Here is a 57,671-nt window from a genome sequence, read left to right as displayed (position 1 = left end):
TGGCTTCTTCCCGGTCGACCAGGTGACCCTCGACTACCTGCGCCTGTCCGGCCGCCCCGAGGAGACCGTGCAACTGGTCGAGGCCTACTGCAGGGCCCAGGGCCTGTGGCGCCTGCCCGGCCAGGAGCCGTTGTTCAGCGACACCCTGGCGTTGGACATGAACGATGTGGAAGCCAGCCTGGCCGGGCCCAAGCGCCCGCAGGACCGCGTCGCCCTGGGCCAGGTGCGCCAGGCCTTCGACCACTTCATCGAGTTGCAGCCCAAACCACTGGCCAAGGAAGTCGGCCGCCTGGAAAGCGAAGGCGGCGGTGGCGTGGCGGTGGGCAATGCCGACCAGGCTGGCGAGATCGACTACACCCACGAAAACCAGACCCACACCCTGCGCGACGGCGCGGTGGTGATCGCCGCCATCACCTCCTGCACCAACACCTCCAACCCCAGCGTGATGATGGCCGCCGGCCTGGTGGCGAAGAAAGCCGTGGAGAAAGGCCTGCAGCGCAAGCCCTGGGTGAAGAGTTCGCTCGCCCCCGGCTCCAAGGTGGTCACCGACTACTACAAGGCCGCGGGCCTGACACAATACCTCGACCAGCTCGGTTTCGACCTGGTCGGTTATGGCTGCACCACCTGCATCGGCAACTCGGGCCCCCTGGACGAGGCCATCGAGCAAGCCATCGGCAGCGCCGACCTCACCGTCGCCTCGGTGCTATCGGGCAACCGCAACTTCGAAGGCCGGGTACACCCGCTGGTCAAGACCAACTGGCTGGCTTCGCCGCCGCTCGTGGTGGCCTATGCACTGGCCGGAAGCGTGCGCGTCGACCTCAGCCAGGAGCCGCTCGGCACCGGCAAGGACGGCAAGCCGGTGTACCTGCGCGACATCTGGCCAAGCCAGCAGGAGATCGCCGAGGCGGTCAGCAATGTCGACACCGGCATGTTCCACAAGGAATACGCCGAGGTGTTCGCCGGCGATGCCCAGTGGCAGGCGATCGAAGTGCCCCAGGCCGCGACCTATGTCTGGCAGGCCGATTCCACCTATATCCAGCACCCGCCCTTCTTCGATGACATCGGCGGCCCACTGCCGGAGATCGGTGATGTGCGCAACGCACGCATCCTCGCCCTGCTCGGCGACTCGGTAACCACTGACCACATTTCCCCGGCCGGCAACATCAAGGCCGACAGCCCGGCCGGCCGCTACCTGCGCGGCAAGGGCGTGGAACCGCGCGACTTCAACTCCTACGGCTCACGGCGCGGCAACCACGAAGTGATGATGCGCGGCACCTTCGCCAACATCCGCATCCGCAACGAAATGCTCGGTGGCGAGGAAGGCGGCAACACCCTGTACGTGCCCAGCGGTGAAAAGCTGTCGATCTACGATGCCGCCATGCGTTACCAGCAGGATGGCACGCCGCTGGTGGTGATCGCCGGGCAGGAATACGGCACCGGCTCCAGCCGCGACTGGGCGGCCAAGGGCACCAACCTGCTGGGGGTCAAGGCGGTGCTGGCGGAGAGTTTCGAACGCATCCACCGCTCCAACCTGGTGGGTATGGGCGTGCTGCCACTGCAGTTCAAGGCAGGGGACGACCGCAAGCTCCTGGGGCTGACAGGCAGCGAGCGCATCGATGTGCTGGGGCTGACTGATGCGCAGATCCGCCCGGGCATGAGCCTGCCGCTGCGCATCACTCGCGAAGACGGGCGCCAGGAGCAGATCGAGGTGCTGTGTCGGATCGACACCCTCAATGAGGTGGAGTACTTCAAGTCGGGGGGGATCCTGCATTATGTGTTGCGGCAATTGATCGCAGGATAAGGCCCCTTCGCGGGGCAAGCCCGCTCCCACGCAATGTGGGGGCTTGCCCCGCGCGGGTGGTTTCAGGTGTCCTGAAGGCCAGACGAGGAGTCCTACCCTCCTCTGATTCACCGGCACTAAGGAAACACCATGCCTCTTCTCCACTGGATCGCCCTGCTCCTGCTTGCCCTCGGCTATGCGATCGCCCTGACCTACGGCAGCCTCGGCCTCGCCGCCCTGCCCGCCTTGCTCGCGCTGCTGTGCAGTGCCCTGCTCGTCCGCCGTCCGGTGCGCTGGCAACAAAGCCTCGGCCATCTGCTGTTCATCCTCCTGGGCATCGCCCTGGCGCTGCACTGGCTGCCCGGTTTCCATGGCGCTCGCGTCATCGACAAGGCCGTCCTCAGCGAAGGCGCGGTACCCTTCTCCATGTACCTGAACCTGGACAAGCCGCTGATCGGCCTGTGGCTGCTGCTGGCCTGCCCTTGGCTGGTAATGCTGCGCGGTCGCGGCCTGGCCATGAGCCTGGCGCTGATCCTTCCCCTTACCCTGCTCGCCTGCCTGGGTGGTGCCTCGGCCCTGGGCCTGGTTGCCTGGGCACCGAAATGGCCGGACCAGGCCTGGCTGTGGCTGGCCAACAACCTGCTGCTGGTGAGCCTGACCGAGGAACTGCTGTTCCGTGGCTACATCCAGGGCGGCCTGCAACGTCTGTTCAAACATGAGGGGCTGGCGCTGCTGGTGGCCGCCCTGTTGTTCGGCCTCGCGCACCTGGCCGGCGGCTGGCAGTGGTTCTACCTGGCCACCCTGGCCGGGGTGGGGTATGGTCTGGCCTATCGCCATGGCGGGCTGGCAGCGGCGGTGCTGTGCCACACCTGCGTCAACCTGGCGCACTTCGCCCTGTTCAGCTACCCGATGCTGGCCCCGAGCTGAACAATCGGTCATGATCAGACCTAAACGTCATCTTTTATAAAGAAAACTGCAATATTGAAGGCAATGGCTGCGATCAGGTCGGCTGCGATAGCTCAACCACACTGATGGCACCTTGCCCCAGATCAAGGCAGTCAAATATTCATTCAATAAAACCAGAGGCTTGCCGATACCCGTCGAAAGCCTTGCGGATTGAACAGCCAATGCGTAACAACCAGCCGATTACCCAGAGAGAACGGACTTTCCCTGCCCAGCAGCGGTTGATCTCCACCACCAACGCCAAAGGCGTGATCACTTACTGCAACGATGCCTTCATCGAGATCAGCGGATTCTCCCGCGAGGACCTGATGGGCGCACCGCACAACCTGGTGCGTCACCCCGACGTCCCGTCAGCCGTATTCGCCCATATGTGGCAGACCCTCAAACAGGGCCTGCCGTGGATGGGTATCGTCAAGAACCGCTGCAAGTCGGGCGACCACTACTGGGTCAATGCCTACGTCACACCGATCTTCGACAACAACCAGGTGGTCGGCTACGAGTCGGTGCGGGTCAAGCCCACCGCCGAGCAGATCCGCCGCGCCGAGGCGCTGTACCAGCGCATCAACCAGGGCAAGTCGGCCATCCCGAAACGTGACAAGTGGCTGCCGGTGCTGCAGGACTGGTTGCCGTTCATCCTGATCAGCCAGGTCGGTTTCCTGATCGGCAACTGGCTGGGCCACTCCTGGGGCTTCGCCTTGGCCGCCGGCCTGTCGGTGCCGCTGGGCCTGCTCGGCCTGAGCTGGCAGCAACGCGGCCTCAAGCGCCTGCTGCGCCTGGCAGAACAGACCACCTCCGACCCGCTGATCGCGCAGATGTACACCGACAGCCGCGGCGTTCAGGCACGCCTGGAAATGGCCATGCTCAGCCAGGACGCACGGATGAAGACCTGCCTGACCCGCCTGCAGGACAGCGCCGAGCAGCTCAGCGACCAGGCCCGCCAGTCCGACACCCTCGCCCACCAGAGTTCCTCGGGCCTGGAGCGCCAGCGCGTGGAGACCGAGCAGGTGGCCGCCGCCGTCAACCAGATGGCCGCCACCACTCAGGAAGTGGCCAACCATGTTCAGCGCACCGCCGACGCGACGCAGGAGGCCAATCGCCTGACCAGCCAGGGCCGCAATATTGCCGGCGAAACCCGTGACGCCATCGAACGTCTGTCGGCTGCCGTGGGCGAAACCGGGCTGACCGTCACCCAGCTGGCCAAGGACAGCGACGAGATTGGCGGCGTGGTAGATGTGATCAAGGGCATCGCCGACCAGACCAACCTGCTGGCGCTCAACGCTGCCATCGAAGCGGCCCGCGCCGGGGAGATGGGTCGCGGCTTCGCCGTGGTGGCCGATGAGGTCCGCCAACTGGCCCAGCGAACCGCTGAGTCCACCGGGCAGATCCACACCCTGATCGCCAAGCTGCAACAGACCGCCAACAACGCGGTGCAGACCATGGAATCCGGCCATCGCCAGGCCCAGGAAGGCGTCGAGCGGGTCATGCAGGCCGACCAGGCATTGGTGGGCATCAGCGATGCCGTGGCCAATATCACCGACATGGCGACGCAGATCGCCGCGGCCACCGAAGAGCAGAGCGCGGTGGCCGAGGAGATCAGTCGCAACATCAGCACCATCGCCGACCTCGCCGACCAGACCGCCGGCCAGGCCCAGCGCTCGGCGCTGCTCAGCGAAGAGCTGACCAGCACTGCGGGGACCCAGTACTCGCTGGTGGAGCGCTTCAACCGCTGAAATCGGTAGACGCCATCGCGGGGCCAGTCGCAGCGGCAACTGGCCCCGCGATGCTTTTACCAGTCGAGCGCCAGCCGGCTCTCGAAGTAACGTACCTCACCCGTCAACGGATCCTCGAAACGCAGGCTATGGGCCAGCAGCTTGAGTGGCCGTGCGTAATCATCCTGCTCGTTGACCAGCTGCGGATAGAACGGATCGTTGCAGATCCCCGCCCCGAGCGCCGCCATGTGCACGCGCAACTGGTGAGTCTTGCCGGTGACCGGTGAAAGGCCGTAGCGCCACAGTTCGCCCTGCTTTTCCAGTACGCAGGCATGGGTTTCACTGTTGTCGACCCCTTCGACCTCATGCATGCGGAAGAACGGTTCGCCGTGCACCAGGCGGCTGCGATGCACCAGCGGGTAGTCATGCTGCGGCATCGCCGCGGCAATGGCCTGGTAGTGCTTGTCGATACGCCGCTCGGGAAAAAGGCGCTGATAGGCGCCACGGCTCTGAGGGTTGGCAGAGAACAGCACCAGCCCAGCCGTGTGTCGGTCAATGCGATGCAGCGGCACCAGATGCGGGTTGTCCAGGCGCCGGATCAGCCGGCGCAGCAGCGTCTGCTCGACGTACTCGCCGGTGGGCGTCACAGGCAGGAAATGCGGCTTGTCCGCTACCACCAGGTGCTCATCCACATGCAGGATTTCTTCCTGCACCGGGATCACCCTTTCATTGGGTACTTCACGGAAATAGTGCAGGCGCATGCCCCGACGATAGCGGGTGTCCGCTGCAATCGGCTGGCCCTCGGCATTCAATACCCGCCCTCGGGCGAAGCGGTCGAGCCATTGTTCGCGGCTGATGCCCTTGAAATGCTCGCACAGGCAGTCGAGCACGTTTGCCCAGGGCCCAGGCGGCAGGCATACAGTGCTGGCTTGCTGTTGGGCGGGGTCGAAAGGCGTGGTCATCATCGGGCTCGGTTCTGCGTGGGCGGACATTATCTCCTACCCCCCGTCCCTCAACCAGCCTCGCAGGCCGGCTCGCAGCGCGCCTTCAGCCAACGCAGTACCTGCACCGCGTCCCAGCGACCCGGATCGTAGAGGGCGTAGCTCAGCCCCCGGTAGCCCACGACATCCAGCGGGCGGTGGAAGCCGGCACGCTGGAACAGCGCCTCGATCTCGGCAAAGCAGGTGTTGAAATGGACCTTGCCGAACGGTGTGCGCTCGTCGGTGACGATGCCATCGAGGCGCAGTTCCAGCACCGCCTCGCACACACGCTCGGGCGCCATGTGATTGATGCTGTACTTGAGTTGCTCGACATTGAGCATGACTTACCTCGGGATACTGTATTTATATACAGCATACGAAGCGAAGCGGGTGCCGTCAATGCGCGACTCAGCCGAGGAAGGCCACTATCTGCTCGGCATCGAACGGCCAACCCAGCTCGGCACCGGTATCGCAACGGCGCAATACCGGAATGATCAGCCCGTAACGTTCGAACAGCACCTCACTGTCGGCGATATCGACCAGTTCGACCAGCAAGCCGTGCTCGACGAATGGCATCAGCAACGCTTCGGCCACTTCGCACAGATGGCACCCGAGGGTGCCGAACAATTGGGTTTCAGGCAGCATGCGTCTATCCGCAAAATCGCAGGAAGGGATGCTCATTCTAGGTCCGCCTGCGCCTGCGTGCACCTGACCTGCCTCAATCCTGGCTGGTGGCGCCGATGCGATGCACCGCCAGGTCCGCGCCCTGGAACTCCTGTTCATGGTTCAAGCGCAAACCATGCAGCACCTTGAGCAGACCATACACAGCAAAGCCGCCGACCAGTGCCACCAGCACACCCGCAAGGCTGCCCAGCAGTTGGCTGACCAGGCTGACACCGCCCAGCCCTCCCAGGGCCACCTGCCCGAACACGCCGCAGGCGATGCCGCCCCACACGCCGCACAGGCCGTGCAGCGGCCATACCCCCAGCACGTCGTCGATCTTCCAGCGGTTCTGCGCGGCAGTGAAGCACCAGACGAACAGCCCGCCTGCCACCAAGCCGGTGGCCAGCGCCCCCACCGGGTGCATCAGGTCGGAACCTGCGCACACCGCCACCAGGCCGGCCAGCGGGCCGTTGTGCAGGAAGCCGGGGTCGTTGCGCCCGGCCAGCAATGCCGCCAGGGTGCCCCCGACCATGGCCATCAGCGAATTGATCGCCACCAGCCCGCTCACCCCTTGCAGGGTCTGCGCGCTCATGACATTGAAGCCGAACCAGCCGATGATCAGGATCCACGACCCCAGCGCCAGGAACGGAATGCTCGAGGGGGCGAACGCCACCAGCCGGCCATCGCGATAACGACCGCGGCGCGCCCCCAGCAGCAACACCGCCGCCAGCGCCAGCCAGCCCCCCATGGCGTGCACCACCACGGAGCCGGCAAAGTCGTGGAACGGCGCACCAAAGCGCGTTTGCAACCAGGCCTGCAAGCCGAAGTTGCCGTTCCACACGATGCCTTCGAAAAACGGATAGATGAACGCCACGATCAACGCCGTCGCGCACAGTTGCGGCGCAAAGCGCGCGCGTTCGGCGATGCCGCCGGAAATGATTGCCGGAATCGCCGCGGCGAAGGTCAGCAGGAAGAAGCATTTGACCAGCGCGTAGCCATGGTCGCTGGCCAGCGCCGCCGCCGGCTGCAAGAAGCTCACGCCATAGGCGATCCAGTAACCGACGAAGAAGTACACCAGCGCCGAGATGGCGAAGTCGCTGAGGATCTTCGACAGGGCGTTGACCTGATTCTTGTACCGAACTGTGCCGACTTCGAGAAAGGCGAACCCCGCATGCATGGCCAGGACCAGTATCGCGCCCATGAGGATGAACAAAGTGTTGGAGCCGTGGACCAGGGAGTCCATCGCGCTGTGCGTGTTTTCCATGTAATGGCAGACCTGCAAAAAGGCACCAGGACAGTTCAAGAACCGGCATCCATGCACCGCATCGGTGCCAGGCCGCTGCCCAATTTCGGTGAGCCGGGCGAGGCCTGCGTGGTTTTTTCTTGGGTTTGTCGTGGATTGGGTTAAGGTTTAGCGGTATCTGCAGCAAGGGCGCCTGATGTCGGCGCACGCCTCGGCGGACACGCACCGTTTTTTAGCAAGCGCTGTACCAACACATCCCGCTGAACCTTCCACGCCACCGCTTACTCGAAATACCACACACATCCACAGGGAGAGGCCCACCTATGGCCAGCAAATCGGCAAAGACTGCACAAGACATACTGATGGCTGACTTCCAGGCCCTGGTCCGCGACACCGAAAAACTGCTGGCCGACACGGCCAACCTGGCCGGCGACCAGGCCGATGAACTGCGCGAGCAGATCCACGATCGCCTGGTCCAGGCTCGTGAAACCCTGCAACTGACCCAGGACTCGGTGCGCGCCCGTGGCCAGGCGGCCCTGGGCAGCGCCGAGCAGTACGTGCAGGAGAACCCGTGGCAGGCTATCGGCATCGCCGCCGGCGTCGGCCTGCTGATCGGCCTGCTGGCCAAGCGCTGAGGAACCTTCATGGACAACGAAGCCATCGGCACGGGCGCCTCCGGCAGGCGCCTGGGCGCGGCCGTGCTGGGCTTGCTGCACAGCCATATCGAGCTGTTCGGTATCGAGTTGCAGGAGCAGAAGGCCCGCACCTTGAGCCTGCTGCTGTTCGCCGGCCTGGCGCTGGTGTTCGCCCTGCTGCTGCTGACCGCCCTGTCGGGGCTGGTGCTGGTGCTGCTGTGGGACAGCTACCGCCTGGCCGGGATCATCGGCCTGTGCGTGTTCTACGGGGTCGCCGCGCTGTACTGCGGCCTGCGCCTGAAGGCCGCGGTGTTCGACGAATCCTCGCCGTTCAATGCCACCCTCGAGGAGTTGGCCAAGGATCGGGAGCGCCTGCTGCCATGAGCCTGCCAGAACTACCCAACACCCGTAACCCACGGGAGCTGCGCAAGGCGCTGCTGCGCCTGCGCATGGAAATGCACCGCCAGGAAATCCGCCACGAATCCGGGCAGTTGCTCGAACCGGTCCGCCGCCTGCGCGGCATGGGCGGCTCGTTCGGTGAAGGCCTCGGGGTCAAGCACGGCTCGCTGTGGGGCATAGGCGCCGTGGTCGCCCTGGGCTTTCTCACCGGCAAGGGCGTGCGCAGCGGCAACCTGACGCGCCTGGTGCGCCTAGGCGCCAGCCTGGCCCCGTTGATTCGCCTGTTCCTCGGCAGCCGCCGCCGCTGAAGCCCGAGCGCGCCCGGCCCTTGCGCGGGCGCGCCGGACACAGGAAGCTATCCCGACTCGACGATGGGAGAAAACGCCTTGGACTGGCAAACCCTGCTGACCCGCGAACGACTGGGCAAGGCCCTCTACAGCCCCGAGGAGCTCGGGCGCAGCCCTTTCCACAAGGACCACGACCGCATCATCTTCTCCGGCGCCTTCCGCCGCCTGGGGCGCAAGACCCAGGTGCATCCGGTGTCCAGCAACGACCACATCCACACCCGCCTCACCCACTCCCTGGAAGTCAGCTGCGTCGGCCGCTCGCTGGGCATGCGTGTCGGCGAGACCCTGCGCGGCCAACTGCCGGACTGGTGCGAACCCAGCGACCTGGGAATGATCGTGCAGTCGGCCTGCCTGGCCCACGACATCGGCAACCCGCCGTTCGGCCACTCGGGCGAGGACGCCATTCGCCACTGGTTCCAACAGGCTGCCGGGCGTGGCTGGCTGGACGACATGAGCGACGAGCAGCGCGGCGACTTCCTCAATTTCGAAGGTAACGCCCAAGGGTTTCGTGTCCTCACGCAGCTCGAATACCACCAGTTCGATGGTGGCATGCGCCTGACCTACGCAACCCTCGGTGCCTACCTCAAGTACCCCTGGGCCGCGCGCCACGCCGATGCCCTGGGCTACAAGAAGCACAAGTTCGGCTGCTACCAGAGCGAACTGGGGCTGCTCGAGCAGATCGCCGGCAAGCTCGGCCTGCCCCAACTCGAACACCAGCGCTGGGCGCGCCATCCCCTGGTGTACCTGATGGAGGCCGCGGACGACATCTGCTATGCCTTGATCGACCTCGAGGACGGCCTGGAGATGGACCTGCTGCAGTATGCCGAAGTCGAGGCGCTGCTGCTGGACCTGGTGGGTGACGACCTGCCGGAAACCTACCGCCTGCTGGGCGCGGGCGAGTCACGCCGGCGCAAGCTGGCGATCCTGCGCGGCAAGGCCATCGAGCACCTGACCAATGCCGCCGCCCAGGCCTTCGTCGAACAACAGCAGGCCCTGCTTGCCGGCCGCCTGGCCGGTGACCTGGTGGAGCACATGCACGGCCCGGCGCAACGCTGCGTGCTCCAGGCCAAGGACATGGCGCGCAAGAAGATCTTCCAGGACAAGCGCAAGACCCTGCACGAGATCGGCGCCTACACGACCCTGGAGATCCTGCTCAACACCTTCTGTGGCGCGGCCCTGGAGCAGCACGGTGGGCGCACGCCATCGTTCAAGAGCCGGCGCGTGCTGGACCTGATCGGCAACAACGCCCCCGACCCGCATGGTTCGCTGCATGGCGCATTCCTGCGCATGATCGACTTCATTGCCGGCATGACCGACAGCTACGCCAGTGAAATGGCCCTGGAAATGACCGGGCGCTCCAGCCCGAAATAGAAAAAACGGGGTGGCAGACGAATGTTTGCCACCCATGTTTAATTTGTATGAAATTTCCTATGATATTTTTTTACAAATAAACTTGCCAGCTTCCCATCCCCGCAAAAGTTATCAACTCCTGATAAAAACCTGCCAACATCTACATCTCTCGTAGCAAAGTTTCGCGAGCGCTGTAAGTTAATTCCTATATCCCGCATTTGGCACCTACTTCCCTGCCCGCCGCCATGCATCTGAGCTAATGTGCCGGCTGCCTTCACCTGCAGCCTGGAATGTTGAATATGCACTCAGTCTTTATTGTTGATGACCATCCCGTTATACGCTTGGCGATACGGATGTTGCTGGAGAACCAGGGATATCGGGTGGTCGGTGAATCGGACAATGGCGTTGACGCCATGCAGCTTATCCGCGAGACCCCGCCGGACCTGGTCATACTGGACATCAGCATCCCCAAGCTCGATGGCCTGGAAATGCTTTCACGCCTGCAGGCCATGGCCATCCAGCTGAAAGTCCTGGTGCTGACCGCGCAATCGCCGGCACTGTTCGCCGTACGCTGCATGCACTCCGGCGCGGCCGGGTACGTGTGCAAGCAGGAAGACCTCAGTGAGCTGCTCAGCGCCATCAAGGCCGTGCTGTCCGGCTACAACTACTTTCCCAGCCAGGCACTCAATCCACCGCCGACAGGCAGCAACCAGGAGCTGGAACTGTTCCGCCAGGTCAACGACCGGGAATTGATGGTCCTGCAACTTTTCGCCCAGGGCCGCAGCAACAAGGAAATTGCCAAGGGCATGTTCCTCAGCAACAAGACCGTCAGCACCTACAAGAAGCGCCTCATGCACAAATTGCGCGCCAGCACATTGGTAGAGTTGATCGACGTCGCCAAGCGCAACGCACTGGTCTGAAATGATGACGTGGAGGTACATCGCTGTATTGCTGCTCTGCCTGGGCACGCCGCTGCAAGGTGGCAGCGTGACCGTCGACCTGGGGCGCACCTACACCTTGCTCAGCCGCTCGGCACCGACGTCGGTCCGGCCGCCCCTGACAGCGGCCCAGCGCGACTGGCTCGCAGAGCGCAAGGAGCTGGTGCTGGGCACCTCGGCGCCCGACTATCCCCCCTTCGATATCGCCACGGGTGGGCGCGAATACCAAGGGTTGACCGCCGACTACGCCGGCTTGATCGGCAGCGCCCTGGGCCTGCCTGTCCGTGTGCAGCGCTTTCCCAGCCGCCCGGCGGCGGTCGCGGCGCTCAAGAGCGGCCATATCGACCTGCTGGGCAGCGCCAACGGCTATGAAGCCGTCACCCAGGGCCTGGCGCTGTCACGCCCCTATGCCATTGACCAACCCGTGCTGGTGACCCGCGAGGACGAAAGCCGCGCACTGGACACCGGCCTGGCGGGCATGCGCCTGAGCATGCTGTATCACTACCTGCCGCCCGGGGAAATCCACGCCAACTACCCCAAGGCCGAACTGCTGACCTTCGAGTCATCCACCCAGGCCCTGAATGCGGTAGCCTTCGAACAGGCCGACGTGTTCATTGGCGACACCATCTCCACTCACTACCTGATCAGCCAGGGTCACTTGCCGCATGTGCGCATGGCCAACTTCGGCAAGCACGAGGCCGTAGGCTTCAGCTTTGCCATGCGTGAGGGCGAGCCTATCCTCCAGTCCCTGGTGGATGCCGCGCTTGACGCGCAGTCCAGCGCCACCCGCAACGATATCTTCAAACGCTGGAGCGCAAGCAGCGGCAGCCTGCTGACCGATCGCAAGCTGCAGTTGTCGACACGCGAGGAGCAGTGGCTGAGCCAACACCCGATCATGCGCGTGGTGGTCAACGACACGGCGGCGCCACTGACGTTCTTCGACAGCAATGGTCGCCTGCGGGGGATAGTCGCCGACCTGCTTGAGCTCATTCGCCTGCGCACCGGCCTGCGCTTCGAGATCCGCCGCGCCAGTGGCGACGGCGACATGATCGATCAGCTCGAGTCCGGTCGTGCCGATATCATCGCCAGCCTGTCCACCGAGGCACGCCGGGGCAACCCGCTGCAGGTCAGCCGCCCCTATCTGGAGAGCGCCTATGTGCTGGTCACCCATACCGGCACCGGCCAACCCAACAGCCTCAAGCAACTCAAGGGCAAGCGGGTCGCCGTTCCCCGCGACAGCACCGTGGCCGCCCTGCTTGCAGCTCGCCACCCGCGGATCCACCAGGTTGCCACCGAAAGCACCTATTACTCCATGGTGCTGCTCGGCAGCGGCGCGGTGGATGCGGCGATCGCTACCCTGATCGACGCCAACCACATGCTCGCCACCAGCAACGACCTGGTCATCCGCAGCACGGTCGGCACGGAACCCGCGGCCTTTTCCATGGCCACCGCCCCCGACGCCAGTGAGCTAAGTTCGATCCTCGACAAGGCGTTGCTGAGCATCTCGCCAGAAGAACTGGGGGTGATCAACAGCCGCTGGCGCGACCATGGGCTGCGTGACGACGCCTACTGGCGCAGCTACCGCCGGGTGATCCTGCAGGTGGTCGGGGTGATCGCGATCCTGCTGGTGCTCGCATTGGTATGGAATGCCCGGCTGCGCCGTCAGATCAAACAACGTCAGCGGGCGGAACGGGCGCTGAACGACCAGCTGGAGTTCATGGGTGCCCTGCTCAACGGCACGCCCCACCCCATGTATGTGCGCGATCGCGAGGGACGCCTGCAAAGCTGCAACGACAGCTATCTGCAAGCCGTCGGTGCCAGCCGCGAACAGGTGCTGGGCAAACGCCTGGAAGACGCCCCCTACAGCGACTGTGACTATACCCAACAGGTGCAGGACGACTACCAGCGGGTGATGGCGCAGGGAACACCCTTGATTCTTGATCGCCCCTTGCGCCTGAAAGACCGCGACCTGACGATCTATCACTGGATCCTGCCCTACCGCGATTCGGTAGGCGAAATGCAAGGAATCATCGGCGGCTGGATCGACATCAGCGAACGCCGCAACCTGGTCCAGGACCTGCGCCTGGCCAAGCAGCAGGCCGATGACGCCAACCGGGCCAAGAGCACGTTCCTGGCCACCATCAGCCATGAGATCCGTACGCCGATGAACGCCCTCATCGGCATGCTGGAGCTGGCCTTGAAGCGCGCCGAGCAGGGCAAACCGGACCGCCCCGCGCTGGAAGTCGCCCACCATTCGGCCAACGATCTGCTGGGCTTGATCGGCGACATCCTGGATATCGCCCGGATTGAATCCGGGCAAATGTCGCTGGCTCCCGAACCCGTCGACCTCGCGGCGCTGGTCGAGTCGGTCGGGCGAATTTTCGACGGCCTCGCCCGCCACAAGGGTTTGGTACTGGACGTGGTGATTGCCCGCGAGGCGCGCTGCCATGCGCTGCTCGACCCATTGCGCTTCAAGCAGGTCCTGTCGAACCTGGTCAGCAATGCGATCAAGTTCACCGAACAAGGGCAGGTGCGCATCACCGTCAAGCTGCGCAACGAGGGCGAACCGGCGTTGCCGGCGCTTGACCTGGAGGTTCGCGACAGCGGTATCGGAATTCACGAGGACGACCTGCAACGCCTGTTCTCCCCCTTCGTACAGGCCAACCCCTACAGCGACGGCGCACGGGCCGGCACCGGCCTTGGGCTGGTGATCAGCCGCGACCTGTGCGCGATGATGGGCGGCGAACTGACCCTGCAGAGCCTGCAAGGTGTCGGCACCCGCGTGCGCCTGGTGATGCCGCTACAGTGCGTCGAACCGGTCGCGGCCCCGCTGCGGCCCATGACTCAATTCCTGCCGCCGAACGAGCAACTGCGCATTCTGGTGATCGACGACCACCCGGCCAACCTCCTGTTGATGGCCCAGCAGCTGAATTACATGGGGTTGAACCAGCAAAGCGCCGAGGAGGGCGGCGAAGGACTGCGTAAATGGCGTGAGGGCTGTTTCGATGTACTGATCGTCGACTGCAACATGCCACAGATGAATGGCTACGAACTGGCTCGGACCGTACGCACGGAGGAGCGCCTGCACGGCCGACCGCGCTGCACCATTCTCGGCTATACCGCCAACGCCCAACCCGAAGTTCACCAGCAGTGCCTGGACGCCGGCATGGATGACTGCCTGCTCAAACCCATCGGCTTGCAGGTGCTGGGGCAACGCCTGAGCGCCATCACACCCATTGCCCGGCGGTGCGACAGCCACCCTGGCCCGGCACCACGCTTCGATCTCAAAGGCCTGTCCACGATCGTTGGCGACAACCTCGCCGACCGCGACCGCATCCTCGAAACCCTGCTCCTGAGCCTGCGCCAGGACCTGAAGATTCTGATGGCCATTGATCCGCGGCACGAAGGTGACGAGCTGGCGCTGCAGGCACACAAGATCCTCAGCGCGGGACGGATGCTGAATGCGCGGGCGTTGATCGAGGCTTGCCAGGCACTGGAAGGAACGGACGTACCCCAGGCCGAACTGCTAAGGCGCCGTCAGGCGTTGGCACGGCATATGCGCCGCGTCGAGAAAGCCCTGGCCAGGCAGCTGGAGCACCTGGCCGAGGCGGGATGAGGGCGGTACAGGGCGTACCGCCGACATCGATCAGGAAGCCGGGTTGATCGGCTTTTCCGGGTACCAGGCATCCAGCAGCGGGCTGACTTCAATGCTGGTCAGTTCGCTACGGCCCTTGAGCCAGGCTTCCACAGCGGCGCGCTGCTCTTCGCTGACCGAGCCACGCTTGACGGAGCAGACCAGACCGAAGTCATCGCCGCCGACATAGTCCAGGCCGTTGGCATCCATGGCATCAGCCAGGAAAGCATCGAGGAAGGCATCGATGGCTTCATCGGACAGGTCTTCCTTGAAGCCCAGGTTCAGTTCGAAACCCAGCTCCTGGAATTCATCCACGCACAGTTTCTTGCGCAGGCGACGGGAACGGTTGGTAGCCATGAAACAATCCTCTCAATTAATTACGCGCGGCACTTTACCAGTTTCCAGCGCACAACGGCGCTTTTCCGTCGAACGAGGCCCATGCAGAGCACGCTTGGGGCATAATGCGCACTATATTCGTCTTGGGGCCATCATTTCATACAGCCCCAGTGTCTTTTTCCCTCGCCCGCAGGGTTTGTCCATTTATGATCAAGACGCTCCGCCCACTGCTGTTCGCCGGCCTGTTCCTGCCCTTGTCGCTGTCCGTCCAGGCCGCCACCGTCAACACCAATCTGCCACCGAAAGTGCAACAGGCGCTCAAGACCAACAAGCTGCAGGATTCGGCCCTGTCGCTGGTCATGCTGCCGCTGGACGGACCGGGCGCGGCGACCGTGTTCAACGCCGACGTGTCGGTCAATCCGGCCTCGACCATGAAGCTGGTCACCACCTATGCCGCGCTTGAGCTGCTGGGCCCCACCTTCCAGTGGAAAACCGAGTTCTACACCGACGGCACCCTGAGCAACGGCGTGCTCAATGGCAACCTGTACCTCAAGGGCGGTGGCGACCCCAAGCTGAACATGGAAAAACTGTGGTTGCTGATGCGCGACCTGCGCGCCAACGGTGTGCGTACCGTGACCGGCGACCTGATCCTGGATCGCAGCCACTTCGTGCAACCCAACCTGCCACAGTTCAACGACGACGGCGGTGACGACAACAAGCCGTTCCTGGTCAAGCCGGACTCGCTGCTGGTCAACCTCAAGGCCTTGCGCTTCGTCGCCCGTAACGACGGTGGCAAGGTCAACGTGTCGGTCGAACCACCGATCGCCAGCATCCGCATCGACAACCAGGTCAAGGCCGTGGCGGGCAAACAGTGCACTGGCGAAGTGCGCTACAACCCGGTAGTGCAGCCTGATGGTGTCAGCGTCACGGTCAGTGGCCAGCTCGCCGATGGCTGCAACTCGCAGACCTACCTGGCGCTGCTGGATCATCCGACCTATGCCGCCGGTGCCGTACGGGCCATCTGGAACGAGCTGGGCGGCAGCATCCAGGGCCGCGACCGCATCGAGAACGTGCCCAAGAGCGCACGCCTGCTGGCACGGGCTTTCTCGCCAGATCTGGTGGAAGTGATCCGCGACATCAACAAGTACAGCAACAACACCATGGCTCAGCAGCTGTTCCTCAGCCTTGGCGCGCAGTTCCGTACCGACGCCGACGGCGACGATGCCCGTGCTGCCCAACGGGTGGTCCGCCAGTGGATGGCCAAGAAAGGCATCACCGCACCACACCTGGTGATGGAGAACGGCTCGGGCCTGTCCCGTGCAGAGCGGGTCAGCACCCGCGAGATGGCGGCGCTGCTGCAGGCGGCCTGGAAGAGCCCGTACGCGGCCGAGTTCATCAGTTCGATGCCGCTGGTGGGCATGGACGGCACCATGCGCAAGCGGCTCAAGCGCACCGCCATGACAGGCGAAGGGCACATCAAGACTGGCACCCTGAATACCGTGCGGGCGATTGCCGGGTTCAGCCGGGACAGCAACGGGCACACCTGGGCGGTGGCGGCCATCCTCAATGATCCCAAGCCTTGGGGGGCTTCGCAGGTGCTGGATCAGGTGTTGCTGGATCTTTATCGGCAGCCGAAGGTGGGGAATGGGACTACTGGGGTGATGCCTTGATTGCGCTTGGGTCCTCAAAGTGTGGGTTTTGATTGATGTAAGCACATTCATTGGCGAGGGCGACGCATAGTCACCTTTTCGCCTTTACGGCCAGGCCTTCGAGGTGTTCGCCGCGAAGGCTTCTGCGCCTGTGAGATCGAGCGCCGCCCGCGCGGCGCTCGATCTGATAGGCGCTGCAAGAGTTAAGGCGAACACCTGGTAGCCCTATCAAAGAGGCGGGGCTCAGCGTGCGGGGGCGAGCTTGCCCTTTTCGTCGGAGAAGACGATCTCTACCCGACGATTCTGTGCCCTGCCCCGCTCCGAGGCATTGGCTTCGACCGGGTACTGGTCACCATAGCCCTCGACCTGGATGCGCTTTTCATCCACGCCCAGGTCAACCAGCATGTCGGCCACCGATTGGGCACGATCACGGGACAGCTTCAGGTTCTCTTCCGCCGCGCCGGTGCTGTCGGTATACCCCTCGATCCGCACCACTCGACGCGGATTGAGCTGGAGGAACTGCACCAGCTTGAGCACGGTGCGGCTGGCCGAGTTCTTGAGGTCGGCTTGGCCGGTATCGAACAGCACGTCACCCAGGGTCATCACCAGGCCACGGTCAGTCTGCTCGGACGCCAGCGCTACAATTTGAGCCTCGACGAACTTGCCCTGCTGCTGCACGCTCGCCAGCTTGGCCTCGCGCAACGCCAGTTGCAGGCGCTGGCGCTCCAGGTCGAGCTTGGCCATGCGTTCCTGGTTCAATGCCAGCTTGGCATGCTCGCTGGCGATCTCGCTGTAGCGTTGGCTGAGGTAGGCGTAATGGCGGACATCGCTGCCGGTGCCGACATAACCGGCCAGGCGCTCCGCGCGCCCCAGCGATTCGCCGGCACGGATCACGTCACGGGGCGCGCTGCGCAGCACGTCGGAATTGTCCTTGACCTTCTGGAACGCGGCGCTGGCGTCGTCCAGCGCCGACTCGCTGCGCTGGCTGGCGCAGCCCTGCAACCCCACCAGGGCCAGCAAGGCCAACGCGGCCACGGGCGTGAAGCGGCTCATGGCTGCACCTCCAGCTGTTTGCGCAGACGCTTGATACGCGATTGCAACACCTGCAACTGCTCCTCGCTCTTCTGGTTCAGCACCCGCGCCTCGGCCAGGCGGGCATCGAGTTCGGCCTGCTCGGCGCGCATGCGTGCATCGCGATAGCTTTCACCGAGCATGTTGCTCTTGGCGCGGGCCAGTTTGTCTTCGGCCAACTTGAACTCCGGCACCTGCTCGGTGGCACCGACCGCCTTGGCCTGCTCGAGCGCCTGCTCAGACAAGCGCAGCTGTTCATTGGGTGCCGGGTCATTGGCACAGCCGGCCAGGCCAAGCACGGCCAGGGCGAGCATCAAGGGTTGGATTCTCACACACGCTTCCTACTGTTTGGGGGCACCCTGCGACGCCTGCATCTGCGCCTTCCAACGCTCGACATTGCGCTGCAACACAGCCTCGCTCGCCCCGGAGATCGGCAATTCTGTCAGCTTTTTCGCCAGTTGTCCGCGCAACCAGCTGTCGTTGCAGGCCGAGTTGTGCGACACCGCCAGATACAACCCCGGCCGGTCCACCGGCAAGCCGCGGGCGATGAGGTCGTTAGCCACCCCAAGGCTCTGGGCCATGGCCATGCCCGAGTAGCGCCCGGCCAGCACATAGTCGACCTGGCCAAGCACCAGCTTCTGGAAGGCCTGCGTCAGATTCTGCGCCGGTTCCAGCTTGAGCTGGGCCTTGGCGAACGCCTCGAAGGCCGGTGTCAGACGGGCCTTCTCCGACAAGGCGCCCTGGTAGCGGGCAAGGTCGGCCGGGCCGTCGAACGCCAGGGCGGCGTCATGACGGGTCCAGACCAGGTATTCATTGAGCTGCAAAGGCGGGTGGATGTAGTCCAGGCTGGTCAGCTGGGTCACCTGCATCGGCGTGTCGAGCAACAGGTCCATGCGCCCGCTGCGCACTTCCTCCAGCGCTTGTTCGCGTTTGCCGGCGTGCAACACCTCGACCTTCACCCCCAGCTCGGCGGCGACTTGGCGAAGCAGGTCGACATTGGCGCCAATCAGGTGCTTGGGGTCTTGCGGATCCTGCCAGGAATACGGTGGCGCATCCGGGCTGCCGGTGGCTACCAGACGCTCGCACTTCCCCACCGCCAAGGCCTGAGTCGACAGCAGCGCCAGCACGCAGGCCAGCCCCCCCTTGCTCCAGCGAAACGCCATGCACCCTCTCCCGCCCTTGAAAAAAATCATGAAAAAACCCGGACCGCCAAGGGCGGCCCGGGTTCTTTATAAGTGAAGCAGTCGGATCAGACCAGCTTTTCCAGCTCTGGAACCGCTTCGAACAGGTCGGCGACCAGGCCGTAGTCGGCCACCTGGAAGATCGGCGCCTCTTCGTCCTTGTTGATCGCGACGATCACCTTGGAGTCCTTCATGCCGGCCAGGTGCTGGATCGCGCCGGAGATGCCGACGGCGATGTACAGCTGTGGCGCGACGATCTTGCCGGTCTGGCCGACCTGCATGTCGTTCGGCACGAAGCCGGCGTCGACGGCGGCGCGCGAGGCACCCACGGCAGCACCGAGCTTGTCGGCCAGGGCGTACAGGTGCTTGAAGTTGTCACCGTTGCCCATGCCACGGCCGCCGGAGACGACGATCTTGGCGGCGGTCAGCTCTGGACGGTCGGACTTGGCCAGCTCTTCGCCGACGAAGGCCGACTTGCCAGCGTCGTGGGCCGCGGCCACGGTTTCGACGGCAGCCGAGCCACCTTCGGCGGCCACGGCATCGAAACCGGTGGTGCGCACGGTGATGACCTTCACGGCAGCGCTCGACTGCACGGTGGCGATGGCGTTACCGGCGTAGATCGGGCGCTTGAAGGTGTCGGCCGATTCCACCGAGATGATCTCGGAGATCTGGTCGACGTCCAGCAGCGCGGCGACGCGTGGCAGGATGTTCTTGCCGTTGGTGGTGGCAGGGGCCAACACATGGCTGTAACCCTTGGCCAGTTCGACTACCAGCGGCGCGACGTTTTCCGGCAGGGCGTGGGCGTAGGCCGCGTTGTCCGCGACCAGCACCTTGGCGACACCTGCGATCTTGGCGGCGGACTCGGCGACGCCACCGACGTTCTGGCCTGCGACCAGCACGTGGATATCACCACCGATCTTGGCGGCAGCGGCGACAGTGTTCAGGGTGGCCGGGGCTACGGCACCGTTTTCGTGTTCAGCGACAACCAGGATAGTCATTTAGATTACCTTCGCTTCGTTCTTCAGCTTCTCGACCAGTTCGGCCACCGACTTGACCTTGATACCCGCGCTGCGGGCAGCAGGTGCTTCGACCTTGAGGGTCTTGGTGGTGGAGGCGAGGGATACGCCCAGGGCGTCCGGAGTGACAGTCTCCAGCGGCTTCTTCTTGGCCTTCATGATGTTTGGCAGCGACGCGTAGCGCGGCTCGTTCAGGCGCAGGTCGGTGGTGACGATGGCTGGCAGGTTCAGCGCAACGGTCTGCAGGCCACCGTCGATTTCACGGGTGACGTTGACCTTGTCGCCAGCAACTTCGACCTTGGAGGCAAAAGTGCCCTGGGCGTAACCGGTCAGCGCGGCCAGCATCTGGCCGGTCTGGTTGTTGTCGCTGTCGATGGCCTGCTTGCCGAGGATGACCAGCTGCGGCTGCTCCTTGTCGACAACGGCTTTCAGCGCCTTGGCCACGGCCAGGGAGTTCAGTTCATCGGCGGCCTCGACCAGGATGGCGCGGTCGGCGCCCAGGGCCAGGGCGGTACGCAGTTGCTCCTGGGCGGCGGTCGGGCCGATGGAGACGACGACGATTTCGCTCGCCACGCCCTTCTCTTTCAGGCGGACGGCTTCTTCCACGGCGATTTCGCAGAAGGGGTTCATGGACATCTTGACGTTTGCAAGGTCGACGCCGGAGTTGTCCGCCTTGACGCGAACCTTGACGTTGTAGTCGACCACTCGTTTGACAGCTACAAGAACCTTCATGGATTCCTCGTTACTCTCCGGTGAAAAGAAGATCGCCTGGGGACTGCCCGGCGAATGCGCGTGGGTACAAGGGCACCTCTAAAAACGTTTCTGCGCCGGCAAAGTTCAGTTGACCGATCAGTCTTGTTGCGACCTTCAGGGACAAAACCTGCGGGTCATTTTCTGTCGTGGCGTGTAGACTCCACTACAAAACCTGATTCGGCCCGTAAACCCTGCTCCACGCCTGGTCTTTAGGGGTGCACCTGCGCCCGACGGTCAGCCTACGGCGAACGCGAAAGCGCTCGTATCTTGACCGTAACACCCAATCCGGTCAATACGGCAAATTGGCCAGCCTCCAGCCGCCTACCTGCGATTCTACGGGCCTCCGGCAAATTCAAACAAACGTTTGTATTGGACCCGCCAAGTGGTGTAGATATAATGCGCGGCCAAGACAAAACGGTGTAGTCCATCACCTGCGAAGCTACAGCCTCTGCACGCCGCACGTGACCGTGAACACCCATAAAAGACAAGCAACGCGATGAGCCTTGAGTAGGAGAGAACCTGTGGAACGCGAATACATGGAATTCGACGTGGTCATCGTCGGCGCAGGCCCGGCGGGCCTGTCCGCCGCCTGCCGCCTGAAGCAGAAGGCCGCCGAAGCCGGTAGCGAGATCAGCGTCTGCGTGGTCGAGAAAGGCTCCGAAGTCGGCGCCCACATCCTCTCCGGCGCCGTATTCGAGCCGCGCGCACTGAACGAACTGTTCCCCGACTGGAAAGAACTGGGCGCACCGCTGAACACCGAAGTGAAGCGCGACGACATCTATGTGCTCAAGGATGCCGGAAGCTCGACGAAAGTGCCTGACCTGTTCGTGCCCAAGACCATGCACAACCAGGGCAACTACATCATCTCGCTGGGCAACCTGTGCCGCTGGCTGGCCCAGCAGGCGGAAAACCTTGGCGTGGAGATCTACCCAGGCTTTGCCGCCCAGGAAGCGCTGTTCGACGAAAACGGCGTGGTGCGCGGCATCGTTACCGGCGACCTGGGCGTGGACCGCGAAGGCAACCCGAAAGACGGCCTGTACACCCCCGGCATGGAACTGCGTGCCAAGTACACCCTGTTCGCCGAAGGCTGCCGTGGCCATATCGGCAAGCAGTTGATCAAGCGCTTCGACCTGGACAACGAGTCCGACGTACAGCACTACGGCATCGGCCTGAAAGAGATCTGGGAAATCGACCCGGCCAAGCACGAGCAGGGCCTGGTAGTGCACACCGCCGGCTGGCCGCTGGACGTGATGGCCAAGGACAACACCGGCGGCTCGTTCCTCTACCACCTGGAGAACAACCAGGTGGTCGTTGGCCTGATTGTCGACCTCTCCTACGCCAACCCTTACCTCTCGCCGTTCGACGAGTTCCAGCGCCTGAAGCACCACCCGGTGATCAGCCAGTACCTCGAAGGCGGCAAGCGCATCAGCTACGGCGCTCGCGCCCTGGCCAAGGGCGGCATCAACTCGCTGCCCAAGATGGTCTTCAACGGCGGCGCGCTGATCGGTTGCGACCTGGGCACCATGAACGTGGCCAAGATCAAGGGCAGCCACACCGCGATGAAGTCCGGCATGCTCGCCGCCGAAGCGGTGGCCGATGCACTGATCGCCGGCAGTGAAGGCGGTGACCAGCTCAACAGCTACGTCAGCGCCTTCAAGGCCAGCTGGCTGCATGAAGAGCTGTTCGCCAGCCGCAATTTCGGCCCGGCCATGCACAAGTTCGGGCCACTGCTGGGCGCAGCGTTCAACTATGTCGACCAGAACTGGTTCGGCGGCAAGCTGCCCTTCACCCTGCACGACACCAAGCCGGACTATGCCTGCCTCAAGCTCGCGGCCGACTCGAAAAAAATCGACTACCCCAAGCCGGACGGCAAGCTCAGCTTCGACAAGCTCAGCTCGGTGTTTCTCTCCAGCACCAACCACGAAGAGGAACAACCCTGCCACCTGAAGCTGAGCGACCCGAACATCCCGATCGCCAGCAACCTGCCGTTGTACGACGAACCGGCGCAGCGCTACTGCCCGGCGGGCGTTTACGAAGTGGTCACCCAGGAAGACGGCAACAAGCGCTTCCAGATCAACGCGCAGAACTGCGTGCACTGCAAGACCTGCGACATCAAGGACCCGGCCCAGAACATCACCTGGGTCACCCCTGAAGGCGCTGGCGGGCCGAACTACCCGAATATGTAAGCCCTGCCCTGGCGGCAAGCAAAAGCCCCCTGGCCGAGAGGCCCGGGGGCTTTTTCATGGTCGCTATCCCTTGTACGAAACCACGGTGTGCGTGGTGTCCAGCCCCAGTTGTTCGAGCCGCTCCAGGACATGCCCCAGGCACTGTCCGCCATCGGGTTTGTAGTGTCCGGAGGCATCGTTGACCAGACCAAGAATGTCGCTCACCGCATTGCTGGTGGTCTTGCGGTCGATGCGCATTTCTCCGGCGCACACCACCGGCTGGCCACCGCCAAGCTGGCTGTGCCGGGTATAGCGCGTACGGTCCAGGGACTGGTCCCAGAGTTTGACCAGGATGCTTTTTTGCGGGGTGTAGACCCAGGTGTAGGCATCCTGGGCAGTATTGGGGCGCAGATAGGTCAATCTGCCGCTCTTCAGCTCATAGGCCAGTATCTGACCCCGCTCCTCGCCAATTAGCTGACAGACGCCCTCAAGGGTTTCAGGCTGATAGCTGCGCCATTTCAGCACATCGATCAGCCATTGCTGCAATTGCACCGGGTAGGTGTAACCGGCAAAGTCCAGGGGCGCCGAGATATCGGCCTTGCGCCAGTCCAGCCAGTTCACCCGGCCTTGCCATGCAACGCCGCCCCTGGCCTCGATCCAGCGGTTGTCGCTCCCTATCACGCGGTTGTTCAGCTGGTCATTGACCTTGAGGTCCAGCGACTGCATCTTCCAGGCCGGACCGTACCCCCCGGCACTGGTCTGGTAGATCTCGACCGAATGCAACTCATCGGCATAGATCACGCTGCGCTGGAACATCTTGGACAGGTCGACCTCGACCTGGAAGTGCGCCCCCCGCTCGAAGTTGCCGGCCAATGGCTGTCGGTGCTCGCTGCCATTGATCGAAAACGAAAGCGTATCGCCGGTTCCGGCACTGTAGTCGACAGAGACCGCGAGGCACACGCTCAGCTTGTCGATGACCATGTTCGGTACCTGACCCCGCCTCGGACGCTGAGGCAAGTGCACCCGCCAGGCTTCGGAAGGCAGCGCCTCGCTTCGTCGCTGCAGCCAGACCTCACCCGAAATCGGAGCACTGCACAAGGTACGGGTGCCGTCGCCATAGAGAAGCTCGCCCTTGGAAGACAGCCGCCAGCGATCTCCCGAGGCTGCGCTCGCCTTGCCGCAGATCCCGAGCCCCAAGGTCTGCCCGGTGGTGACATTGACCAGTTGCCCGTCCTTGTAGAGCCATTGCATGGCCTTGGGATCTGGATTCACGGCGAGGCACACGCCCTCCTCGTCCGCCATCAGGTAATCATGACCATTGGTGAGCATGAACGGGATACCGCTGGGTAGGCCGTTCACGAGGTCCCCGGCACCACCACTGCCATCCAGTGCCTTCAGCTGGGTGAATTCGACCGTTTGCTGACGCTGCGCACTGTCGGTCAACAGCACGGCATGGCCGTTGGCGGCCAACTCGATACGGCTGATGTGGCGAAAGTCATGCAGCGGGTGCACGCCGGTCAGTTGCTTGCCGTCACCGTAGACCACCACCCACGCCTGATCGTGAAGGTGCTGGGACTCCAGGACACAGGCAAGGCTACGGCCCCAGTGAACAACGGGGGTTCTGGCTTGATCATCCGGTTTCGTGCTGGCGGGATTCGCAGCCGAAAAGCTCATCTGTGGCGGAAACGCTGGCAGTTGGGCCCGCGTCATCCAGGTGATGCTGAAACTGGACATGTACATTTCTCCTGACTGTATGAACGGAAGGGTCCGTCAACGATCAGTCGAAACTACGTGCACAACCTCGCAGGCGCTGTAGGGGAGCAGAGTTGCGGACACTCAAAAACCCGCCCCTGCCTGTAGGACCTGTTGACTGCCAGGCCGTAGCAGGCAGCCCTGACTTCCTCGAACAATTCCGGAGACAGTCAAGGCGCTTGAAACAACTTTATCAGCGCGACCGATGGTTGAGTCTTGCCGTTCCCGTAGCGGGAAAAGGCATTACCACCTCATTTGTCCCCGCACATGAGCGGCATCGACTCGGCAACAAACCCCAACGGCTCACGACGCCCGAAATAGAGCGCCGTCAGCAACCCGACCATGCCCATGACCAGACAAAAGCCGACACACACCCACGGACTCCAGGGCATCAGGGCGATCAGCGCCAGCGGCGTGGTACTGGCCCACAGGGCGTAGGCGACGTTGTAGGTGAAGGAGATGCCCGACACGCGGATATCCGCCGGGAACAGCCCGACCATCACCGATGGCACTACCCCCACCACGCCACAGCACAATCCGGCCAGGGCATAGGCCAGCCAGGTCATGCCCCACTGCCCCACCAGGCTGGCGTACAGCGCGCCGATACCCAGCGGCAGCAACAGGCTATAGATCATCAATGCCCGCCACGCACCCATACGGTCGACCAACAGCCCGGCCAGCACACACCCGATATTGAGGAAGACGATGCCCACACTGCTCAGAGCAAAGGTATGCCCGGCGGTCATGGCGAAGCGCTGCTGCATCACGGTCGGGGTGATCACCACCAGCACCACCACCGCCGAGGTCAGCACGCACGTAAGCAGCGCCGCCGGAATCAACGCCCGACGGTGTCGGCTCAGTACTCTACGCAACGGGAATGCCACAGGCTGCTCCCGCTGCTCGCGCAACGCCAGGAATACCGGCGTTTCACTCAACCAGCGGCGCAACCAGACACCGATCACGCCGAACACTCCGCCCAGCAGGAAGGGATAGCGCCAGGCGTAGTCGAGAATTTCCTGGGGCGTGAACACCTGCGCCAACAAGGTCGCGGTCAGCGCCCCGAGCAGATAGCCAAAGGTCAACCCAGCCTGCAGGAAGCCCAGCGCATACCCGCGTCGCCCGGGTGGCGCGTGCTCGGCAACGAACGTCCAGGCACTGGGCACCTCGCCGCCCACCGCCGCCCCTTGCAGGATGCGCAGCGCCAGCAGGATCAGCGGCGCGGCGTAGCCGATGTCGGCGTAGGTCGGCATCATCCCGATCAGCAGGCACGGCAGCGCCATCATCAGGATGCTCAGGCTGAACACCCGCTTGCGCCCCAGGTGATCGGCGAAATGGGCCATCAGGATGCCGCCCAGCGGCCTGGCCAGGTAACCGGTGACGAAGATCCCGAAGCTCTGCAGCAAGCGCAACCACTCCGGCATCTCGGGCGGGAAGAACAGCTGGCTGAGCGTCAGGGCAAAGAACACGAAGATGATGAAATCGTAGATTTCCAGGGCACCACCCAGCGCGGCCAGCCCCAGGGTCCGGTGGTCGCCACGGCTGAACCGTGGCGGGCGGGTGGTATCGAGCGCAGTCATGGCAGCTTCCGCAACGTGGCAAAAGGCCAAGAGAATAGCAAAAGCCTTGAGCCTGTGGCCGTCCGTGCTTCAGGAGTTGCGGCAGAACACTGTCTGCGCGAGGTTGGTGCGTCGCCGGGAATAGTTCGAGGCCCCGGCCAGCCCCGGTGGCAGGGGCAACTGCCCGACCAGCACCGGCAGGTCGATGATCGCCATGAACGACTCCAGCGCCTCGCTGTCGGGCGCATGGGGCAGGCTGATGCTGACAGCATGCCGGTCACTCGGCGGCACCGCCGGCACCTTCAGGTGCGGCGAGTGGTACAGCAGTGCATGCTGGATCTGCGAACTGACCCGGCAGAAGCGCGCCAGGTCCACCCCAGCATGGCTGGCCAGCTCGATGTTGCCCACCAGCAGGTTGAACGGTTGCAAGGCACTGTGCACCAGGCGCTGCAGGTCTTCGAAATTCTCCACCGGAGCGATCCGGTAATAACCCAGGCCATTGAGCATCCTCTCCAGTTGCAGGCGCTGGGCGGGATGCTCGTCGGCGATGAGGATGCGCATGGATTTGTTAGGCATCGTCCGGACCTGGGCAGTTAGGTGATGACAGTGGCTCCGTGACCATACTGCGCCGGGAACGGCAACGTCAGGCAGCGCGCCTGGACGGGGGGTCTTTATTGATAGTTGTCGTGAACCCGGGAGAAATCAAGTGACCGGCTCACGGAATTTTCACATCCGCCGGCATCCCGCTCAGGACTCCCACTGGCGCATGCGCATGCGGCAGTGCTTCATGGCGTTGACGATGTGCTTTTCCACCACGCTGCGGGAAATATCCAGGCGTTCGGCGATCTGCTGGTGTGACAAGCCCTCGAGCTTGCGCAGCAGGAAACTGTCACGGCAAGGCGCGCTCAACTCGCCCAAGGCCTGCTGCATCAGCGCCAGACGCTGGTCGAGCTGCATGCTGTGCGTCGGCGCGGGGCTGTGCCAACGCTCATCGCTGTCGAGCACCTCGAGCGGCTCGGCCTGACGCACCTGGTGACGCCGGTGATGATCGACCACCAGGTTCATCGCCGTGCGATAAAGAAACGCGCGCGGGTGTTCGATACGCTCGCCGCCCGTGCGCTCCAGCACGCGGATGTAGGCATCATGGGCAACGTCTTCGGCCGCCTGGCGATTGCCAAGCCGGGCAGACAGAAAGCTCACCAACTCGCGATAGTAATGTTCCACGACGGCACCTGTCGTCTCCCTGCTCGAGCGCTGGTAGGCAGGCGCAGCGGGTCTGGATAATATCAGTGTGCGATCTTACAAATTATAATTATTCGCAGCAACACACAGCCCTCCCCTTCCTGCGTTAAATCGCCACCTATCACATTCGTTTAACTGGGACCCCCGAGCGCGTGCCGCGTCGCAGCACTCGGCCACTACCCCCGGCTGGAAGCCCGCATGACACGCACATCCAATACCCGCCGCCGAGTGCTGTTCGGCGCCCTGGGCCTGGCCGGCCTCGGCAGCCTCGTGGCCTGGCAGGTCCTGCCGCTCGGCGGCGCACCGGTCAGCACCGTGCCGGTGCTGCGCGCCGACATCGAAAGTAGCGTTACCGCACTGGGTACCCTGCAACCGCGCCGTTACGTCGACGTCGGCGCCCAGGCCTCGGGTCAGATTCGCAAGTTGCATGTGGAGGCCGGTGACGAAGTGCGCCAGGGCCAGTTGCTGGTGGAGATCGACCCGTCCACGCAACAGGCCAAGCTCGACGCCGGACGTTACTCGATCGAGAACCTCAAGGCCCAGCTGGCCGAACAGCGTGCGCAATACCAGCTTGCCCAGCAGCAGTACCAGCGCCAGCACGGCCTGGCCGCCGCCGGCGCCACCCGCCAGGAAGACCTGCAGACGGCGCAGGCGCAACTGAAGGTGACCCAGGCCCGCATCGACATGTACCTGGCGCAGATCCGCCAGGCCCAGGCCAGCCTGCGCAGTGACGAGGCAGAACTGGGCTACACGCGCATCTACGCCCCCATGAGCGGTACCGTGGTGGCGGTGGATGCCCGCGAAGGCCAGACCCTCAATGCCCAGCAGCAGACGCCGCTGATCCTGCGGATCGCCAAGCTCTCGCCGATGACCGTCTGGGCCCAGGTGTCCGAAGCCGACATCGGCAAGGTCAAGCCGGGCATGACCGCCTACTTCAACACCCTGGCCGGCGGCAAGCGCCGCTGGACCAGCACCGTGCGCCAGATCCTGCCGGTACCGCCCAAGCCGCTGGACCAGACCAGCCAGGGCGGCGGCAGCCCGGCCAGCGCCACCGCCGGCACCACAGGCAGCAAGGTGGTGCAGTACACCGTGCTGCTGGACGTGGACAACCCCGACGGCGCCCTGATGGCAGAAATGACCACCCAGGTGTTCTTCGTCGCCGGGCAAGCCAGCCAAGTGCTCAGCGTCCCCCTGGCTGCGCTGGATGACACCCCCGGCGACGGCGTGCGCCTGGCCCAGGTGCTGAACAGCAAGGGTCAGGTCGAGGCACGCCAGGTACGCACCGGCTTGAGCGACCGCCTGCGGGTGCAGGTTCTCGAAGGCCTGAACGAAGGCGAGCGCCTGGTCATCGGCCTGCCTGCCGCCAGTGGGGGTTGAGATGGCCACGCCCCTGATCGAGCTGTGCGACATCCGCAAGGTCTACGGCGGTGTCGATTCGCCCAGGGTCGAGGTGTTGCGCGGCATCAGCCTGAGCATCCACCCCGGCGAGTTCGTCGCCATCGTCGGCGCCTCGGGCTCCGGTAAATCGACCCTGATGAACATCCTCGGCTGCCTCGACCGTCCCACCTCGGGCAGCTACCGCTTCGCAGGCCGGGACGTGGCCGAACTGGACAGCGACGAGCTGGCCTGGCTGCGTCGCGAAGCGTTCGGCTTCGTGTTCCAGGGCTATCACCTGATCCCTTCGGGCTCGGCCCAGGAGAACGTCGAGATGCCGGCCATCTACGCCGGCACCCCGCCCGCCGAGCGCCATGCCCGCGCCCACGCCCTGCTCGAGCGCCTGGGCCTGGCCAGCCGCACCGGCAACCGCCCGCACCAGTTGTCCGGCGGCCAGCAGCAACGGGTGTCGATCGCCCGGGCGCTGATGAACGGCGGGCACATCATCCTCGCCGACGAGCCCACCGGCGCCCTCGACAGCCACAGCGGCGCCGAGGTGATGACCCTGCTCGACGAACTGGCCAGCCAGGGCCATGTGATCATCCTCATTACCCACGACCGTGAAGTCGCGGCCCGCGCCCAGCGGATCATCGAAGTGCGCGACGGCGAAGTGGTCAGCGACTCGCCCAGCCAGCCATCGGCCAACATCCCCCGGCAATTGCAGGCCGACGACCTGCGCCAGCGCCTGGACCGCGGCGCCACCCAGCGCGGCGCCTGGAAAGGCGAACTGGTCGAGTCCCTGCAGGCTGCCTGGCGGGTGATGTGGATCAACCGCTTCCGCACCGCGCTGACCCTGCTCGGTATCATCATCGGGGTCGCCTCGGTGGTGGTCATGCTCGCGGTCGGCGAAGGCAGCAAGCGCCAGGTCATGGCGCAGATGGCCGCATTCGGCTCGAACATCCTTTACCTCAACGGCAAGCACTCCTCCGAGGAACTGATGGGCATCGTCACCCTCGACGATGTCGACGCCATCGGCGAACTGCCCCAGGTCAAACGGGTCATGCCGGTAATCGGCGACAAGCTCATGGTGCGCCACGGCAACAAGGGCGAGCAGTTCTACGTTGGCGGCAACAACACCGGGTTCCCCGAGATCTTCAACTGGCCCGTGGTCGAGGGCAGCTTCTACAGCGAAGCCGACGAAGCCAACGGCGCCGCCGTGGCGGTGATCGGGCAGAAGGTGCGTGACAAGATGTTCGGCCCGGGCAGCAATCCACTCGGCCAGTACCTGCTGATCGGCAACGTGCCGTTCCAGGTGATTGGGGTGCTCCAGGGCAAAGGCGCCAGCTCCGGCAGCGAGGACAGCGACGAGCGCGTGGTGGTGCCCTACTCCGCCGCCGCCATCCGCCTGTTCGGCAGCCGCGACCCGGAATACGTCACCATCGCCGCCCTGGACTCCAGCCGGGTGAAGGAGACCGAGCAGGCGATCGAGCGCCTGATGCTGCAGCGTCACCAGGGCAAGCATGACTTCGTCCTGACCAACGACGCCGCGTTGATCCAGGCCGAGGCCCGCACGCAGAACAGCCTGTCGCTGATGCTCGGTGCGATTGCCGCGATCTCCCTGCTGGTGGGTGGCATTGGCGTGATGAACATCATGCTCATGACCGTGCGCGAACGCACCCGCGAGATCGGCATCCGCATGGCCACCGGCGCGCGCCAGCGCGACATCCTGCGCCAGTTCCTCACCGAGGCGGTGATGCTGTCGATGGTCGGCGGCGTGACCGGCATCGTCCTGGCCCTGGCCATCGGCGGCAGCCTGTTGCTGGCCGACATCGCCGTGGCCTTCGCCCTGCCCGCCATCCTCGGCGCCTTTGCCTGCGCCGTGATCACCGGCGTGGTGTTCGGTTTCATGCCGGCCCGCAAGGCCGCCCGCCTCGACCCGGTCAAGGCCCTTACCAGCGAATAACCCATGACGATCCCCTGCCGTATCAGCTTGCTGGCCCTGAGCCTTGGCCTGGCCGCCTGCAGCACCCCACCGCCGCCTGCGGCGAACATCGACGCCCCGCCGGCCTGGCAAGGGCCGACCAGCGCCAACCAGGCCCTGCCGGACAACCAGTGGTGGCGCGCCTTTGCCAGCCTGGAACTGGACCAGTTGATCGAGCGCGCACGCTCGAACAGCCACGACCTGGCGGCAGCCGCGGCGCGGGTGCGCAAGGCCCAGGCCATCGCAGTGATCGCCGGGGCGCCATTACTGCCAGAAGTACAGCTCGGCCTGGATGGCAGCCGGCAGCGCCTGTTGCGCGGTGAAGGCAACAGCCAGCTCGACGCCAGCAGCAGCGAGCGCACCAGCACCTCGTTCGGCACCCGCCTGAGCGCCAGCTACGAGATCGATTTCTGGGGCGGCCTGCGCGCCACCCGCGACAGCGCGCTGCGCAGCCTGGATGCCAGCCGTTTCGATCGCCAGACAGTCGAGCTGACCCTGGTCAGCGCCGTGGCCGACAGCTACCTGCAAGGCCTGGCACTCGACGAGCAACTGCGCATCGCCCGGCTCAACCTGGACAATGCCCGCGACGTGCTGGGCCTGGTCGAAGCCCGCGAACGTTCAGGCTCGGCCACCCGCCTGGAACTGGCCCAGCAGCGCAGCCTGGTCGCTGCCCAGGAACGCCAGCTACCGTTGCTCGAACAGCGTCGCCAGGACAACCGCATCGTCCTCGCCACCCTGCTGGGCGACCCGGTGCAGGCCCTGCCCGACAATCGCGAAATGATCAGCAACGTACAGTGGCCCAGCATCGGCAGCGGCGTGCCCAGCGAACTGCTCGGCCGGCGGCCGGACATCGCCGCCGCCGAGGCGCGCCTGGCGGCGGCCAGCGCCAACATACAGGTGGCCCGGGCGGCCATGCTGCCTCGCCTGATACTCGGCGCGAACCTGGGCAGCGGTGCGCGCACCCTGCCCAATGTCTTCGACAGCCCCTACTACACCCTGACGGCCGGCCTCGCCGCGCCGATCTTCAACAACGGCCGACTCAGCGCCGCACGGGACCAGGCCAGCGCCGAACAGGAGGAATTGCTGGAGCTGTACCGCGGCAGCATCCTGGCAGGCTTCGCAGATGTGGAGAAAGCCTTGAACGCCATCGCCGGTGTTGAACGCCAGCGCCGCTGGCAGGACCAGGAGGTGGAGCAGGCACGCATCGCCTTCGACCTGGCCCAGCAACGTTACGCCGCCGGCGCCGAGACCCTGCTGACGGTACTCGAGACCCAGCGCACGCTGTATCTGGCCCAGGACCAGCAGGCGCAACTGCGCCTTGAGCAGTTGCAGGGCAGCGTGGCGCTGTACAAGGCATTGGGTGGGGGCTGGCAGACGCCGGTCAAGCTGTAGGGCACGCGACAAGTCCCTGCAGGCGCGGGTTTGCCCGCGCTTGCAGGGGCACAGGGTGCATCAGGGCACGATGTTTTTCAGTGACAGGTGGCGCGCGTACCAAGGGCGTTGCGGCACCTTGCGCAGCAGGCTATCGAGCTTTTCTTCGTTACCGAACGTGATACGCAGGGCCAACTTCATGGTCTCCACGTCCATCTCCACCGACTTGCCCAGGCGCATGCCTGGCTGCGTGCTGCAGCCATGGGTGTCCGGGCCCAGCCACGGGTCGCCGGCTTCGACCCAGCGACCCGGGGCGAACCAGGGCACGCCATTGACCTCCAGGCGCCGTACCTGACCGGGGTGATAGCGCTCATGGGCACGGAACCAGTCGTCGATGCGGTCGTCGATCCAGCCATGGAAACCCCAGAACACCGGATTGACATGGGACGAGAACGGATCGCCGAGAAAATCGTTTTCGGGCTCGAACCAGCGCGCGGCAAAGTCTGCCTGGTCACGGGCAAACGGCACCGGCGCGCCATTGTTCGGATCACGCGGCACCGACGCCCAGCACATGTGCAGCCAGTCGTGCAGGTTCATCTCCAGTTCCGAACCGAAAGCCCCAAGGGTCAGCTTCGACAGGTACAACGGGTCCTGGTACTGCGACTCCCACACCTGGAAGTTGCTGCAGTAGGTTTCGCCGGCCTTGATCGCCCCAACCCACTGGCCATAGGCTTCGTCGCCCGGCGCCTGCCAGGTTGGCGGCACGCAGTAGCCGTCGTGGTTGTCGAAATAGCGGGCAAAGCCTGCGCGGTCGAACTCGACGCTCGGCTGCGGCAGCGGGAAGCGCTGCCACGAGGGCAGGTCCTGCAAGGTGCGTGCATACATCAGCATGTGCCGGTGCATGAACAGGAAATCGATACCCGAGCCATTGCGGTGCTTGCGCGGGCCACGGGCATCGCGCTCATGGTCCCTGGGCCCGGGCTGCCAGCCCAGGCCACGCAGGGCGTCCTGCTTGTTGCGCGGCAATTTGTGCCACTGGTCACGGGTGGCATGCCAGAGCTGGTGGAACAAGCGGTGTTCGGCACCGACCACCCAGGCCAGCATCTCGGGGGTGTAAGGCAGGCGTTCACGGGCCTCGGGGAACAATCGCTTGACTGCGACGAAACGGCTGTCGGGCACCGGCAGCGTCAGCGGCCGATCCAGACGCTGCACGCGCCCGGTCAGCGTGCCGCTGCCGGCATTGGCGAATTCGGCCCAGACTTCGTCCAGACTGGCCACGCACTCATAGCCCGGCCCGCCATGCTGGTTGATCAGGCGCCAGCGCACCTGCGCGCTGCTGGCACCGACCAGGTCACCCAGCACGCGGTAGGCCGGCTCGCCAGCCCCACGCAAGCGCTCGCCGGTATCGACGAAACCGCGCAGGCCGCGCCCCTTGGTGGCGACGTCGAGGAACATCTCGACACCTTGCTGGGGCAGCCCATCCAGGCCGCGCTCGGCACCCTCGAAGCGGATTTCCCAGACGCCGCGCAGTTGGTCCGCGAGCATCTGGCCTGCGTAGTCGGCCAGCTCGACGCTGGCTTCCCCAGGCGTGACGATGTCGTCCTCGGGGTCATGGGTCAGTTGCTTGTGCGCGTAATAGGCCGCCGTGCCTGTGGCGCCTGCCACAGCCAGGCCGGCGATGAATCCTCGTCGGGAAATTGTCATTGCGCCTCAATCCGTCTTCGCGTGCCGCGACTGCTATCCAAGCTAGAACGTAGGCGGGCCAGGGAAATTTAGGCGCGGCTCACCCCGGCTAATTAACCGCGCAGTGCGCTCGTCTGATGGGTATCTCCCGCTGACAGAGGCATGCCCATGACCTCCCCGCTTGCCCGCCTGGCACATGCTGCCCAGGCCACGCCCTACCGGCTCTTCGACCTCGACCTCAAGGCCATCGAAACCCTGAGCCCCTCACTGACGCGCTTCGTCTTCACCGGCGAGGACGTCGCGCAGATGACCACCCTGGCCCCCGACCAGCGTGTGAAGTTGCTGTTTCCGACGCCAGCCGGCGCGCCATCCAACCTGCCCAAGCACGCGCAATGGCAGCAGGCGCGGCGCGAACTGCCGGCGCAAGACATGCCGCCCATGCGCACCTACACCATCCGCGCCCTGCGCCGCGAGGCGCTGGAGGTGGATGTGGACTTTGTCCTGCACGGCGTCAATGGCCCCGCCTCGGCCTGGGCCACCCATGCCCGCGTCGGCGACCGCCTGCAGATGGTCGCCCCCAACCTGGCATATGCCGACGACCCCGGCGGCTATGAATGGAAACCGCCACGCAGCGCCCGGCGCATTCTGCTGGTCGGCGACGAAACCGCCCTGCCGGCGATTGCCGGCATCCTCGAACAGCTGGCCACGACCGCGCCGGAGCTGGCAGTGGAAGCCTTCATCGAAGTCCCGTTGGAAGCCGACTGTCTCGACCTGCGCCAGAGCCCGGCCACCCGCCTGCACTGGCTGCCACGCGACCTGCTGCGCAGCGAGCACGGCCAAGGCATGCAGCACGCCGTGCGCGAGCTGGCCAGCCTGCCGGCGCCGCGTGGCGCGTCGACGGTCGAGCTGGAAGACGTGGATATCGACGAAAGCATCCTGTGGGAACAGGCCTGCGGCGAACACGGCGACTTCCATGCCTGGGTCGCCGGGGAATCGGGGACTGTCATGGACATCCGCCGCTACCTGATCAAGGAGCGCGAGCTGCCGCGAGAAAGCCTGACCCTGATGGGTTACTGGCGCGCCGGGCGCGTGTTCGACTGAGCAACGAGCAGGGGCGCCTTGCGCCCCATCGCCGGCAATGGACGAAGGGGCTGAACGCAGCCCCGGAACATCAACCGGCCTTGACCGCCGCCGCGACGGCTTCGGCAAATCTTGCCGCCACTTCATCGATCTGCTCGGCACTGATGATCAACGGCGGCAGGAAGCGCACCACAGCACCATGGCGACCGCCCAGCTCGAGGATCAGGCCGCGGCGCAGGCACTCGCGCTGCACCTTCGGCGCCAGGCTGCGGCATGCCGGCGGATGCCCCTGCGCGTCGCGCTTGCCCGCCGGATCCACCAACTCCACGCCCAGCATCAAGCCACGGCCACGAATATCGCCGAGCTGCGGATAGTCCTGCTGCAACCGCTGCAGGTGCCCACGCAAGCGCTGGCCCATGGCCTCGGCGTGCTCGCACAGACGGTGCTCGACCAGGTACTTCATCACCGCAGAGCCCGCCGCCATCGCCATCTGATTGCCACGGAAAGTGCCGGCGTGCGCACCCGGCGACCACTGGTCGAGCCAGTCGCGGTAGACCATCACCGCCAGCGGCAGGCTGCCGCCGATGGCCTTGGACAGGGTGACCACGTCAGGCACGATGCCCGCGTGCTCGAAGGCGAACATTTTGCCAGTGCGGGCGAAGCCGCTCTGGATCTCGTCGACGATCAGCGCCACCCCGGCCTGCTCGGTGATCCGCCGCAGCCCGCGCAACCACTCGATATCGGCAGGGATCACACCGCCCTCGCCCTGCACCACCTCGACGATCACCGCCGCTGGCAGCGCCACCCCGGCCTCGGGGTCGTTCAGCAGGTTTTCCAGGTAGTGCAGGTTGGCGCGCACGCCCGCCTCGCCACCCAGGCCGAACGGGCAGCGGTAGTCATAGGGATAGGGCAGGAACTGCACGCCATTGTTCAGCAGCGCGCCAAGTGGCTTTTTCGGCCCCAGGCTGCCCATCAGGCTCAGGGCGCCCTGGGTCATGCCATGGTAGGCGCCCTGGAACGCCAGCACGGTGCTGCGCCCAGTCACGGTACGCACCAGCTTGAGCGCGGCCTCCACCGCATCGGTACCGGTCGGGCCGCAGAACTGGATCTTGGCTTCGCCGCGCAGGCCCTCGGGCAACAGGCCGAACAGGTCCTGGACGAACTGGTCCTTGACCGGCGTGGTCAGGTCCAGGGTATGCAGTGGCAGCTCGTCAGCCAGCACGCGCTGGATCGCGTCGATCACCACCGGATGGTTGTGACCCAGGGCCAGCGTGCCAGCACCGGCCAGGCAGTCGATGAATTGGCGGCCCTCGACGTCCTCGACGTACAGGCCTCGGGCGCGCTTGAGCGCCAGCGGGATGCGTCGCGGGTAGCTGCGGGCGTTGGACTCCTGCTGTTGCTGGCGCAACAGCAGGGGCGAATCCTCGAATTCGTACAGGGGGCGCGGCGCGGTGGCCGGCAGCACCTGGGCAAGGCTGGAAGCGGTCGACATCGGAAAATCCCTCGCAAGCAAGCGAATGTGCCCGCCACGCGCCCTGTAACCGGATGTGTGTCGGGTTCTTATCGCTTGAAAAACGCTTCAGCGAGGTGCGGATTTAGCGGTTGCCGTCGGATTTGTTGAGGATCTGCGGCCTCTGTCGCGGGGCAAGCCCGCTCCCACGCCATGCGCTGGCCCGGCAAGAGCAGTCGCGCGGATGCGAATTGCGTGGGAGCGGGCTTGCCCCGCGATAGGTATGAACTCAACTCCCCGAGCGTGCCGGCACCTGCAGGCACACCCGCAAGCCATCGGCCTGGCTGTCGAAACGCAGGTTGCCAGAACAGCGCTGGACGATGGCCTGGACGATCGCCAGCCCCAGGCCGCAGCCACCGCTCTGGCCGTTGCGCCAGAAACGCTCGGTCAGGTGTTCGAGATCTGCCGGCGCGATACCTGGACCATGGTCGCGCACGAGGAAATCCACCTGGCCGTCCTGCGCCTGCACATCCAGCTCCACGGCGGCATCACCGCCATGGCGCAGGGCATTGTCCAGCAGGTTGCGCAGTGCCGCCACCGCCAGCGGCGCCGGCATGCCCAGGTAGACCCTGGCCGCTTCGTCGGGCAGATGCAGGTGAATACGGCGGTTGTCGCCGCCCCCGGCATCCTCGATGGCCTGCCGGGCAACCTGGGCGGCGCTGCACTGCACACCGTCATCGAACGACAGGCTGCCCTCGACCCGCGCCAGCATCAGCAACTGCTCCAACGTGCGGTGCATGCGGTCGGTACCCTGCTCGGCGTGTTCCAGGGCCTGTTCGCGCACCGCGCCGTCAGTCATGCGCGCCACCTGCAGGTGGGTCTTGATCGCGGTCAACGGGCTGCGCAGTTCATGGGCGGCGTCGTCGGTCAGGCGGCGTTCGCGCTCGAGGGTCTGGGCGATGCGCAGGAACAGCTGGTTCTGGGTGTCGAGCAGCGGTTGCAGTTCGCTGGGCAGGCCGGCCACCTGCAACGGCTCGACGCTGTCGGCGCGGCGCCTGCGCAAGGCGTCGCGCATGCGATTGAGCGGTTCCAGGCCCTTGCCCAAGCCGATCCACAACAACCCCAGGCTGCCCAGCAGGGCCATCAGCACCGGTGCCGAGGCCGCCAGCAGGATCGACTGGTTCAGCGCCTCGCGCTCCTGGTGACGGTCGGCGGTGGTGATACGCACGTCGCCATGGTTGTAGGTGAAGGTACGCCATGAGGCGCCATCGATGGTCTGGTCACGGAACCCACTGCGCTCGTCGTCCATGGCGCCATCGTGCTTGTGGTTGCTGGCGAGGATCTCGCCACGCAACGAGCTGACCTGGCAGGCCATGCCATCCGGCACACTGAACTGGTCAGCGGAGAAATGCGCGTCCTGCCCCTTGGCGGTCAGCGGCTGCGGCAACTGGTCGATCAGCCCCGCGACCATGCGCGCCGAGGCCACCAGCCGCTGGTCGAGGGAAAACATCATCTGCTGGCGCAGGTCACGCAGCATCCACGCCGCCGCCAGTGCCCAGATGACGATGAACACGCTGCCGAGGATCAGTGACAGGCGTACCCGCAGGCTCATGATGCGGCCTCCTCCGGCGCCTGGGCCGGGCCCAGGCGGTAACCCAGGCCGCGCACGGTCTCGACGATGCTGTTGCCCAGCTTGCGCCGCAGGTGGTGGATATGCACGTTCAGCGCATTGCTCTCGACTTCGTCGCCGAAGCCATAGACGCAATCCTTGAGCTGCTCGCTGGAAAGCACGCGCCCCGGATTCTGCAGCAGCGCCTGGAGCAGCGCCTGTTCGCGCCGCGACAGGTCCAGTGGCCGACCAGCCAGGGTCGCCTCGCAACTGCTGGGGTCGTAGCGCAGCGGACCATGCTCGATCACGTTCACCGCCCGCCCGGCCACCCTACGCAGCAGGGTGTGCAAGCGGGCGGCGAGTTCGCGCAGGTCGAAGGGCTTGAGCAGGTAATCGTCGGCACCGGCCTGCAGGCCATCGACCCGGTCGGTGACCGCGTCACGGGCGGTGAGCACCAGCACCGGCAGGATCTCGCCCTGCTGGCGCAGGCGGCGCAACAGCTTCAGGCCATCTTCGTCGGGCAGGCCCAGATCGAGGATCATCACGTCGAACTTCGCGGTCTGCAGCATCTGCCGAGCCTGCGAGGCGCTGGCCACCCGGTCCACGGTCAGGCCTTGGGCCGAGAGACCGGCGCAGATGCCGCTGGCGATCAGGTCATCGTCCTCGCAGAGCAGAACGTGCATGGGGGGGCTCCTGGGTGGGGAAGATGGCATTGCACAGGTTCATCATTAAGGGGGGATTATGAACCGGTTTGGCGACGTTCGTCGGGCTGATAGCATCAGGCGCTGCAACGCCCCCACCGACGGTCCTAGGACCAGCTTAACCTTCAGTTAATAACCCAAGGCCAGCATGGCCTCCTTCAAAGTTCTGCCAAGGCGTCGACATGCGTGTTCTCCTGCTTTTCCTGACATTCCTGCTCGCCGGCCCCCTACAGGCCAACCCGTTCGCGGTCAAACCGGACTTCCTGCCGGTGAACGAAGCCTTCGTGCTGACTCACGACCGCCTGGAAAACGGCCAGACGCGCCTGCATTTCCAGATCAAGGACGGCTACTACCTCTACCAGAAGCGCCTGAAGTTCGACGGCCTGCCCCCCGAGCAGCACCCGCCCCTGCCCCAGGCCGAGAACCATCACGATGAGTTCTTCGGCGACAGCGCGGTCTACCGCACCCAACTCGAACTGCTGCTGCCGGCCAGCGCCAGCGGGGAACTGCGCCTGGGCTGGCAAGGCTGCGCGGACGCAGGGCTATGCTATCCGCCGCAGACCACCCCGATCGCCCTGGGCGGGGCGGCTGCGGCAACACCGGCTGCCGACCAGGCCAGCGACCAGGCCCTGGCCGGCACCTTGCAGCAGGATAGCCTGGCCTGGAGCCTGCTGGCATTCTTCGGCCTGGGCCTGCTGCTGGCCTTCACCCCGTGCTCGCTGCCAATGCTGCCGATCCTCGCCGGGCTGGTCCTGGGCAATGGCGCCAGTGCCCGACGTGGCTGGTGGCTGGCCGGCATCTATGTGCTGAGCATGGCGCTGGTCTATGCCGCCCTCGGCGTGATCGCCGCGCTGCTGGGCGCCAGCCTGCAAGCCTGGCTGCAACAACCCTGGCTGCTGGGCAGCCTGGCTGGTTTGTTCGTGCTGCTCGCCCTGCCCATGTTCGGCGCTTTCGAACTGCAACTGCCCGCCGCCCTGCGTGACCGCCTGGACCGCGCCGGGCAAGGCACCCGTGGTGGCAACCTGTATGGCGCGGCGCTGCTGGGCGCCCTGTCGGGCTTGCTGCTGGGCCCCTGCATGACCGCGCCCCTGGCCGGCGCGCTGCTGTTCATCGCCCAGAGCGGCGACGTGCTGCAAGGGGCACTGGTGCTGTTCACCCTCGGCCTGGGCATGGGTGTCCCGCTGTTGCTGCTGGTCACCCTGGGCAATCGCTACCTGCCACGCCCAGGCGCCTGGATGAACCTGGTCAAGGGCTTGTTCGGCTTCGTGTTCCTGGCCATGGCCCTGTACACCGTGCGCGGCCTGCTGCCGGAAACGCTGGTGCTGGCCCTGGCCGGTGCCTGGTTGATCGCTCTGGGCTGGGCCGCCTGGCCAGCCCTGCAGCGCCTGCCCGCCTTGCGTGCTATCCCACTGCTGGGCGCGCTGTGGGGCGGCCTGTTGTTGGTGGGCGCCGCAGCCGGTGGCAAAGATGTGTGGCAGCCGTTGCAGCCTTTCGCCGGCAATAGCGCGGCCACGGTCCCCGCCAGCGGCCACGACGCCTTTGTCACCGTCAGCGCACCGGCCGAGCTGCAGCGTGAACTCGATGCCGCCAAAGCCCGTGGCCAATGGGTACTGGTGGACTACTACGCCGACTGGTGCGTGTCGTGCAAAGTCATGGAGAAGCAGGTGTTCGCCCGTGCCGATGTCCAGGCCAGCCTTGACGACGTGCGCCTGCTGCGCCTGGATGTAACCGCCGACTCCCCGGCCAGCCGCGAGCTGCTGCAACGCTACCAGGTTCCGGGCCCGCCCAGCCTGATCTGGGTCGGCCCGGAGGGCGAGGAACGCCGCGCCCGCCGTATCACCGGTGAAATCGACGCCGCCGGATTCCTCCAGCACTGGGCCCAGACCAGGAGCCAAGGCTGATGCTCACCATCACTCTCGGGCCGCTGACCATGGCCCTCAACCACCTGCTGCTGCTTGCCGCACTGGGCATTGCCAGCCTGGTCGGCTGGCGAGTCGCCAAGCGCGGCGGCGAAAACCCGGAGTCGGCACTGTTCAACCTGTTCCTGCTGGGCTTGCTGTTCGCCCGCCTGGGGTTCGTCCTGGCCTACTGGCCGATGTACCGCGATGACCTGCTGCAAATCATCGATATCCGTGACGGCGGCTTCCTGCTCTGGGGTGGGCTACTGGGCATCGTGCTCGGTACCCTGTGGCAAGGCTGGCGCCGCCCGGGTTTGCGCCGTCCGCTGGGCTGGGCGCTGTTCAGCGGCGCCCTGTTCTGGGGGCTCGCCAGCCTGGCCAGCCACCTCTACAGCAAAGGCACTGAGCTGCCCGACATGAGCCTGCGCGACAGCCGCGGCCAGGCGGTGGCCCTGCATGGCTACCGCGGTCGCCCGCTGGTGATCAACATCTGGGCCACCTGGTGCCCACCCTGCCGCCGCGAGATGCCGGTGCTGCAACAGGCCGAGGACGACTATCCCCATGTGACCTTCCTGTTCGTCAACCAGGGGGAGACCCCTGAGAACGTCAGCACCTTCATGGCCACCACCGGCCTGACCCTCTCCAACGTGCTGTTCGACGGCACGGGCGAGCTGGCCCGCAAGGTCGGCTCCATGGCCCTGCCCACCACCCTGTTCTACAACGCCGAAGGGCGGCTGGTCGGCAGCCACCTGGGCGAACTGTCGCGCGCCAGCCTGCGCCACGCCCTGGAACCCTTCGAACGCGCCGATGCGCCCGCCCCACAAGGAAACTGACATGCGATTGAATGCACTGCTGCCCCTGACCCTCGCCCTGCTTGCCACCCCCACGCTGCAAGCAGAGGAACTGCCCAAGGCGATCCAGCAACTGCAAGCCAAGGGTGCCGTGATCAAGGGCAGCTTCGACGCCCCCGACGGGCTGCGCGGCTATGCCGCCGAGTACCACAACAACGGCATTGCCCTGTACCTCACCCCCGACGGCAAGCACGTCCTGGTGGGCAGCCTGTTCGACGAGCAAGGCAAGGACCTCAGCGCCGAACCCTTGGAAAAACTGGTGTACGCACCGATGAGCAAGGCCGTGTGGGCGAAGATGGAAAAGACCGCCTGGATCCAGGACGGCAAGGTCGATGCGCCGCGTACCGTCTACCTGTTCAGCGACCCCAACTGCCCCTACTGCAACATGTTCTGGCAGCAGGCGCGGCCCTGGGTCGACTCGGGCAAGGTGCAACTGCGCCACATCATGGTCGGCATCATCCGCGAGGACAGTCCGGGCAAGTCCGCCGCGCTGCTCGCCGCCAAGGACCCTGCCAAGGCCTTGCAGGAACACGAGAAGGCCGGCAAGGCCAGCTCGCTCAAGGCGCTGGACAAGGTGCCGGAGGCGGTACAGAAAAAACTTGAGGCGAATCTGGCGCTGATGGAAGAACTGGGCCTGGCCGCAACCCCGGCGATCTTCTATCAGGATGAAAAGGGGCAGTTGCAAAGCCAGCAAGGCGCGCCGCGGCCAGAGATGCTCGGGAAGATCCTCGGCAAACGCTGAAACGCGTCAGGGGAAACGGCTCAGGGCAGCTTTCCGGCTGGCTGCCCTGACCGCCCTGCCACCCTTTCTGGCACTGCGCACTGCGTACAGGATCACCAGCTTTTCATGGCGGTGGAGAAACACGGCGTTTGCCCATCGAAGTACAGTTTCACCCCCGTCGTGGTCAGCAGGATGGTCTGCCCATCCTTGCGCTCCTCCTCGAAGCCCACCCCTGCCTCGGTCAGGTAATCCTTGAACGCCTCCACAGACGTCGTCTCATCGATCGGATGCCGGTTGAAGGACATTGTGCGGATGCGCGAAATATCATATTGCACAAGGCAGAGCTGGTTCATGTCGAACAGGTACTCGATACCTTGCGAGAACACCCCGAAGCGCTGATCCGGCTCGCTGATCATCTGCACGGTGGGTTTGTGAAAACCGGGCATGAGTGTTTCCAGCGAAGCCCCGAACCGCACCTGCAGCTTGCCCTTTACAAAATCGTCGAACGTCATGTGATTGCTTCCAGTAGTTTCTTGAACCTGACAACGCCTCGCTCCGCCTGCTGGTAGAGGCGGGTAGCTGGCTTGTTGTGCTTGAGGATCTGCTCGAAATCGGCAAGCGCCCGACGTGTCTGCGATACGGCTTCAGTCATGATGGAGGTGTCCTTGCCCATGCCACCGATGACTTTGTCCGCCTCTTTCAGCATCTTCTTGTCCTTGATCAACTCGCCCCAGCGGAACCAGTCGCCATCATCGGACAAGCGCGCCTCGGCAACTTTCCGGTTGTTGACGTAGATATCGGCGTGCGGCCCCTTGACCATGACATCGTCGCGGTAAGGTTGCATCTTGGCATGACTGCAACTCAACCCCAGCGGATCGATCCAGGTCACCGGGTTGGGTGAATACTGGTACAGGTTCACGCCACCCAGCAGGCCGACAGGATCTTGCTGGGTGAACCGCCCGATATCCGGGTCGTAGAATCTGAACATGCTGTAATGCAGCCCGGTCTCCCGGTCCAGGTACTGCCCCTGGAAGCGCAGGTTCTGCCGACTGACCTGTTCGGGTGCGTGCCACTCCTCCCTGCTGTTGCCCCACACCTGGAAATTGCCGTGCCAGACACTCATGCCGCGCTCATCAGTCAGTTGCTCTGGCAGACCGGCAAGATTGGTGTGGAAGTAGAAGACCCGTTCATGGCCAGGCGCTCCATCCACCCTGGCCAGAGGCTCGTGACTGGTCGCATCGGCATACAGGAACAGGCTCGGCCTGCCATCCTGTACTTCCTGCAGCAGACGCAACCCTTGCCACAGGAATTCGCTCCGGCTGACGGGTGCTTCATGATTGTCACGATAGACACGCTTGTCGACTCGCCTGCCCAAGGGATCATAGGCGAACTCGATTCGCTCGCGGACTGCTCCGCGTTGCTGCCTGACCCTGACCAGCCGATGCTCGGCGTCATACTCGAAATGCTGGACAAGGCGGTTGCCGCTGCGCTTCTCGCTGAGCCGGCCAAAGCGGTCGTAGCGGTAGCGTCTGTCCTGGAACACCTTGACCCGGTCATGGCGCACCCGGCCACCGACCTGGTAACCATCAAGCAGGTTCCCGGCAGGGTCATAGCCGAAGTGTTCGACAGTCGGCGACTGCCGGTGGGGCAACTGACGTGATGTGCCGTGGATACGTTCGGTGGGACCGTAGTCATAGCTGACGCGCCCACCAGCACCTGCCTGAAAGCGCCCGATGATCTCATCGAGCTCCACTCCCAGCCCATTGCCGCAGCGCTGGGTCTGGGTCAGTACCTCGCCAACTAGATTGTTGCCGGCATCGTACCGGTAATCCTTTTGCAGCAAAGGCAGCACCGCCTGTGCGCCATCCTGGTACTCGATGACCCTCTGCACCAGACGCCGCGTGCTGTCGTGGCGTGTCCTGGTTGACAATGCGCCCTGGCTTCGCAGGACTTCGGCGTGCAACGCATCCCGTTCGAAATCACTGATTACCCGGCCATCGAGGTTGAGCTGGTGAAGGTGCCCACTCCCGTAGCGCAGGTAATTGATCCGACGCTGGTCCGGCAAGGTCAGGGTCTGCAGGTTGCCCAACGGGTCGTAGCGGTATCCGAGCTGCCCTGGGCCGCAGCTTTCCTCCAGCAATTGCCCTGAAGCGTCATAGGCAAAGTCCAGTTGCCGGGATTGCCCAGCCTGGTCGCTGAAACGGATCGACAGCAGATTGTCGGCTGCATCGTAGGTATACGCTGTCACCCCATCCTCGGTTCGCTTGCGCACCAGGCGCCCGGCCGCGTCATGCTCGAAGCAGCGCAACTGCACCTGAACGTCCGCTTCCTCAGGGCTGCCCGCAAGAGGGGGCTCCGCTGTACTGGCCGGATGCAGGGTCGTCTGGACGACGTTGCCCAGCGCATCGTACGACAGGCTGTAACCACCGCCGTCGAGGTTCTTCTGGGCCAGAAGTCGATCCAGCGCATCCCACTGAAAGCGGTAGCACTCGCCGTTCTCGTTTTCCAGCTGCTGCAGGCGGCCGTAGGCATCCCAGCCCAGGCGTACGGTCAGGCCCATGGCATCGGTACGTTGCAGCAGCCGGCCGCTGGCGTCGTACTGCCATTGGGTCATGCATTGGTCCGGGCCGGTATGGCCTGTCAGCTGGCCGGCCGCATCGACTTGATAGTGCTCGACCCTGCCGTCTGCCAGTTCGCGCTGCAACAGGTTGCCACGGGCATCGAAACGATATCGCGTGGTACCGCCTTCGGCGTTGCGCAACTCGCTCAAGTACCCCTGCGGGTCATAGCGATAAGCCGTCTTTTGTCCTGAGCAGTCACGCGTGGCAATCAGCTGGCCTCGCTCATTCCAGCGCAACGAGCGGTCCTTGCCCTGCGCATCGACAATCCGCGCCAGTCGTCCCTGTTGATCATAGTCATAGCGGGTCTGTTGCCCGAGCGGGTCGATTTCGGCAAGCAGATTGCCCCGTCGATCATAGGTATAGCGACGCAACCGCCCTGCTCCGTCGGTGATACGGTCTGGCAAGGCCCAATGCTCGATGTAGCCGATGCTTTCACAACGCCCCAGGGGATCGGTCGTGGCGACCAGACGGCCAAGGGCATCGTAACCGTAGGACCACTCGCCCCCCTGTGCGTCGATACTGCGGCGCAGCAATCCATCGACGTAGTCATACCGCCAGCATTGCCCCAAGGCATCACGGAAGGTATGGATTTCGTAAAGCGCCCCCCAGTGATAATGCTCGGTGCGCCCCAGGCCGTCGACCACCTGGGTATGGCCTTGCTCAAGATCATAGGTGAAGCGGTACTCCTCGCCATCACTGCCCCAATGCCGCACCACACGCCACTCATGGTCTGGTTGTGGCTCAAGCAGTGGCGGCATGTGATAAGGCGTGCCGTCGAGGCTGCAGGGCTGACGACGGATGGCCGCAGAGGCGAAGCAGGCCCACTCGTACTGACGAATCGCGCCCGTGGGCAGCGTATGGCTGGCCAGCAATCCCTGGTCGGTGTAGGCGAAATGCCGCAGCACCCGCCCTTCGCCGTCGGCGACCTGTTCCAGTTGGCCCGCCGGGGTATACCCATACCGTGCCAGGCATTCCCGGCGCTCGACCGCAAAGGCCTGGCCGGCCTGCAAGTACAGCCTGTGCACCGCCGACACGCGACGGGGTTGGGCTTCGGTGTAGTGCAGCTCGATGAATGTGCGAGCGAAACTGTCACCCAGAAACTGCAGGCGTCCCTGCGCGTCGTAGAACAGCTCCAGGGTATTGAGATTACGGTCGCCCAGCTTGACCAGCCGCGAGCGCCGGGGTTCCAGCGGATCGGTATGGAACACCTGATACAGTCCGCTGTTGATGTTCTCGACGATGGTGAAACCGTTGTCCTGATGGAAAAACGCCAAACCATCGAGAATGCTGACGAATGCGCTGCCGACCTGCAGGCGACCAAGCTCCAGCCGCGCACCCTCCTCGTCGACGTAGATCCACAGCTCTCCACCTTCCGGGTGCGCGACACGTTCCAGGCACACCTCGTAAGGCACGCTCCAGCCCATGCCGAACATGCCATCGACACGTCTGTCGTTGCTGTCGTAGCGGCGCGCCCAGGTAATCGGCACCAGCGCCGCCAACCTGAAGTCCACATCCTCAGGACCGTCCTGGAACTTGCCGCCCGTGGACGGCGCCACTGGGTTGCCCACTCCGCATCGGCGATCTTTGAGCATTCCCCTTCGACTGATGAGCATCCCCGCGATCAAGCCGATGATCTTCGCCGCGGCGCTCTTGCCATCATGGATGTCGCGCACTGTCAGCGTACCGCCGCCGATACGTACATTGGGCGAGAAGGTCATGCCGATGGGCCCGTCGCAGGTGGTCTTGTCTCCCACCCGGGCGGCGGGCTGGCCATTGATGAACACCTTGTCGGAGCCTTGGGCGACGAACTGTTCAGGCATCGGCGGGTGCTTGCTGCACACCGCCTTGTCCTGGGGCTTGGGGATCGTACCGGGTGCCGCGGGGGTCGTCACCGGTGGGTTGAAGATGCTGTTGATCTCCTGGGCCAGGCCGATCACCGGCAACACCATGGATGCCCCGACCATGGCGTACGCCCCGATATTTTCGAGGATCGACGGCTCCTCGCCCACGGCGGGCGCCTCGACCGGGCCACCGCTCACCCCGGCTGCGCGGGCGGCGAAGATGCCGTTGATGCGGGTGTTGTGCGAGCCACTGCTGATGGCGCCGTAGGGCTCCGGGGGGAACAAGGAATTGCCGACCCAATTGCTGAAGTCGGATATGCGATCGCCGATACTCTTGTCCTCGCCACCCGGCAGCAGGCTGGCGGCACTGACCATGGCCCCGGCGATCAGCGGCGTGAGCACGGCGGCGGCACCGCCGGTACCGACCACCGCGACCACCGCGCCACCGATGGCGGCACCGACCGCGGCGACCGCCGCCGCATAGACCGCAGCCTCGACCAGGCCACTGACCAGCTCGGCCATCAGCGGCGGATGAAGAATGAGATCGCCCATGCGGGCGGCATGCAGGCTATCGTCCATGAAACCTGTGAAATCCTTGGCTACTGAGTGTGCAGCGTAGCACCAGCAAGGATAGGTTTTACAGGGTGGCCCGGCGCCACATCGCCGCGTCAGCGCAGGGTTTGCCTGATCCTGTGGGAGCAGGCAGGCCCCGCGCTGACGGCAATGAGGCTACAACGCCTCCAGCTCCGCCATCAGGTCGCTCAACCGATCGACCTTGGCGTCGTCCAGCGCGCTGTCCTGCAAGCCACGCACATAGTCCGCCAGCTCTTGCACCGTGCTGCACTCGAACATTGCCCGCAACGGCACGTTCAACTGCAGGGCCTTCTGCACCCGCGAGGCGATCTGCGTTGCCAGCAGCGAATGCCCGCCCAGCTCGAAGAAGTTGTCGCGCACGCCCACCCGCTCGGCCTTGAGCACATCGGCCCAGATGCCGGCGAGCGTCTCTTCAAGCTCATTGCGCGGCGCCAGGTAGGCCTGGCTGTGCTGGCCACCGATATCGATGGCAGGCAGCGCCTTGCGGTCGAGCTTGCCGTTGGCGTTGTGCGGCAGGCTGTCGAACCAGCCCCAGTGCAGCGGCACCATGTACTCCGGCAACTCGGCGCGCAGGCGCTGCTTGAGCTGGTCGAGCAGCGCGGCATCGGCACTGACGCCCTGGTGCGCCACCAGGTAGCCGACCAGGTGCTTGCCATTGACGCCCTCCTGCACGCCCACCGCCGCATCGCGCAGCTCCGGCTGTTCGTGCAGGCGCGCCTCGATCTCGCCCAGCTCGATGCGGTAGCCACGGATCTTGACCTGATGGTCGATGCGCCCGACGTATTCCAGCACGCCATCCGGACGGCGCCGCGCCAGGTCGCCGGTGCGGTACAGGCGCTCACCGGGGGCACCGTACGGGTGCGGGATGAACGCCTGGGCCGTGCGCAGCGGGTCGCCGACATAGCCACGGCCCACACCGGTACCAGCGACGCACAGCTCGCCCACCGCGCCCAGCGGCACCAGGGTCTGGTCTTCGCCGAGCAGGTACAGGCGGTTGTTGTCGGTCGGCGTGCCGATCGGCAGGTAGCTGCCCTGGGTCGAGGCGGCATCGACGCGGAAGAACGCCACGTCGTCCGAGCACTCCGCCGGGCCGTAGGCGTTGACCAGGCCGATGGCCGGGTAGCGCTGCAGCCACTGGGCGGCCAGCTCGGGCGGCATGGCCTCGCCGGTCGGCAGCATCCAGCGCAGCCCATCGAGGGCCTGGTGATCGTTGGCCAGCATGCCCTGGATCAGCGACGGCACACTCTCCAGCACTGTGATGCCGGTGGCCTGCACATGGCTCAGCAGGCCTTGCGGATCATGGGCGATGGCGTTCGGCACGATCTCCACACGGGCACCGAACAACGGCGCGGCGAGGAACTGCCACACCGAGATGTCGAAGCTCTGCGAGGCGGTCTGGGCGATCACGTCCTGCTCGTCCAGGGCCAGGTACGGCACCTTGCTCAGCTGGTTGTTGAGCATGCCGCGCTGCTCGACCATCACGCCCTTGGGCAGTCCGGTGGAACCGGAGGTGTAGATCACATAGGCAAGGTTGTCCGGCGCGCTGTGGATGCCAAGGTTATGGCTGGCCACGTTGCCTGCCTGCACGTCTTCCCAGACCAGCAGCTTCGGCCGCGCCGTGCCCGCTACCTCATCGAGCAGCTGGCGCGCCTGCTCGGCGCAGGCCGCGCTGCACACCAGCACTGGCGTGCGGCTGAGCTCGACGATACGTTGCAGGCGCGCTGCAGGCAGGCCCGGATCCAGCGGCAGGTAGCCAGCGCCGGCCTTGAAGCTGCCGACGATCATGCCCAGCAGCGCCAGGCCGCGCTCGGCCAGCAACGCCACCGGTTGGTCGATGGCCACGCCAGCCGCAACCAAAGCATGACCAAGCCGGTTGGCCGCCACGTTCAGGCCCGCATAGTCGTATGCGGCCCGCCTCGCAACGGGCGACGGTGCGCTGCGGATGCGCGGCCACCCGTGCCTCGAACAGCTCGATGTAGCTCTGCTCCAGCGCATAGGCATGGTCGGTGCGGTTGCAGTCCTCGAGCAGGAAGCGTTGTTCGTCGGCCCCCAGCAGCGGCAGCTCGCCGACCTCGCCGTCGAAGCCCTCGACCAGCGCCAGCAGCAGGCGCTTGAATTCGGCGAGCAGGCGCTCGACGGTCGGGTAGTCGAAGTAGCGCTGGTCGAACGACAGGTGCAGGCCCAGGTCATCGCCCGGGTAGCACACCGCGGTCAGCGGGAAGTTGGTGTGGGTCCGGCCCGAGTCGGAGCTGGCGTCCAGGTGCTGGGCGTGGTCGAGCACCGCAGTTTCCACCGGGGCGTTCTCGAACACGAACAGGCTGTCGAACAACGGCTGGCCCTTGGGCAGTTCGCTGCATTCCTGGATCGCCACCAGCGGCAGGTACTCGTACTCACGCAACTGCATGTTGCGATCGAGCAAGCCTTGCAGCCACTGGCGCACGCTGCTGCGCTCGCCCGGCTGCGGCAACTGCACGCGCAGGGCGATGCTGTTGATGAACAGGCCGACCGTGCGCTGCATCTGCGGCAGGCTCACCGGACGCCCGGCCACGGTGACGCCGAACACCACGTCGCGCTCGCCGCTGTAACGGGCCAGGGTCAGCGCCCAGGCCGCCTGGGCGAAGGTGTTGACCGTCAGTTGGTGGGCCTGGGCCAGATCACGCAGGCGGGCGCCCTCGCTCACTTGCAGGCGGGTGTAGCAGTCACCCACGACCATGCCGTCTCCGGCGTGGTCATGGCGCAGCGGACGGTCGCTGGGGATCGCCGTGGCGCGCTCGAAGCCGGCCAGGTTGGCCTGCCACCACTGGCGCGCCTCGTCGAGGTCCTGGCGCTGCAGCCAGCCGATGTAGTCGCGGTAGCGCGGCGGCACCGGCAACTGGGCCTGGCGCCCTTCGCCCAGGGCCTGGTAGATCTCGAAGAAGTCGTTCATCAGCAGCGAGCGGCACCAGGCATCGATGAGGATGTGGTGGTTGCTCATCATGAACCAGTAACGCGCATCGTCCACACGTACCAGGCGCAGGTGAAACGGTGCTTCGCGCAGCAGCTCGAAGCCGGCCTCGCGCTCCTCCTTGTGCAACGCTTGCAGGCGCGCTTCCTGGGTGTGCTCGTCGAGGCCGCGCCAGTCCTGATAGTCCACCGCGGTCTTGCCGGGTTTGTGGATGATCTGCAGCATCGCTTCGCCGGCGTTCCAGCTGAACGAGGCGCGCAACGCCTCATGGCGCGCAACCACCGCCTGCCAGGCCCGGGCGAAGCGCTCGGGATCTAGGGCGCTGTTGATGCGGTAGCGGTCCTGCATGTAGTAGATGCCGGTGCCCGGCTCGAGCAGGGTGTGCAGCAGCAGGCCTTCCTGCATCGGCGTCAGCGGGTAGACGTCCTCGATCTCGGCGGCCGGGATCGGCAGCGCGTCGATCTGCTCCTGAGTCAGTTGCGCCAGCGGGAAGTCCGAGGGGGTGAAGCTGCCGTTGCCGTCCGCCAGGCAGTGGGCGACCAAGGCCAGCAGCTCCTGGCGATAGGCCTCGGCCAGACGGGCGATGGTCGCCTCGTCATAGCGCTCGGCACTGAAGCTCCAGCGCAGTTGCAGCGCGCCGCCGTAGACCTGGCCATCGACGCTCAGCCAGTTCGGCAGCGGCGCATCCAGGTCATGGGCCAGGCCCGCCGGGGCATCCAGCGGCTGGAACAGTGCCGCCTGGTCGAACTGCTGGTCGAACTGGCCGAGGTAGTTGAAGGTGATCCGGGCCTGGGGCAAGGCGACCATGCGCTCACGCCCGGCCTCGTCGGCCAGGTAGCGCAGCACACCGTAGCCCTGGCCTTTGTGCGGTACCTGGCGCAGTTGTTCCTTGATGCGCTTGATCGACGCGGCGCGGCCAACTTCGCCCTCAGCCATTACGGGGCTCAGGCTCAGTGGGTAGGCGTTGGTGAACCAGCCGACGCTGCGGGTCAGGTCCATGTCCTCGAACAGACCATCGCGGCCATGGCCTTCCAGCTGCACCAATACTTGTTGGTCGCCGCTCCACTGGCACAGGGTACGGGCCAGGGCAGTCAGCAGCAGGTCGTTGACCTGGGTGTGATAGGCCGCCGGCGCCTGTTGCAGCAGCTGGCGGGTCTGCTCGACGTCCAGCTCGATGGCGATGCTGCGGGCATTACGGTGCAGGTTGTCGCCCTGGGGGTGGTCGCAGGGCAGTTCACGACGGGCGTTGCCCAGTTGCGCTTCCCACCAGCCCAGCTCGTCGCGCAGCGAGTCGCTGCCGGCATAGCTGGCCAGGCGCGCCGCCCAGTCACCCATGGCATGGGTCTTGGCGGCCAGGGTTTCACCGCGGTACAGCGCCTGCAGGTCTTCCAGCAGGACGCGCCAGGACACGCCGTCGACTACCAGGTGATGGATCGCCAACAGCAGGCGCTGGGCGCCCTGGTCATCGCTGACCAGCAAGGCGCGCAGCAGCGGCCCCTCGGCAAGGTCGAGGCTGCGCTGCACATCGGTATAGAACGCCTGGCAGTCCTCGAAATCGCTCACCGTCGCGGTCCATAGCAACGGCTGGGTGCTCGGCTGGGCGTACTCGGCCTGCCAGCGGCCGTTGGCCTGACGGAAGCGCAGGCGCAGGCTGTCGTGGTGTTGCACCAGCGCGGCCAAAGCCCGCTCCAGCGCCTCGGCCTGCAACGGCTGGCGCACACCGAGCAGCACCGCCTGGTTCCAGTGCTGCGGTTGCGGCACTTCGCTGTCGAAGAACCAGTGTTGGATCGGCGTCAGGCCGGTGCGTCCCTGACGTGCGCCCTGCTCGATCGCGCTCGGCGCCTCGCTGCGGGTCACCACGGCCGCCAGGGTCTGGATGGTCTGGTGCTGGAACAGGTCACGCGGGGTGAACTGCAGCCCCAGCTGGCGGGCACGGCTGACCACCTGAATCGACAGGATCGAGTCGCCGCCCAGTTCGAAGAAGTTGTCCTGCACGCCGATGCGGGGCAGGTTGAGCACCTCGCGCCAGATCTGCGCGAGTTGGCCTTCCAGCTCATTGGCCGGCGCCTGGTAATGCTGGCGCGCCTGCTCCAGATCCGGGGCCGGCAACGCGCGGCGGTCGAGCTTGCCGTTGCCCATCAGCGGCAGGCTGTCGAGCAGCACCAGGTGCGCCGGCACCATGTAGTCGGGCAGGTGCTGGCGGGCATCGGCCTTGACCGCCTCGCGCAGCAGGGCCTGGGCCTCGCCGTCGGCGCTGGCCTGCGGGCACACCAGGTAACCCACCAGCTGCTTGCCGCCCGGCAGGTCGAGGGCCAGGACTACCGCTTCCTCGACGTCGGCGTGCTCCTGCAGGCGGCTCTCGATCTCACCCAGTTCGATACGGAAGCCACGGATCTTCACCTGCTGGTCGGCACGGCCGACATACTCCACCAGGCCATCGGCGCGCAGGCGCACCAGATCGCCGGTACGGTATAGGCGACCGCCAGCATGGCTGAACGGGTCCGCGACGAAACGCTCAGCGCTCAGGCCCGGACGGTCGTGATACCCCTGGGCCAGGCCGGCACCGCCGACGTAAAGCTCACCGATGCCGCCTTGCGGCAGCAGCGCCAGGTCCTCGTCAAGGATATAGGCGGTGCGGGCACCGATGACCCGGCCGATCGGCACGCTGCCGGCGTCGACCGGTATCTGCTCCGGCGCCAGGCAGGCCAGCGGCATCACCACCGTTTCGGTCGGGCCGTAGGCATTGAAGAACTGTTGCGGCGCAAAGGCCTGACGGATGCGTTGCAGGTGCTCGCCGGTCAAGGCCTCGCCACCGGTGATCACCAGGCGCACCGGCAATTGCTCGCCCTGCCCGGCCAGGTACTGGGCCAGCTGGCTGCCGTAGCTCGGGGTGAAACCGAGCACGCTGACTTGCTGCTCGCGCACCAGCTGGCAGATTTCCTCGGCGCCCCACTGCCCTTGGGCACGCAACACCACGCGGGCACCGCACAGCAGCGGCACCAGCAGGCGCTCGCTGGCGGCGTCGAAGTTGATCGAATAGAAGTGCAGCTCGCAGTCGTCGCTGCGCATGCCGAACTCGGCGATCACCGCCTTGCAGTGCATGGCGATTTCACCATGACTGACCACCACGCCCTTGGGCTTGCCTGTGGAGCCGGAGGTGTAGATCAGGTAGGCCTGGTGCTGCGGCAGGTTGAGGTTGTCCAGGGCGGCGTCGCTGTAGGCGGACAGGCTCGCGGCATCGTCCTCCAGGCTCCAGCGGGCAACGCCCGGCGGCAGTTCGCCCAGGGTGTCGAGCAACGCCCGCTGGCCGATCAGCAGGCCCAGGCGGCTGTCCTCGATCATGTAGCGCAGGCGATCGAGCGGGTATTCCGGGTCCAGCGGCACGTAGGCGCCACCGGCCTTGAGGATGGCCAGCAGGCCGACCACCATCTCCAGCGATCGCTCCAGCGCCAGGCCCACCCGCACCTGCGGGCCGACGCCGCGCTCGCGCAAGGCCCGGGCCAGGCGGTTGGCCTGCTGGTCGAGTTCGGCGTAGCTCAGGTGCTGGCCGGCGAAGGTCAGGGCCAGGGCCTGCGGGGTGCGCTCAGCCTGGGCAGCGAACAGCCCGTGCAGGGTCTGGTCCAGCGCGAAGTCCTGCTCGCCCTGCAGCTGGCCGATCAGCACCTGCTGCTCGGCTTCAGCCAGCATCGGCAGTTCGCACAGGCGCTGCTGCGGATCGTCGATCAGCGCCACCAGCAACTGCTGCCAGTGCTCGGCCATGCGCGCGATGCGCGGCTCATCGAACAGGTCGCGGCTGTAGGTAAAGCAGCAGCCCAGGCGGCCGTCGAGGTCGGTGACCTCCAGGTACAGGTCGAACTTGGTGGCGCTGGCGTCGTTGACCAGGTAGTCCACCTGCATGCCCACCAGCTCACGGCTCTGCTGGAAGGCCCAGCGCTGCACGTTGCACATCACCTGGAACAGCGGGTTGTAGGCGCTCGAACGCGGCGGCTGCAGGGCTTCGACCAACTGCTCGAACGGCAGGTCCTGGTGCGACTGGCCATCGATGATGGTCTGGCGCACCTGGTCGAGCAACGCGCCGGCGCTCATTTGCCCGTCCAGTTCGCAACGCAGCACCTGGGTGTTGAGGAAGGCGCCGATCAGCCCCTCGCTTTCCGGGCGGATGCGGTTGGCCACCGGCGCGCCGATGCGCAGGTCGCGCTGGCCGCTGTAGCGGTGCAGCAACGCGGCCAGGGTGGCGGTCATGGTCATGAACAGGGTCAGGCCGCGCTGGCTGTTGAAGGCATGCACGCGTTTGACCAACGCCGGATCCAGGTCGAAGCGGTACAGCTCGCCGCGGTGGCTCTGCACCGCCGGGCGTGGGCGGTCGGCGGGCAATGCCAGCACCGGATGCTCATCGCCCAGGCGGTCCTTCCAGTAAGCCAGCTGGCGATCGCCCTCGCCGCTTTCCAGCCACTGGCGCTGCCACACGCTGTAATCGAGGTACTGCACCGGCAGCGGCGCCAGCGGCGACTCGCGCTCGTCGACGAAGGCCTCGTACAGCTCGCCCAGTTCGCGGGCGAAGATGTCCATGGCCCAGCCTTCGGTGACGATATGGTGCAGGGTCAGGACGAAGTAATGCTCGCGCTCGCCGGCCTTGACCAGGCAGGCGCGCAGCAATGGACCGCGCTCCAGGTCGAACGGCTGGTGCGCCTGGTCGTCGGCCAGTTGTTGCAGGCGTTGCTGGCGGGCCTCGTCGGCCAGGGTGCTGAAGTCATCCCAGTGCAGTTGCACGTGGCTGTCATCGGCCACGCACTGGTAAGGCTTGCCGTCGATGCTGGGGAAGGTGGTGCGCAGGGTTTCGTGACGCACGATCAACGCCTGCAAGGCGCGCTCGAAGGCGTCCACATGCAGCGCGCCCTGGAAGCGGGCCATGCCGCCGACGTTGTAGGCGGGGCTGTGCGGATCCATCTGCCAGAGGAACCACATGCGCTGCTGCGAGTACGACAGCGGCACCGCCTGGCGGCGGTCGACACGGGCGATGGCGCCTTGCAGGTTGCGTGCGCCGCAGCCCCGCAGACGGGCAATCTCGGCGCAGAACGCGCCCAGCTCGCTGGCCTCGAACAAGGCCTTGAGCGGCAACTCGACATCCAGCGCCTGGCGGGTGCGCGAGACGATCTGGGTGGCCAGCAGCGAGTGGCCGCCGAGGGCGAAGAAGTCATCCTGCAAGCCGACCTGCGGCCGGCCCAGCACTTCGCGCCAGATCGCCGCGACCTGTTGTTGCAACGCGCTTTGCGGCTCGACATGTTCACGTTGCTGCCAGACCGGGGCCGGCAGCGCCTTGCGATCGACCTTGCCGCTCGGCCCCAGGGGCAGCTGCGCAAGATGGATGAGTTGTGCCGGCACCATGTAGGCCGGCAGGCGCTCGGCCAATGCGGCCAGCAGCGCCTCGGTCTGCTCGACACCACTGTAGTAGCCCACCAGCTGGGCACCGACGGCATCCTTGTGGATCAGCACCAGTGCTTGGGCGACACCCGGCTCGGCCAGCAGCACCGCCTGCACCTCCTCCGGCTCGACGCGGAAGCCGCGCACCTTGACCTGCTGGTCGAGGCGCCCCAGGTACTCCAGGGCCTGGCTCGGCACATGCCAGCGGGCGCGGTCGCCGCTGCGGTACAGCCGTGCGCCGTCGCCATCGGGCTGCGGCACGAAGCGCTCGGCGGTCAGCCCCGGGCGGCCGAGGTAGCCGCGGGCCAGGCCCGCGCCCCCCAGGCACAGCTCGCCGGGCACGCCCGGCGCGGTCAACTCGAACTCATCGTCCAGCACCCGGCACAGCACGTTGCCCAGCGGGCGACCAATGGGCGAGCGCTCGCCGTCATTCGCCTGGCAGCGCCAGTGGGTGACGTTGATCGCGGTTTCGGTCGGGCCGTAGCGGTTGTGCAGTTGAGCCTGTGGCAGCAGTTGCAGCACGCGGTCACGCAAGGCCGCGGACAGCGCCTCGCCACCGGAGAACAACCGGCGCAGGCTGGTGCAGCCGGCGGCCAACGGCTCCTGGACGAACACCTGCAGCAACGGCGGTACGAAGTGCAGCGTGGTCACCGCGTGTTGCTGGATCAGCTGGGCGATGCGCTGCGGATCGCGATGTTCGCCGGGGCCGGCCAGGACCAGCTTGCAACCGGTGAGCAGCGGCCAGAAGCACTCCCACACCGACACGTCGAAGCTGATCGGCGCCTTCTGCATCAGCACGTCGCTGTCATCCAGCGCATAGCTGGCCTGCATCCACTGCAGGCGCTCGGCCAGCGCGGCATGGGTATTGCCTACGCCCTTGGGCTGGCCGGTGGAACCGGAGGTGTAGATCACATAGGCCAAGTTGTCGCCGTGCAGGTGCAAGCCGGGGGCCTGGCTTGGCCAGCTGTCCAGGTGCAGCTGGTCGAGGGCGATGGCGCTCACGCCTTCGACCTGCGGCAGTTTGTCGAGCAGGCTGCTGTGGCTGAGCAGCAGGCCGGCCTGGCAATCACCGAGCATGTAGGCCAGGCGCTCGGCCGGGTAGTCGGTATCCAGCGGCACGTAGGCGCCACCGGCCTTGAGAATGGCCAGCAGGCCGACCAGCAGCTGCGGCGAACGCTCCAGGGCAATCGCCACGCAAGTGTCCGGACCGACGCCCTTGTCGCGCAGGTAGTGCGCCAGGCGGTTGGCCTGCTGGTGCAGTTCGGCATAGCTCAGCTGACCACCCTCCCACACCAGCGCGGTGCGTTCGGGGGTCATGCGGGCCTGTTCATTGAGTTGCTCGACCAGCAGGCGCGGCGCGCTCGCCATGGGCGCCTGGCCCCACTCGAGCAGTTGCGTCTGGCTGTGCTCGTCGAGCAGGCGCACCTCGCCGAGGGGCAACTGCGGCTCGGCGCAGACCTGCTCGAGCAAGGCCAGCAGATGGCTGGCCAGGCGTTTGACGGTGGCCGCCTCGAACAATCCGGCGGCGTAGTCGAAGGCCAGCGTCAGGCGGCCCTGGTGGTCTTCCTCGCTGTGCAACTGCAGGTCGAACTTGGCTTCGCGGCTGTGCCAGGGCAGCTCTTCGGCCAGCACGCCGGGCAGGCGGCGCAACGCCGACAGGTCGCGTTGCTGGTGATTGAACATGACCTGGAACAGACCCTGTTCACGGGCCTGCGGCAGCGCCTCGAGCAGTTGCTCGAAGGGCAGGTCCTGATGGGCCTGGGCCTCGACTGTGACCTGGCGTGCCTGGGCCAGCAGCCCGGCGAACGGCAGACGGCCGTCGAGCTCGGCGCGCAGCACCTGGGTGTTGATGAAAAAACCGACCATGCCCTGGGTTTCCAGGCGCGGACGGTTGGCATTGGGCACGCCGATACGGATATCGCCTTGGCCGCTGTAGCGGTGCAGCAGGGCCTGCCAGCCGGCCAGCAGGACCATGAACAGGCTGGCCTGCTGGTCGCGGGCCAGATCCTTGAGGGCGCTGGTCAGCGCCGCAGGCACCTTGAGCGTGTGGCGCGCGGCAAGGCTGTGCTGCCGGCTGGCGCGGGGCTGGTCGGTACACAGGTCGAGCACCGGCAGTTCATCACCCAGCTTGTTCTTCCAGTAGTCGAGCTGGCGGGCGCTTTCGCCATC

38 protein-coding genes and 1 pseudogene (2 of these 39 only partly in view) are annotated in these 57,671 nt (G+C 65.4%); 18 read left to right on the top strand and 21 right to left on the bottom strand.

The genetic code is table 11. The features are described from left to right. From acnA to ACZ9C1_RS00935, 3 genes are all read left to right on the top strand, one after another. A protein-coding gene (acnA, locus tag ACZ9C1_RS00945; protein ID WP_476253398.1) for an aconitate hydratase AcnA crosses the window boundary here: on the top strand, positions 1 to 1,801 show its 3' portion. It extends 941 nt beyond the left edge of the window; the window shows 1,801 of its 2,742 coding nt (coding positions 942-2,742); its start codon lies off the left edge, out of view; the stop codon is at positions 1,799 to 1,801. A 129-nt stretch (positions 1,802 to 1,930) separates the two neighbouring features. Next, positions 1,931 to 2,707 carry a CPBP family intramembrane glutamic endopeptidase gene (locus ACZ9C1_RS00940; protein ID WP_139672436.1) on the top strand — a complete coding sequence of 259 codons (777 nt, stop codon included), beginning with the start codon at positions 1,931 to 1,933 and terminating at the stop codon, positions 2,705 to 2,707. Positions 2,708 to 2,907: 200 nt separating this feature from the next. Next, complete coding sequence (locus ACZ9C1_RS00935; RefSeq protein ID WP_102683131.1) at positions 2,908 to 4,473, top strand: methyl-accepting chemotaxis protein; 1,566 nt, start codon at positions 2,908 to 2,910, stop codon at positions 4,471 to 4,473. A gap of 56 nt (positions 4,474 to 4,529) precedes the next feature. Here the strand turns inward: ACZ9C1_RS00935 and ACZ9C1_RS00930 are convergent, their stop codons facing one another. From ACZ9C1_RS00930 to ACZ9C1_RS00915, 4 genes are all read right to left on the bottom strand, one after another. Further along, positions 4,530 to 5,414 (bottom strand): pseudouridine synthase, encoded by an 885-nt coding sequence (locus ACZ9C1_RS00930; protein WP_139673197.1) that lies wholly within the window; start codon positions 5,412 to 5,414, stop codon positions 4,530 to 4,532. Positions 5,415 to 5,464: 50 nt separating this feature from the next. Further along, positions 5,465 to 5,773, bottom strand: coding sequence for a transcriptional regulator (locus ACZ9C1_RS00925; protein WP_476253397.1), 309 nt, complete (start codon positions 5,771 to 5,773; stop codon positions 5,465 to 5,467). A 67-nt stretch (positions 5,774 to 5,840) separates the two neighbouring features. Next, positions 5,841 to 6,077, bottom strand: coding sequence for a glutaredoxin family protein (locus ACZ9C1_RS00920; protein ID WP_277503313.1), 237 nt, complete (start codon positions 6,075 to 6,077; stop codon positions 5,841 to 5,843). Between the two features lie 73 nt (positions 6,078 to 6,150). Beyond that, on the bottom strand, positions 6,151 to 7,359 hold the full coding sequence (locus ACZ9C1_RS00915; RefSeq protein ID WP_476253396.1) for an ammonium transporter: 1,209 nt from the start codon (positions 7,357 to 7,359) through the stop codon (positions 6,151 to 6,153). A 302-nt stretch (positions 7,360 to 7,661) separates the two neighbouring features. Between ACZ9C1_RS00915 and ACZ9C1_RS00910 the strand changes: the two genes are divergently transcribed. The 6 genes from ACZ9C1_RS00910 (at position 7,662) to ACZ9C1_RS00885 (ending at position 14,623) form a co-directional block, all read left to right on the top strand. Then, the gene (locus ACZ9C1_RS00910) at positions 7,662 to 7,973 is read left to right on the top strand and encodes an ElaB/YgaM/YqjD family protein (RefSeq protein ID WP_023631678.1); all 312 of its coding nucleotides are present in this window, start codon (positions 7,662 to 7,664) and stop codon (positions 7,971 to 7,973) included. 9 nt (positions 7,974 to 7,982) lie between these two features. Beyond that, on the top strand, positions 7,983 to 8,357 hold the full coding sequence (locus ACZ9C1_RS00905; protein ID WP_102683128.1) for a phage holin family protein: 375 nt from the start codon (positions 7,983 to 7,985) through the stop codon (positions 8,355 to 8,357). Continuing rightward, entirely contained in the window at positions 8,354 to 8,680 is a 327-nt protein-coding gene (locus tag ACZ9C1_RS00900; RefSeq protein WP_102683127.1) for a hypothetical protein, read from the top strand. Before ACZ9C1_RS00905 ends, ACZ9C1_RS00900 begins: the two co-directional genes overlap by 4 nt. 78 nt (positions 8,681 to 8,758) lie before the next feature. Then, positions 8,759 to 10,090, top strand: a complete 1,332-nt coding sequence (locus tag ACZ9C1_RS00895; protein WP_102683164.1) for a deoxyguanosinetriphosphate triphosphohydrolase — start codon at positions 8,759 to 8,761, stop codon at positions 10,088 to 10,090. A gap of 278 nt (positions 10,091 to 10,368) precedes the next feature. Then, positions 10,369 to 10,989, top strand: coding sequence for a response regulator transcription factor (locus ACZ9C1_RS00890; RefSeq protein WP_102683126.1), 621 nt, complete (start codon positions 10,369 to 10,371; stop codon positions 10,987 to 10,989). 1 nt (position 10,990) lies between these two features. Then, positions 10,991 to 14,623 carry a transporter substrate-binding domain-containing protein gene (locus ACZ9C1_RS00885; RefSeq protein WP_476253395.1) on the top strand — a complete coding sequence of 1,211 codons (3,633 nt, stop codon included), beginning with the start codon at positions 10,991 to 10,993 and terminating at the stop codon, positions 14,621 to 14,623. Positions 14,624 to 14,653: 30 nt separating this feature from the next. Here ACZ9C1_RS00885 and ACZ9C1_RS00880 read toward each other — a convergent pair whose 3' ends face one another. Next, entirely contained in the window at positions 14,654 to 14,998 is a 345-nt protein-coding gene (locus tag ACZ9C1_RS00880; RefSeq protein ID WP_046856427.1) for a YggL family protein, read from the bottom strand. 185 nt (positions 14,999 to 15,183) lie between these two features. On the opposite strand from ACZ9C1_RS00880, the gene dacB reads away from it, so the two are divergent. Then, positions 15,184 to 16,647, top strand: a complete 1,464-nt coding sequence (gene dacB / locus ACZ9C1_RS00875) for a D-alanyl-D-alanine carboxypeptidase/D-alanyl-D-alanine endopeptidase (RefSeq protein WP_277503310.1) — start codon at positions 15,184 to 15,186, stop codon at positions 16,645 to 16,647. 222 nt (positions 16,648 to 16,869) lie between these two features. On the opposite strand, the gene ACZ9C1_RS00870 is transcribed toward dacB, so the two are convergent. The 5 genes from ACZ9C1_RS00870 to ACZ9C1_RS00850 form a co-directional block, all read right to left on the bottom strand. Further along, positions 16,870 to 17,679, bottom strand: coding sequence for an OmpA family protein (locus tag ACZ9C1_RS00870; protein WP_277503309.1), 810 nt, complete (start codon positions 17,677 to 17,679; stop codon positions 16,870 to 16,872). Beyond that, on the bottom strand, positions 17,676 to 18,029 hold the full coding sequence (locus ACZ9C1_RS00865) for a DUF4398 domain-containing protein (RefSeq protein WP_102683122.1): 354 nt from the start codon (positions 18,027 to 18,029) through the stop codon (positions 17,676 to 17,678). The genes ACZ9C1_RS00870 and ACZ9C1_RS00865 overlap by 4 nt, the downstream gene beginning before the upstream one ends. 9 nt (positions 18,030 to 18,038) lie before the next feature. Then, on the bottom strand, positions 18,039 to 18,860 hold the full coding sequence (locus ACZ9C1_RS00860; RefSeq protein WP_102683121.1) for a substrate-binding periplasmic protein: 822 nt from the start codon (positions 18,858 to 18,860) through the stop codon (positions 18,039 to 18,041). Between the two features lie 86 nt (positions 18,861 to 18,946). Further along, positions 18,947 to 19,876, bottom strand: a complete 930-nt coding sequence (locus tag ACZ9C1_RS00855) for an electron transfer flavoprotein subunit alpha/FixB family protein (RefSeq protein ID WP_102683120.1) — start codon at positions 19,874 to 19,876, stop codon at positions 18,947 to 18,949. Then, positions 19,877 to 20,626, bottom strand: coding sequence for an electron transfer flavoprotein subunit beta/FixA family protein (locus tag ACZ9C1_RS00850; protein ID WP_102683119.1), 750 nt, complete (start codon positions 20,624 to 20,626; stop codon positions 19,877 to 19,879). A gap of 542 nt (positions 20,627 to 21,168) precedes the next feature. Here ACZ9C1_RS00850 and ACZ9C1_RS00845 point away from each other — a divergent pair. Further along, the gene (locus tag ACZ9C1_RS00845; protein WP_277503307.1) at positions 21,169 to 22,833 is read left to right on the top strand and encodes an electron transfer flavoprotein-ubiquinone oxidoreductase; all 1,665 of its coding nucleotides are present in this window, start codon (positions 21,169 to 21,171) and stop codon (positions 22,831 to 22,833) included. A gap of 63 nt (positions 22,834 to 22,896) precedes the next feature. On the opposite strand, the gene ACZ9C1_RS00840 is transcribed toward ACZ9C1_RS00845, so the two are convergent. The 4 genes from ACZ9C1_RS00840 to ACZ9C1_RS00825 form a co-directional block, all read right to left on the bottom strand. Continuing rightward, entirely contained in the window at positions 22,897 to 24,357 is a 1,461-nt protein-coding gene (locus ACZ9C1_RS00840; RefSeq protein WP_277503306.1) for a hypothetical protein, read from the bottom strand. Positions 24,358 to 24,815: 458 nt separating this feature from the next. Continuing rightward, on the bottom strand, positions 24,816 to 26,141 hold the full coding sequence (locus tag ACZ9C1_RS00835) for an MFS transporter (RefSeq protein WP_102683116.1): 1,326 nt from the start codon (positions 26,139 to 26,141) through the stop codon (positions 24,816 to 24,818). Positions 26,142 to 26,210: 69 nt separating this feature from the next. Then, positions 26,211 to 26,696: an ANTAR domain-containing protein gene (locus tag ACZ9C1_RS00830; protein WP_102683115.1), complete on the bottom strand. Its 486-nt coding sequence runs from the start codon at positions 26,694 to 26,696 to the stop codon at positions 26,211 to 26,213. A 171-nt stretch (positions 26,697 to 26,867) separates the two neighbouring features. Further along, positions 26,868 to 27,407 (bottom strand): sigma-70 family RNA polymerase sigma factor, encoded by a 540-nt coding sequence (locus tag ACZ9C1_RS00825; protein WP_102683114.1) that lies wholly within the window; start codon positions 27,405 to 27,407, stop codon positions 26,868 to 26,870. A gap of 153 nt (positions 27,408 to 27,560) precedes the next feature. On the opposite strand from ACZ9C1_RS00825, the gene ACZ9C1_RS00820 reads away from it, so the two are divergent. The 3 genes from ACZ9C1_RS00820 to ACZ9C1_RS00810 are packed head-to-tail and all read left to right on the top strand — an operon-like array spanning position 27,561 to position 32,109. Next, on the top strand, positions 27,561 to 28,739 hold the full coding sequence (locus ACZ9C1_RS00820; protein WP_102683113.1) for an efflux RND transporter periplasmic adaptor subunit: 1,179 nt from the start codon (positions 27,561 to 27,563) through the stop codon (positions 28,737 to 28,739). 1 nt (position 28,740) lies between these two features. Next, positions 28,741 to 30,699, top strand: a complete 1,959-nt coding sequence (locus ACZ9C1_RS00815; protein ID WP_102683112.1) for a MacB family efflux pump subunit — start codon at positions 28,741 to 28,743, stop codon at positions 30,697 to 30,699. Positions 30,700 to 30,702: 3 nt separating this feature from the next. Beyond that, positions 30,703 to 32,109, top strand: coding sequence for an efflux transporter outer membrane subunit (locus ACZ9C1_RS00810; protein WP_139672473.1), 1,407 nt, complete (start codon positions 30,703 to 30,705; stop codon positions 32,107 to 32,109). 60 nt (positions 32,110 to 32,169) lie between these two features. Here ACZ9C1_RS00810 and pvdP read toward each other — a convergent pair whose 3' ends face one another. After that, positions 32,170 to 33,792 (bottom strand): pyoverdine maturation tyrosinase PvdP, encoded by a 1,623-nt coding sequence (pvdP, locus tag ACZ9C1_RS00805; protein WP_277503304.1) that lies wholly within the window; start codon positions 33,790 to 33,792, stop codon positions 32,170 to 32,172. Between the two features lie 147 nt (positions 33,793 to 33,939). On the opposite strand from pvdP, the gene ACZ9C1_RS00800 reads away from it, so the two are divergent. Further along, a complete protein-coding gene (locus ACZ9C1_RS00800) occupies positions 33,940 to 34,872 on the top strand; it encodes a siderophore-interacting protein (RefSeq protein WP_476253394.1) in 933 nt (310 codons plus the stop codon). 70 nt (positions 34,873 to 34,942) lie between these two features. On the opposite strand, the gene ACZ9C1_RS00795 is transcribed toward ACZ9C1_RS00800, so the two are convergent. From ACZ9C1_RS00795 to ACZ9C1_RS00785, 3 genes are all read right to left on the bottom strand, one after another. Next, positions 34,943 to 36,343 (bottom strand): aspartate aminotransferase family protein, encoded by a 1,401-nt coding sequence (locus tag ACZ9C1_RS00795; protein WP_102683108.1) that lies wholly within the window; start codon positions 36,341 to 36,343, stop codon positions 34,943 to 34,945. A 247-nt stretch (positions 36,344 to 36,590) separates the two neighbouring features. Then, a complete protein-coding gene (locus ACZ9C1_RS00790) occupies positions 36,591 to 37,913 on the bottom strand; it encodes an ATP-binding protein (protein WP_457378267.1) in 1,323 nt (440 codons plus the stop codon). Then, positions 37,910 to 38,593, bottom strand: coding sequence for a response regulator (locus tag ACZ9C1_RS00785; protein ID WP_102683106.1), 684 nt, complete (start codon positions 38,591 to 38,593; stop codon positions 37,910 to 37,912). Before ACZ9C1_RS00785 ends, ACZ9C1_RS00790 begins: the two co-directional genes overlap by 4 nt. A 200-nt stretch (positions 38,594 to 38,793) precedes the next feature. On the opposite strand from ACZ9C1_RS00785, the gene dsbD reads away from it, so the two are divergent. Genes dsbD through dsbG form a run of 3 tightly spaced genes read left to right on the top strand, consistent with a single transcriptional unit; the run spans position 38,794 to position 42,102 of the window. Then, positions 38,794 to 40,512, top strand: a complete 1,719-nt coding sequence (dsbD, locus tag ACZ9C1_RS00780) for a protein-disulfide reductase DsbD (protein WP_476253393.1) — start codon at positions 38,794 to 38,796, stop codon at positions 40,510 to 40,512. Continuing rightward, complete coding sequence (locus ACZ9C1_RS00775; protein ID WP_102684969.1) at positions 40,512 to 41,342, top strand: TlpA family protein disulfide reductase; 831 nt, start codon at positions 40,512 to 40,514, stop codon at positions 41,340 to 41,342. Before dsbD ends, ACZ9C1_RS00775 begins: the two co-directional genes overlap by 1 nt. A gap of 1 nt (position 41,343) precedes the next feature. Then, entirely contained in the window at positions 41,344 to 42,102 is a 759-nt protein-coding gene (gene dsbG / locus ACZ9C1_RS00770) for a thiol:disulfide interchange protein DsbG (RefSeq protein ID WP_102684968.1), read from the top strand. Between the two features lie 92 nt (positions 42,103 to 42,194). Here dsbG and ACZ9C1_RS00765 read toward each other — a convergent pair whose 3' ends face one another. The 3 genes and pseudogenes from ACZ9C1_RS00765 to ACZ9C1_RS00755 form a co-directional block, all read right to left on the bottom strand. After that, positions 42,195 to 42,593, bottom strand: a complete 399-nt coding sequence (locus tag ACZ9C1_RS00765; RefSeq protein WP_102684967.1) for a hypothetical protein — start codon at positions 42,591 to 42,593, stop codon at positions 42,195 to 42,197. Then, positions 42,590 to 47,122, bottom strand: a complete 4,533-nt coding sequence (locus ACZ9C1_RS00760; protein ID WP_476253392.1) for an RHS repeat-associated core domain-containing protein — start codon at positions 47,120 to 47,122, stop codon at positions 42,590 to 42,592. The genes ACZ9C1_RS00765 and ACZ9C1_RS00760 overlap by 4 nt, the downstream gene beginning before the upstream one ends. 150 nt (positions 47,123 to 47,272) lie before the next feature. Continuing rightward, a pseudogene (locus ACZ9C1_RS00755) lies at positions 47,273 to 57,671 on the bottom strand (non-ribosomal peptide synthetase) (it continues 2,550 nt past the right edge of the window).

The sequence above is a fragment of the Pseudomonas sp. TE21435 genome (assembly GCF_056279265.1).
Note: the sequence above shows the minus strand (reverse complement) of the source record. Positions and strands in the feature narration are given on the sequence as shown.

Excerpts from the sequence above, each read along its gene's own strand:
- ACZ9C1_RS00940 (WP_139672436.1), top strand. The coding sequence starts at position 1,931 with ATGCCTCTTCTCCACTGGATCGCCCTGCTCCTGCTTGCCCTCGGCTAT.
- ACZ9C1_RS00935 (WP_102683131.1), top strand. The coding sequence starts at position 2,908 with ATGCGTAACAACCAGCCGATTACCCAGAGAGAACGGACTTTCCCTGCC.
- ACZ9C1_RS00930 (WP_139673197.1), bottom strand. The coding sequence starts at position 5,414 with ATGACCACGCCTTTCGACCCCGCCCAACAGCAAGCCAGCACTGTATGC.
- ACZ9C1_RS00925 (WP_476253397.1), bottom strand. The coding sequence starts at position 5,773 with ATGCTCAATGTCGAGCAACTCAAGTACAGCATCAATCACATGGCGCCC.
- ACZ9C1_RS00920 (WP_277503313.1), bottom strand. The coding sequence starts at position 6,077 with ATGCTGCCTGAAACCCAATTGTTCGGCACCCTCGGGTGCCATCTGTGC.
- ACZ9C1_RS00915 (WP_476253396.1), bottom strand. The coding sequence starts at position 7,359 with ATGGAAAACACGCACAGCGCGATGGACTCCCTGGTCCACGGCTCCAAC.
- ACZ9C1_RS00910 (WP_023631678.1), top strand. The coding sequence starts at position 7,662 with ATGGCCAGCAAATCGGCAAAGACTGCACAAGACATACTGATGGCTGAC.
- ACZ9C1_RS00905 (WP_102683128.1), top strand. The coding sequence starts at position 7,983 with ATGGACAACGAAGCCATCGGCACGGGCGCCTCCGGCAGGCGCCTGGGC.
- ACZ9C1_RS00900 (WP_102683127.1), top strand. The coding sequence starts at position 8,354 with ATGAGCCTGCCAGAACTACCCAACACCCGTAACCCACGGGAGCTGCGC.
- ACZ9C1_RS00890 (WP_102683126.1), top strand. The coding sequence starts at position 10,369 with ATGCACTCAGTCTTTATTGTTGATGACCATCCCGTTATACGCTTGGCG.
- ACZ9C1_RS00885 (WP_476253395.1), top strand. The coding sequence starts at position 10,991 with ATGATGACGTGGAGGTACATCGCTGTATTGCTGCTCTGCCTGGGCACG.
- ACZ9C1_RS00880 (WP_046856427.1), bottom strand. The coding sequence starts at position 14,998 with ATGGCTACCAACCGTTCCCGTCGCCTGCGCAAGAAACTGTGCGTGGAT.
- dacB (WP_277503310.1), top strand. The coding sequence starts at position 15,184 with ATGATCAAGACGCTCCGCCCACTGCTGTTCGCCGGCCTGTTCCTGCCC.
- ACZ9C1_RS00870 (WP_277503309.1), bottom strand. The coding sequence starts at position 17,679 with ATGAGCCGCTTCACGCCCGTGGCCGCGTTGGCCTTGCTGGCCCTGGTG.
- ACZ9C1_RS00860 (WP_102683121.1), bottom strand. The coding sequence starts at position 18,860 with ATGGCGTTTCGCTGGAGCAAGGGGGGGCTGGCCTGCGTGCTGGCGCTG.
- ACZ9C1_RS00855 (WP_102683120.1), bottom strand. The coding sequence starts at position 19,876 with ATGACTATCCTGGTTGTCGCTGAACACGAAAACGGTGCCGTAGCCCCG.
- ACZ9C1_RS00850 (WP_102683119.1), bottom strand. The coding sequence starts at position 20,626 with ATGAAGGTTCTTGTAGCTGTCAAACGAGTGGTCGACTACAACGTCAAG.
- ACZ9C1_RS00835 (WP_102683116.1), bottom strand. The coding sequence starts at position 26,141 with ATGACTGCGCTCGATACCACCCGCCCGCCACGGTTCAGCCGTGGCGAC.
- ACZ9C1_RS00830 (WP_102683115.1), bottom strand. The coding sequence starts at position 26,696 with ATGCCTAACAAATCCATGCGCATCCTCATCGCCGACGAGCATCCCGCC.
- ACZ9C1_RS00820 (WP_102683113.1), top strand. The coding sequence starts at position 27,561 with ATGACACGCACATCCAATACCCGCCGCCGAGTGCTGTTCGGCGCCCTG.
- ACZ9C1_RS00815 (WP_102683112.1), top strand. The coding sequence starts at position 28,741 with ATGGCCACGCCCCTGATCGAGCTGTGCGACATCCGCAAGGTCTACGGC.
- ACZ9C1_RS00810 (WP_139672473.1), top strand. The coding sequence starts at position 30,703 with ATGACGATCCCCTGCCGTATCAGCTTGCTGGCCCTGAGCCTTGGCCTG.
- pvdP (WP_277503304.1), bottom strand. The coding sequence starts at position 33,792 with ATGACAATTTCCCGACGAGGATTCATCGCCGGCCTGGCTGTGGCAGGC.
- ACZ9C1_RS00800 (WP_476253394.1), top strand. The coding sequence starts at position 33,940 with ATGACCTCCCCGCTTGCCCGCCTGGCACATGCTGCCCAGGCCACGCCC.
- ACZ9C1_RS00795 (WP_102683108.1), bottom strand. The coding sequence starts at position 36,343 with ATGTCGACCGCTTCCAGCCTTGCCCAGGTGCTGCCGGCCACCGCGCCG.
- ACZ9C1_RS00790 (WP_457378267.1), bottom strand. The coding sequence starts at position 37,913 with ATGAGCCTGCGGGTACGCCTGTCACTGATCCTCGGCAGCGTGTTCATC.
- ACZ9C1_RS00785 (WP_102683106.1), bottom strand. The coding sequence starts at position 38,593 with ATGCACGTTCTGCTCTGCGAGGACGATGACCTGATCGCCAGCGGCATC.
- dsbD (WP_476253393.1), top strand. The coding sequence starts at position 38,794 with ATGCGTGTTCTCCTGCTTTTCCTGACATTCCTGCTCGCCGGCCCCCTA.
- ACZ9C1_RS00775 (WP_102684969.1), top strand. The coding sequence starts at position 40,512 with ATGCTCACCATCACTCTCGGGCCGCTGACCATGGCCCTCAACCACCTG.
- dsbG (WP_102684968.1), top strand. The coding sequence starts at position 41,344 with ATGCGATTGAATGCACTGCTGCCCCTGACCCTCGCCCTGCTTGCCACC.
- ACZ9C1_RS00765 (WP_102684967.1), bottom strand. The coding sequence starts at position 42,593 with ATGACGTTCGACGATTTTGTAAAGGGCAAGCTGCAGGTGCGGTTCGGG.
- ACZ9C1_RS00760 (WP_476253392.1), bottom strand. The coding sequence starts at position 47,122 with ATGGACGATAGCCTGCATGCCGCCCGCATGGGCGATCTCATTCTTCAT.